The sequence below is a fragment of the Ruegeria sp. AJ12 genome, assembly GCF_056536245.1.
The window spans coordinates 2,046,552-2,102,290 of record NZ_JBQFJJ010000001.1; the positions used below are offsets into that span (position 1 = coordinate 2,046,552).

Below are 55,739 nucleotides of genomic sequence, written 5' to 3' on the forward strand. Positions count from 1 at the left end.
ATCGAACGTAATATTCCGAATTTCGAGATACTCAACGAAGAAGCGCTGGAGATAATTGAAACGAACGCGGAAACCGTGCTCGAGGAAATCGGCGTCAACTTCGTTGACAACCCTGCCGCTCTGGACCGCTGGCGCGACGCAGGCGCAGACATCGAAGGCGAACGCGTGCGCATTCCACGCGGATTGGCGCGCGAGTTGATCAAGACGGCTCCGAGTCAGTTCACGCAGCATGCCCGGAACCCTGAAAAGTCGGTTGAGATCGGCGGTCGCAATCTGGTTCTGGCACCGGTTTATGGTCCGCCGTTTGTTCGAGATACTCAGGGTGGCCGCCGCTATGCGACCATGGATGATTTCAACAAGTTCGTGAAACTGGCCTACATGTCGAAATGGTTGCACCACTCGGGTGGAACCGTGTGCGAACCGACCGATATTCCCGTGAACAAACGCCATCTGGATATGCTGAAGGCGCACATGACGCTTTCGGACAAACCGTTCATGGGGTCCGTGACAGATCCCAGCCGGGCGCAGGATTCTGTTGAAATGTGCGAGATCTTGTTCGGCCAGGACTTCGTGCAGAACAATACCGTGATGACGTCGCTGACCAATATCAACTCGCCGATGACCTTCGACGATGTGATGATGGGGTCGCTGGAGGTCTACGCGCGCAACAATCAGGCCTGCATCATTTCGCCCTTCATCGTCGGCGGGGCGATGGCGCCCGTGTCCGTCGCCGGGACTCTGACGCAGGTTCTGGCCGAAGTTCTGGCCGGTGTGGCCTATAGCCAGATCATCCGCCCGGGTGCTCCGGCCATCTTCGGGGCCTTTGTCACCTCGATTGACATGAACTCGGGCGCACCAACTTTCGGAACACCCGAGGCCGCGCAGATTACCTACGGTGCCGGTCAGCTGGCTCGGCGTCTGAACCTGCCATATCGCTCTGCCGGTTCATTCTGCGGATCGAAACTGCCGGATGCACAGGCCGCGTATGAAACCGCCAACTCCTTGAATATGGGTCTGATGGCCGGGGTGAACTTCATGCTGCATGCATGCGGATGGCTCGAAGGCGGGTTGGTGGCGGATTTCGAAAAGTTCGTGATGGATGCGGATCAGTTGGGCGTTCTGCACGGTCTGGCCAAAGGCGTGACCTATGACGAGAACGCACAGGCCATGGATGCAATCCGCGAGGTCGGTCCGGGCGGCCACTATCTGGGTTGCGCCCATACGCAGGCGAACTTCAAGGAGGCTTTCTGGAAATCCGATCTGCTGGATTACAAGCCCTTTGAAACCTGGCAGGAAGAGGGCGCGCGCGACACGCGGGCGCTGGCTGCGGCCCGGGTCGAACACCTGCTGGCCAACTATCAGCAGCCGCAGCTTGACCCGGACAGGGCGGCCGCGCTGGAGGCTTACATAGCGGAAAAGAAAGCCTCCATGCCGGATGCATTCACCTGATCACTCCGGATATGAGGCGCGGTTGGCCTGATACAGCTGCGCCTCGCCCAACAAGGCAATCAGAAGATCAAGATGTCGGACCAACGAATAGGCGGAATCGTCTTCTTTTCGCTGTTCATTGACCTCTCTTTCCATCTCGGACAACCGGATCAGCGCCGCCCCCGTGCCGGGCAGTGATCCGTATCCGAGAATGCGCTGTAGGTGCCGGTCCCGATTGTAATCCTGCGCCCCGTGTTTTGCGGCCCGCGCCAGCAGGCGGGGGCGGCGGAGGGTTGTGATCATGCTCATCAGGTCCTGCATTGGTTATGTCCTTTGTTCGGGTTTCGACGTCCCGTTTCTCACACAACTTAAGCGCGTGTTGCCTTGAAGTGGCTCACTCCGAACGATGGTTTCACGACTGTTTATCTTTTTGAATCAAATCTGGTTCCCGCCCGTTGGGGTTAACGAACGAGTAACGAAAGCAACTCTAGTTAGATTTGGTTAACTAAGATTCCGAGGGCGAAAAGTGTCAGTCTGTTTTGTCGATGAGGGCAAATAAATATGGAAAACAACATGGCATTCACCATTCCGGCGTGGGTTCCAGAAGGGGCGCAAAGATACCTTGCCCATACCGAAACCGGTCGATCGATCCGCGACATCGCAAGATCCGCAGGGTGCCATGCATCGACCATCCTCAGGCAAATTCGGCGTATCGAGATGCGGCGCGACGATCCTCTGGTGGATGCGGCGTTGCAGTCCCTGGCCGAAACGCATTTTTCGATACCGGACGATCCGCAGGGCTCGTCAACGCAGACAGATGGCGCTGATGAAGAAGAGGCCTTTGAACGCGAAGCACTGCGTGTTCTGCGCCGCCTCTGCGAAACCGGTTCGGTTCTGGCGGTTGCAGAGGACATGGACAAGGCGGTCGTCGTGCGCGACACCGGAGAAACCGGTGCAACCAGAACCGCTGTGGTGGACTGCAAGACGGCTCAGGCGCTTGCCCTGAAAGACTGGATCAGCTGCAACAATCCCGGGCGCATATCCCGATACCGCATCTCGGCATCCGGTCGGACCGCGTTGAGCCAACTTGTGGCAAATGCCGAGAACAAGGCGCGGGCCCGCACCGAATTCGGTATGGCCGAGGCGCAAACTGCGTTTCAACCGCGGGTTTCGGACACGTCATCCGGGCGTCCCCGGCGCATTCGCTACACCATCGCCGAAAGTCCGCTGGTAGCCTTGGCCCGCAGGCGGGACCGGGACGGAAAACCCTTTCTGGACGAGTCCCTTGTCACGGCCGGTGAACGCCTCCGTGAAGATTTTGAGCTCGCACAGATCGGTCCGCAGATGGCGCAGAATTGGGATCGGTTTCTGACGGTAGGAAAGCGGGGTAATGTCGACAGCGAGTCCCATGGCGGCCGCGGATCGTCGGACGCGCGTGACCGCGTGGCGCGTGCCCTGTCTGATTTGGGCCCAGGTCTGAGCGATGTGGCCCTGCGGTGCTGTTGTTACCTTGAGGGATTGGAACTGGCAGAGAAGCGCATGGGATGGTCGGCACGATCAGGCAAGATCGTGTTGCGGATCGCATTGCAACGCCTCAAGCGTCACTACAGCGATCAGGCCGAACGCGACCGGATGATTGGATGATCACAGATTTGGTTCTCTTGCAGTATCGGCGACAAATGATAATCAAAGGTTATGAATTTCTCGCTCAGACAACTGCGCTACTTTCAGGCCGTTGCCGAACAGCGTAATTTTGGCCGTGCGGCGCAGGTCTGCAATGTGTCGCAACCGGCCTTGTCGGTTCAGATCAAGGCGCTTGAGGAAACGTTGGGCGGCACTTTGTTCGAGCGACAGGCGCGGGATATCCTCCTGACACCCCTGGGACGCGATGTTTTGGATCACGCCGGGCAAGTGTTGGGCGCGGCAGACCGGCTGGATCAGTTCGCCCGAGACCATTCCGGGGGCCACCGTTCCTTGTCGATCGGAATCATCCCGACAATCGCTCCCTATCTGTTGCCCGGCGTCCTGGCTGGACTGCGGGCCGGAGACGTATCGCTCAGGGTACAGATCCGCGAAGCCACAACCGAACGGCTGTTGTCCCTGTTGCGCGGCGGTGAGATAGACGCCGCCGTATTGGCCTTGCCCGCAAATGGCCTTGAGTTTCATGAGGTGCCTCTGTTTGAGGATCAGTTTCTGCTTGCCGGCAGCGCGACGCGTCTGAAACGTCTGACCAACAACCCCGAGGCTTTGCGCCCGCTGGATCTGCAATCCGCGCAGCTCATGCTGTTGGAGGACGGGCATTGCCTGACCGAACAGGCGCTGGAGGTCTGCGGGCAGGATCGCAGCAGCGGACAGATCAATATGGGGGCGTCTTCGCTGGCAACCCTGTCAAGGCTTGTTGCCGAGGGGTTTGGTCTGACGCTCATGCCGGAACTGGCCGCCCGATCCGAAACCGAGGCCGTTCCGGGTCTGCGGCTGCTGCGTTTCGGCGCGCCTCAGCCGGCTCGAACCGTTGGACTGGTCCGGCGGGTGTCAACAACTGGCGAAGACTGGATGGATCGCCTGGCGCAGGTGATCCGCGAGGTTGGCGAGGGTATCGTGTCCGCCACGCGCGCATGAAAAAGGCCCGCCAGTGGCGGGCCGGGGTTCAGCGCGAAATACTCCCCTTAGACGAGCGCGGGCTCAGCCGTTTCTTCCAGATGGGTCATCAGGTTCTCAGGCGAGGACACGCCATAGGGATCGTCGGGGCAGTTATCCATGAGGCCGGGCTCTTCAAACCACGCCTCGACAACGCCATCATCGATGATCGCCGCATAGCGCCACGACCGCATGCCAAATCCCAAATTATGCTTGTCGACCAGCATGCCCATCTTGCGGGTGAACTCGCCCGAGCCGTCGGGAATGACCTTGATCTTTTCCAGACCCTGATCCTGCGCCCACTTGTTCATGACAAAACTGTCGTTGACGGACATGCAATAGATCGCGTCGATGCCCTTCTCGGCAAAATCCGCATAGCCCTTTTCGAAGCCCGGCAACTGGTAGGTGGAACAGGTGGGGGTAAATGCGCCGGGCAGAGAGAACAGGATCACCCGCTTGCCGGCAAAGTAATCGGTGGTTGTTTTGTCGTCCCAACGGAATGGATTCGGCCCGCCGACCGACTCGTCCCGAACGCGGGTGTGAAAGGTAACCTCAGGCAGTTTGGTGCCGGATTTCATGTTCCATCTCCTGTGATTCACACGTGTTTGACCCAAGGGTTAGGGCAGTTTCAACACGCCTTCAATCACAGAAATGCCGCAGATGCGAATGCGCGAATTTACCCTTGCAGGCTGGTAAACAACAACAAATCAAACAATGCCCGAGTGTATGCTGCGTCCGCAAAACCGATTTGCATAGCGGCTATGCGTCGCTGGTCTAATCACATCGGCTGGTTTATGTTATAGGTACACAAAGTTGACCCAAAGTCAGGAAAGCCGACCGTGCGAGATCTGAAGATCCCCGAACAACGCCATCCGGAAAAGGCGCATCGTCCGGACAATGCGCAGCCGAAAAAGCCGAACTGGATTCGGGTCAAGGCCCCCGGTGGCAAAGGCTATGCCGAAACCCGCAGGATCATGCGTGACAACAACCTGGTCACTGTCTGCGAAGAGGCGGGCTGCCCGAATGTCGGCGAGTGCTGGAGCCAGGGTCACGCAACGATGATGATCATGGGCGAGATTTGTACGCGCGGGTGCACGTTCTGCAATATCGCAACCGGACGCCCCGATGCATTGGATGTGTTTGAGCCCGGCCGTGTCGCCCATGCGGTCGAGAAGCTGGGTCTGAACCACGTCGTGATTACGTCGGTGGACCGCGACGATCTCACGGATGGCGGGGCCGATCACTTTGCGCAAACCATCCGGGCGATCCGTCATCGGTCGCCCAAGACCACAATCGAGATTCTGACACCGGATTTCCTGAAATGCGACCCGGCAGTGCTGGAGACCGTGGTCGAGGCAAAACCGGATGTCTTTAACCACAACCTGGAAACGATCCCGGGCCTGTACCCGGAGGTACGCCCCGGCGCGCGCTACTTCCATTCCCTGCGTCTGTTGCAGCGGGTCAAGGAACTGGACCCGTCCATCTTCACAAAGTCCGGCATCATGGTCGGCCTGGGCGAGGACGAACAACAGGTACGTCAGGTGATGGACGACATGCGCGCGGCGGATATCGATTTTCTGACCATCGGGCAATATCTGCAGCCCACGCCAAAGCACCACGGCGTCGACCGCTTTGTGACGCCCGAAGAGTTCGCATCTTACGAAAAGGCGGCTTATGGCAAAGGGTTCCTCATGGTTTCCGCCACGCCGCTGACCCGGTCGTCTTACCATGCCGGAGACGATTTCGCCCGACTGCGCGAAGCGCGACAGGCCAAGCTGGGACACGCGTGACACCTGATACGGTCGCGCGACTTACATCTCTGCGACGCGCGTTGCACCAATCTCCGGAGCTGTCCGGGCAGGAGGTGAAAACAGCCGCGCGTATAGCAGGCCTGTTGCGTGATCTGGGCGCAGACACCGTTCTGACCGGAATCGGAGGGCACGGGGTTGCCGCCGTTTTTGACAGCGAGCAAAAAGGCCCGACAATCGGTGTCCGGTGCGAGCTGGATGGTTTGCCGATACAGGAAATCTCAAACCTTCCTTATACTTCTCGCGTTCCGGGCATAGCGCATCTATGCGGTCATGACGGTCACATGGCGATGGTTCTGGGCGTGGCTGAGGCCTTGGCCCATACCCGACCCAAAAGTGGCCGCGTGGTTCTGATTTTCCAGCCCGCCGAGGAGACTGGGCAAGGGGCAGCGGCGTTTCGCGCCGACCCGCAATTTGTGCAGATCGCCCCTGACTATTTGTTTTCCTTGCACAATTTACCCGGTTTGGAATTGGGAGCGGTCGAGCTGTGTCAGGGTCCGGCGAATTGCGCGTCTCGCGGGATGCGGATTGTCTTGACGGGAAAGACATCGCACGCCGCCTCGCCACAGGACGGGGTTTCTCCGGCGGACGCCTTGTCCGAGCTGATGACCAAGATGACAGATTTGGGGCAGGGCGGTTCTCTGGATCAAGACTACGCGTTGACCACCGTGACGCATGCGACCCTCGGGGAAAGAACCTTTGGGGTTGCACCCGGTCAGGGCGAATTGTGGGTGACGCTGCGCGCCGTGTCCGATGTACGCATGGCCCGGCTCGTTGCGGACGCCGAGGCCTTGGTGGATGATGTGGCGTTGTCCCAAGGACTGGAATCCCAGATTACCTATGAGGATGTGTTCGAAGCCTGCACAAACCATCCGGATGCCGTGCAGATTGTCGCCGCAGCATGCGCGAAAGAGGGCATCCGCTGCACTCTGTCAGGCGATCCGCAAAGGTTTTCCGAGGATTTCGGGCAGTTCGCAAAAGGGGCCAAGACGGCGATGTTCTGGTTGGGATCGGGGCGAGATCATCCCCAGCTTCACAATCCGGATTATGACTTTCCGGACGACCTCATTCCCATCGGTACCGGGGTGTTCCTGGCAGCCATCCATGGGCTTTTGGGGTAGGAAACTCAACGCGGCGCGCGGGTCCATTCGCCAGTGGCCCAGTCTGGCCACCATCCCAAAAGCTCAATTCCTGCAATCACCAAGCACACGAGAATGACTCCAAACACCAGAACAACTCGCCGTTGCGACGGCGGGTTCCGGGCCCATTGGGACATGCGCAGGAAATGGCGCGGGTTCATCTAGTCCTCGGTGAATCTGACCTTACCAATGAAGGGCAGGTTTCGATTGCGCTGAGCATAGTCGATGCCGTAGCCCACGACAAATTCATCAGGGATCTCAAATCCGATCCAGTCGGACCGGAAATCCACTTCGCGTCGGCTGGGCTTGTCCAGCAAAGCAATGGATTTCAGGCGTTTCGGACTGCGGCTGGTCAGCAGGTTGGTGACGTGGTTCAGCGTGTGGCCCGTGTCGACGATATCTTCGACAACCAGCACGTCTCGCCCTTCAATTGCGCCGCGCAAGTCCTTGAGAATGCGAACTTCCCGGCTGCTCTCCATCGAGTCGCCGTAAGAGGATGCCTCGAGAAAATCCACCTCGATCGGCAGGTCCAGTTCGCGCACCAGATCGGCAATAAAGACAAAGCTACCGCGCAACAGGCCGACGACCACCAGTTTATCGGTATCGCCGAATTCTTCGGTGATTTTGCGACAGAGTTCCTCGATGCGGGCGGCAATGGCCTTGGCCGAGATCATCTCATCTATCACATATGCGCGGTCACTCATCAAAGCCCCCTTGATCTTTGGCGCGCAACATACGACATGACGCGCCATTGTCATCTGAAAATACCGGACGCCATGCCCATCCACTCGGAAACACGCCGCCTGCCGTACACCGCCCAGCAGATGTATGATCTTGTTGCAGATGTGGCCAAGTACCCCGAGTTTCTGCCCTGGTGCGCCGCAGCACGCATTCGCCGTACATATGAAGTGGGCGAGGCCCAGGTGATGGAGGCGGATCTCGTCATCTCGTTCAAGGTGTTCCGCGAACGGTTTGGCAGCCGCGTCACCCTGTTTGCAGACCAAAGGAAGATCGACACAGAATACCTGGACGGACCGTTCAAATACATGAAATCCGACTGGCAGTTCGAAGATGCGCCGGACGGGGGATGCAACATCTCCTTCCATGTCGATTTCGAGTTCAAGAATGCCATTCTGCAAGGGATTATTGGCGTTGTGTTCAATGAGGCGATGCAGCGGATCGTACGCGCGTTTGAGGCGCGGGCGGCCGATCTCTATAACTGAGCCTTTACCATCACTTGACGCGCGCTAGACTGCGCCCATGACTGATCTGACAACATCCCTGGCCGCTTTTGCCGCAGGCCCGATCACGACCTCCGCACAGACGCGGATTGTCACGTCCCTCTCTGCACTTGATTGGATCGCTGTGGGTCGAGCCGGAGCATCCGAACCAGTCTCGAACGCGGTGCGCGACATGGTTCTGGCCGAAGGCGGAGCCGGGCAGGCACATCTGTTTGGCGGCGGCGCCGCGCCGTTGCGCTCTGCCGCGCTGGTGAACGGGACCGTGTCCCATGCACTGGATTATGACGATACCCATTTTGGGCATATCGGGCATCCTTCGGTTGCCGTTCTTCCTGCGACGCTGGCCGTTACGGAATGGGATGACCGCATTCTGGTGGATTTTCTCGAGGCCGCGCTTGTTGGAATGGAGGTATCGATCCGCATGGGTCTGTGGCTGGGGCGCGCCCATTACCAGGCCGGGTTTCACCAGACCGCCACGGCAGGTGCGTTCGGAGCCGCGGTCGCTGTGGGCCGTGTGTTTGGCTTTGATGCCGAACAGATGCGCGGGGTTCTGGGGCTGGTGGCGACGCGCGCTGCAGGCCTGAAGGTGCAGTTTGGAACCATGGGCAAACCCTACAATGCAGGGCTTGCGTCTTCGACCGGAGTTGAGGCGGCCTTGTTGGTTCAGCGGGGGTTTGCGCCAAATCCCGATGCGCTGGAGGGCCAGTTTGGATTTGGGGCCACCCATCAGGGCGTTGCCGATGTGGCAGCCGCACTGGACGGGCTGGGAGAGCAGTGGTTGTTCGACGCGGTCAGCCACAAGTTCCACGCCTGCTGCCATGGCCTTCACGCGGCGCTCGAAGCGGCGCGGGAGCTGGACATCGCAGAGCCTGAAGTGGCCGAAATCAAAGTTAAAACCCACCCGCGCTGGATGAGCGTCTGCAACCAGATTGCCCCGTCATCTGGGTTGGGGGCCAAGTTTTCCTATCGGACCGTCATTGCCATGCAGGCCATGGGGTATGACACGGCTTTGCCGGAGAGCTTTTCCGAGAAAACCTGCGCAGACCCGCGCCTTGGTTCCCTGCGGGATCGGATCACTGTCGAGGCGGATGACACACTGTCAGAAACGCAGGCCCATCTTGCGCTGTTGCGTCGGGATGGAGTCAGACGTGAAGCCACGCATGATCTGCTGACGCCCCTGTCGCTGTCCGACCGCGAAGACAGAGTGCGCGGCAAGGCCGCCAAACTGATCGGGCGGGATGAGGCGGACGTGATCTGGTCGATGCTACGCACCGGTGGGCGCACCCGCGATCTGGCGCAAAGGCTGGCGGTTTAAACCACGCGCCAGTGCAAGGGGAAACCGGGGTCGAACACTGTCACCGGGCCATCGCCTGTATCGATCTTGTTCGGATAGGTGACCGGGTCGCCTTTGGTCAGCGTTAGCGTGTCTTCATTCACCGGCAAGCCATAGAATGCAGGGCCATGCCGCGAAACAAACCCTTCCAGCTTGTCCATCGCGCCCATGCGATCGAACATTTCTGCGACCAGTGACATCGTGTTCGTCGCGGTGAAACACCCGGCGCAACCGCAGGCCATTTCCTTGTTGTCATCCGTATGCGGCGCACTGTCAGTGCCCAGGAAATATCGTGCAACGCCCGAGGTCGCGGCGGCCAACAGTTCAAGACGGTGTTCTTCACGCTTGGCGACCGGCAGGCAGTAATAATGCGGTTTGATGCCGCCAACCAGAATATGGTTGCGGTTGATGATCAGATGATGCGCCGTGATCGTGGCGCCCAGGTCGGTGTTGTTGGCCTTGACATAGTCCACACCGTCCTTGGTGGTGATATGCTCCATCACCACCCGCAGGCCCGGCGTTGATTTGCGGATCGGGTCCAGAACCCGGTCGATAAACACGGCCTCACGGTCGAAGATGTCGATCTCGGCATCGGTGACCTCACCGTGAACGCAGAGCGGCAGGCCGATCTCGGCCATTTTCTCCAGGACCGGGCGCACCTTGTCGAAGTCGCGTACTCCCGAAGCCGAATTGGTGGTTGCGCCCGCCGGATACAGCTTGACGGCCTTCACCAGGCCGCTGGCATGTGCCGCGGCCACATCGTCAGGGTCCGTGTCCTCGGTCAGGTACAGCGTCATCAGCGGCTCAAACGTCATTCCCTCCGGCAGCGCGGCCATGATGCGGTCGCGATACGCGCCAGCCTGTGCCCCTGTCACCACCGGCGGCACCAGATTGGGCATGATGATCGCACGCGCAAAGTGGCGGGCAGTTTCAGGCAGGACGGCCTGCAGCATGGCGCCGTCGCGCAGGTGCAGATGCCAGTCGTCGGGACGGCGGATCGTGATGCTTTCGGTCATGCGCATCGGCTAGCACACAGGGCTGCGTTGGAAAAGCCCTTGCCGCGTCGCAGGATCGGCGTAAATCCCGAAAGATCACGGGCTTGACGCAGCCTGCGGCCCGTGACCTGTTAGGCGCGAGGAGGAGACAGATGCACCAACCCCAATCCATCGACGCCGTTCAGCAGGTTTTGGGCGCACAGGGCTATGTCTGCGGGCGGGCCCTGGCCACCGTGGTGTTTCTCGCGCTGAAACTCGGGCGTCCCCTTTTTCTCGAGGGGGAAGCCGGGGTCGGCAAGACCGAAATTGCCAAGGCCCTGGCGGCGGGTCTAGGGCGCCGCCTGATCCGCCTGCAATGTTATGAGGGGCTGGATGCTTCAACTGCGGTGTATGAATGGAACTTTCCGGCCCAGATGGTGGCGATCCGCACGGCCGAGGCCTCCGGTGGCGCAGATCGCAACGCGTTGCAGGCCGAGCTGTTCTCGGACGAATTTCTGATCGAACGCCCCTTGTTGCAGGCCATGCGACCGGATGAAAACGGCGCGCCGGTGCTGCTGATCGATGAACTGGACCGCACGGACGAACCGTTTGAAGCGTTCCTGCTTGAGGCTCTCAGCGATTTTCAGGTGACCATCCCCGAACTGGGCACAGTGCACGCAGCGGAACCACCCATCGTGATTGTCACCTCGAACCGCACGCGCGAAGTGCATGACGCGCTCAAGCGCCGCTGCCTGTATCACTGGGTCGACTATCCCGATTTTGACCGCGAGATCGAAATCCTGCACGCCCGCGCGCCCGAAGCGGCAGAGGCGCTCAGCCGCGAGGTCGTCGCCTTTGTACAGCGCCTGCGCACCGAGGACCTGTTCAAGAAGCCCGGCGTTGCGGAAACCATCGACTGGGCCAAGTGTTTGCTGGCGCTGGATGTCATCAACCTGAGCCCCGAAGTTATCGGCGACACGCTGGGCGCGATCCTCAAATATCAGGACGACATCCAGAAGCTGCAAGGGTCTGAGGCCAAACGAATTCTTGACGAGGCGAAATCGACATTGGAGCCTGCTTGATGCCTGACGAGCCTCTGACGCTTCACATCGTCGGCTGGCCGGGATCGGGAAAACGGACCATCGGCGCCGCACTGGTCGAGATGATTGGGGGTCGCCTGATCGACAACCACTTGATGCTGCACCCGGCCAGCGCCTTGTTTGACCGGGCAGATCCCAGACACGCAGATTTACGGCTTAGCCTGCGGCGCTCGATCTATGATGCGGCGTTGACACTGGCGCCAGATGTACCGGTCGTTTTCACCGATGCCCTTGGAGAAAGCCCGATGGATCGCGCGCTGATTGCGCCGACGCTGGAGTTTGCACGGCGGCGCGGCGGTCGGTTCCAACCCTTTATGCTAACGCTGAACGAACAAGAGAACCGGCGGCGTCTGTGTGATCCAGACAGGCGCGGGCGAGGAAAACTGATGGATCCGGATGCTCTGATGGAGTTTCGGCGCGATCTGACTTTGCTTCGCCTTGACGGTGTGATCGAAATTCCGGTGGACACGTTGCGCCCGAAGGAGGCTGCGCGCGCCATTGTCGACGCTCTGGAATCCGGATCACATCGTGGCTGAACAACTTCCGCTCGATATCCCGGCGGACCCCAAACTCGCGCAGAACATAACCCATTTCGCGCGCGCGTTGCGTAAGGCCGGGTTACCGATCGGCACCGGACGCGTGGTTGACGCAATCCGCGCGGTCGAGGCGGCCGGGTTTACCGAGAAACGGGATTTCTACTGGACGCTGCACGCCTGTTTTGTCAGCCGACCGGAACATCGCACGGTTTTCGCGCAAGTCTTTCGTCTCTACTGGCGCGATCCGCGGTACCTCGAGCACATGATGTCCATGATGCTGCCCGCCATTCGGGGCGTGCAGGAAGAGCGCAAGGCGGATGCGGGTGAGAAACGGGCGGCCGAGGCTCTGTTGGACGGGGTTGAGCGCGACCTGTCTGAACCGTCTGACGGGGAGGGCGAGACCGAACTGGACATTGACGCCTCGCAAACCGCGTCGTCCGAGGAACGTCTGCGCAGCCTGGATTTCGAACAGATGAGCACGGCTGAAATGGCTCGGGCCAAGCGCGTGCTGGCCAGTCTCACCTTGCCCGTCAAACCTATCGAAACCCGGCGGGGTCAGGCCAGTCATCTGGGTCATCGGATTGACCGCGCCCGCACCCTGCGCGCGGCGATGCGGCAAGGCGGGGACCTGCGCGATATTGCCCGGATGAAACCAAAGCCGCGCTGGCCCAATCTGGTGGTGCTGTGCGATATCTCCGGTTCAATGAGCCAGTACAGCCGCATCATCCTGCATTTCCTGCACACGGTATCGAATGCAAAAGGTGCGGGATGGGCCAGGGTGCACGCCTTCACCTTTGGTACTCGGCTGACCAATATCACCCGCCACCTGCAACAGCGCGACGTGGATGCGGCGCTGGCGGCCGCCGGAGCGGAAGCGCAAGACTGGGAAGGCGGCACCCGGATCGGAGAATGCCTGAATGCGTTCAACCGTGACTGGTCGCGCCGGGTCATGGGGCAGGGCGCGGTGGTTCTGCTGATTTCGGATGGTCTGGATCGGGGCGAACCTGATGCGCTGGCCAAGGAAATGGAGCGTCTGCACCTGTCCGCCCGCCGCCTGATCTGGCTCAATCCGCTGCTGCGTTGGGACGGGTTTGCCCCAAAGGCTCAGGGTGTCGCCGCGATGCTGCCGCATGTGGACAGCTTTCGCGCCGGTCATTCGATTGCGTCGCTGGAAGATCTGGCCGCCGTGATATCGCAACCCGACGATGTGGGTGAAAAAGCGCGGCTGATGACCGCGCTTTCTGCCTGAACGCTATCCCAGTTGTTTTTCGTTGCACGCGCGTGCCATCTCCATGGCCTTGTAGGTGCCGGTCAGATCGACGGTAAAGGCAAATTCCTTTTCCGGAAACACGACCATGACCTTCTGTTTGGCCAGATCGTCGGCAAACTGAGGGTCGTCGGACAGGACATACCCGCCTGAATATCCCTTGGTGATGTTGCCTTTCATTCCGGTCGCTTCGCCGACGTAGATGTTATCTCCCAACAGAATTGCCACGGCCTCTTTTTCGCCACGCTTGATGTTGGTCTTCGCCTTGGTGAAGACACCGACATAGCCGATGCTGCGATCTTCGGTCAGGCCCATCTGGACCACGTTTTCCGAGTCATCGACCGCCTCGATCAGGCAGGATTTCTTTTCATTGTCGATAAAGACCTTCCAGCCTTCGACCTCGCCATAGCGCTCAAACGTGTCGGCCCATGCGGCTGTTGGGGCGAAAAGGCCGAGCGCCGCGCCCAATGTAAGAATGCGTTTCAACTTTGTATCTCCGTTTTGAAATTGAAGAAGGTGTGCGCCTGATTGTAATCCGGGCGCAGAGGCAGGCTAGAACCCGTTCCGGAAACAATCAATCCATTGTGAATGTGAATATGAAATCACCGCCTCTGCCGTTTGCAGTCACGACCCGGAAACGGGTCTGCCAGCGGGCCCCGCTTTTCATTGCGCCAAACCTCCCTATGTTGATCCAGAGCCTTTTTGGGAGGGGCCGATGGATCGATTCGACAACAGTCCGGAAACAGCGTTGCAATGGTTTCGCAATGGGCGGGGCGCGGCCCTCGCCACTGTGGTCGAAACCTGGGGCAGCGCACCGCGCCGCGTCGGCGCACAGCTTGTCATCGGCGGCGACGGTCGGATCGAAGGGTCGGTTTCCGGTGGATGCGTCGAGGGGGCCGTGATCGTCGAGGCGCTGGAAGCCATCGACGAAGGCGAGGCCCGGCTTCTGGAATTTGGGGTCAGCGACGACGATGCCTTTGCGGTCGGGCTGGCCTGTGGCGGGACCATCCGTGTTCTGGTCGAGCCGGTTGGGTCCGTTCTGCCAGAGGATATGCTGGCCGATCTGGTCGCGGCCCGTTCATCGCGCGCGCCGCTGGCCTATGAGGTCAATATCGATACCGGCCATCGCGCCCTTCGTCGGGATGCCTATAAAGACAGATTGCGACTGGACCGGTCCGGCTTTGAAGAAGACGGCCAGACCTTTGTGGCCGTGCATAATCCTCCCTTGCGGCTGATTGTTGTCGGCGCGGTTCACATTGCGCAGGCGCTGGTGCCGATGGCGCGGATCGCGGGCTATGACCCCGCTATTGTTGACCCGCGCGAAGCCTTTGCCTCGAAAACACGGTTCCCCGGGGAAAAAATCCTGACAGATTGGCCGGACGAAGCTGTTGCCAAGCTGGGGCTGGATTCGCGGACGGCGGTGGTTCTGCTGACCCATGATCCGAAACTGGACGACCCGGCGCTGCACGCCGCGTTGACGGCCGGTGTGTTCTATATCGGCGCCCTTGGGTCGACACGCACCCATGCGAAACGTGTCCAGCGGTTGAAGGACGAAGGCTTTTCAGAGGCTCAGATCGCGCGAATCCACGGCCCGATCGGTCTGGATATCGGCGCTTCGGACCCGTCCGAGATCGCGGTTGCGATTCTGGCACAGATGACGGCTGTCCTGCGGGGCAAGGCATGAAGTTCGGCCCGGTCCCGGTCGCTGAAGCCGACGGAGCCATATTGGCGCACTCGGTGAAGGTTGGCGGGCAGAAACTGCGCAAGGGTGTCAAACTTTCGCCCGAACATGTCTTGCGACTGGTTGAAGCCGGACTTGCAGAAGTGATCGTGGCCCGGCTGGACCCTGACGATTGCCACGAGGATGAGGCCGCGCGTGCACTGGCCGATGCGCTGACACCCGACCCGGGCGCGGCCAACCTGCGCGTGACCGAGGCCTTTACCGGGCGGGTGAACCTGCTGGCGGACGGTCCCGGCGTTGCGGTTCTGGATGTGGCCGCGCTGGAGCGGTTCAACCGGGTGAACCCGATGATCACTGTTGCGACGGTTCCGCAGTATCAGCAAATGGGTCCGGGGGGCATGGTGGCGACCATCAAGGTCATCTCATACGCTGTTCCGGACGCCGACGTGCAGCGGGCCGCAGATCTGGCGACGGATACCATTCGGTTGGCCAGACCGGTGCATCGGACCGCAGGGTTGATCGTAACGGATATCCCCGGCGGGCCACCCAATGAAAAAGGTATCGCCGCCATTCGTGGGCGGGTCGAGGCTTTGGGGATGGATCTGTGTGACGTGCGGATCGTTCCGCACCGTACCGATACACTGGCTGCCGCGGTTGCCGAAATCGATGGCGACTTGACGATGATCCTGACGGGCTCGGCCACCTCGGATGTCGATGATGTTGCGCCAACAGCCGTCCGGGACGCAGGCGGGCAGGTCGACCGGTTTGGCATGCCTGTCGACCCGGGAAACCTTTTGTTTCTCGGGGAACTCGGGGAACGACCCGTGATCGGGTTGCCGGGCTGCGCCCGGTCACCAGCCCTGAACGGCGCGGATTGGGTTCTGTCTCGGGTGGCGTGCGGGATCGAAACGACCGGTGTCGATATCGCCGGTATGGGTGTGGGTGGGCTGCTCAAGGAAATACCGACCAGACCCCAGCCCCGGGCGCAGCGGAGAAAGTGACGTGGCGGCACTTTTGCCCCGCCAAGCAGTCGTTATACATGGTGTAAATTGGACACCGGCTCTGCTCTGCCGCGCATCAAAAATTTTTGTTCTCAAACGAAAATTCCCGTGTTTAACTCGGGGCAATCAAAAATACGAAATGGGAGGAACTTATGACACAGGTCTCAATGACCGTGAACGGTAAATCCGTGAGTGGTGATGTCGAAGGCCGGACGTTGCTGTCCAGTTTTCTGCGCGACCATCTGTCTCTGACCGGTACGCATGTTGGATGTGACACGGCACAATGCGGGGCCTGCGTGGTCCACGTGAACGGTGAGGCGGTCAAGTCCTGCAACATGTTTGCGCTGGAAGCGGACGGTGCAGAGGTTGGAACAATCGAAGGTGAGGCCAATGCCGACGGGTCGCTGAGCGTGATCCAGCAGGCGTTTCAGGATCACCACGGGCTGCAATGCGGATTCTGCACGCCGGGCATGGTTATGAGTGCCGCCGCACTGCTCAAGGACAACCCGCGTCCAACCGAGGCGGAAATCCGCAAGTACCTTGAGGGCAACCTGTGCCGCTGTACCGGCTACCACAACATCGTCAAGGCGATCATGGCCGCATCCGGTCAGGACGTCAGCAGAATTGCTGCCGAATGATGCCACTGCGGGCGTAAGAGAAGACGCCCGTGGGACAAGAGAGGATGCGTGATCGCATCCGTTTATGGGAGGAGAACAAGCAATGCCCAAAGACAGTGGCATCGGAGCCAGTTCCAAGCGCCGGGAAGACGTGCGCTTTCTGACCGGAGCAGGCAATTACACCGACGATATCAACGTGCATGGCCAGGCCCATGTGCATTTCCTGCGATCCGACATTGCGCATGGCCGGATCAAATCTGTCAACACATCAGCGGCCGAAGGCATGCCCGGTGTGGTCAAGGTTTTCACGGGTAAGGATTTTGAGGGCGTGGGTGGAATGCCCTGCGGCTGGGAAGTCACCGACAAGCATGGCGCACCCATGCAGGAACCACCGCACCCTATTCTGGCGCAAGGCAAGGTCCGGCATGTGGGCGATCCGATTGCCGCTGTTGTGGCCGACAGCCTGGAACAGGCGCGCGACGCCGCCGAGGCGATTGATGTGGATATCGAGGAACTGCCCGCTGTTCTGGACATGAAAGCGGCAGCCCAGGACGGCGCGACGCTGGTCCATGACGACCTCAAGAACAACATCTGCTATGACTGGCAGTTGGGCGAGGCGGACGACGCCAAGGTCAACGAGGTCTTTGCCAACGCGGCCCATGTGACAACTCTGGATCTAATCAACAACCGGCTGGTCGCCAATCCGATGGAGCCGCGCGTGGCGGTGGCCGAGTACAATCGGGCGACCGAGGATTACACGCTCTACACGACGTCTCAGAACCCGCATGTGATCCGGTTGCTGATGTGTGCCTTTGTTCTGGGCCTGCCCGAGCACAAGGTGCGCGTGGTGGCCCCCGATGTGGGCGGTGGCTTTGGCACCAAGATTTTCCATTATGCCGAGGAAGCGTTCTGTACCTTTGCCGCCAAGGCGTGTGGCCGTCCGGTCAAATGGACCTCCAGCCGGTCCGAGGCGTTCATGTCCGACGCGCAGGGTCGTGACCATGTGAGCACGATTGAGCTGGCGCTGGATGCGGACAACAATTTTGTGGGTCTGCGCACCAATACCTACGCCAATCTGGGCGCGTATCTGTCGACCTTTTCCAGTTCGGTTCCAACCTGGCTGCACGGCACGCTGATGGCGGGCAACTACAAGACGCCGGTCATTCAGGTGAATGTGAAGGCGATGTTCACCAACACGGTGCCGGTGGATGCCTATCGCGGCGCGGGCCGGCCCGAGGCGACGTTCCAGTTGGAGCGCGTTGTGGACAAGGCCGCGCGAGAATTGGGCGTCGATCCGATTGCCCTGCGTCGTCAGAACTTCATCACCGAGTTCCCTTATGACACGCCGGTGGCGCTGACTTACGACACCGGGGATTACAACGGGACGATGGACAAGCTGGAGGCCGCCGCCGATCTGGCCGGCTTTGCCGCGCGCCGGACGCAGAGCGAAGCCAATGGTAAGCTCCGCGGTTTGGGCATCAATTGCTATATCGAGGCCTGCGGGATTGCGCCCTCGAACATCGTTGGCATGCTGGGGGCCCGGGCGGGTCTGTATGATGCCGCCACCGTGCGGGTGAACGCCACCGGCTCGATCAGTGTCATGGTGGGCGCGCATAGCCACGGGCAGGGGCATGAGACCGCCTTCCCGCAGGTTGTGGCCGACATGATCGGCATCGATGAATCGATGGTCGAGATCGTGCATGGCGACACCTCGAAGATCCCGTTTGGCATGGGCACCTATGGTTCGCGCAGCCTCGCGGTCTGTGGCTCGGCCATGGTCAAGGCCACCGAGAAGGTGATCGACAAGGCCAAGAAGATCGCGGCCCACCTGCTGGAAGCGTCCGAGGCCGATATCGAGCTGAAGGATGGGCAGTTCAGCGTTGCGGGCACCGACAAGTCGGTGGCCTGGGGCGATGTGACCCTGACGGCCTATGTGCCGCACAACTACCCGCTGGAGGTGGAGCCGGGGTTGGAGGAAACCGCGTTCTATGATCCGGCCAATTTCACCTTCCCGGCGGGCGCCTATGCCTGCGAGGTCGAGGTGGACCCCGAGACCGGACAGGTCACCATCGAGGCCTTCACGGCGGCGGATGACTTTGGCAACATCATCAACCCGATGATCGTGGATGGACAGGTGCATGGCGGTATCGGTCAGGGCATCGGTCAGGCGCTGCTGGAAAACTGTGCCTATGACGAAAACGGTCAGTTGTTGAGCGGGTCGTTCATGGACTACGCGATGCCGCGCGCCGACGATGTACCGTTTTATGCGGTGGATCACTCCAGCCAGACACCCTGCACACATAACCCGCTGGGCGTGAAGGGCTGTGGCGAGGCTGGTGCGATCGGCTCGCCACCCGCGGTTGTCAATGCGGTTCTGGACGCGCTGAACTCGGGCGGCAAGGCGGTGGATCACATCGACATGCCGGTCAGCCCGTCGCGTGTTTGGGCGGCAATGAACGGGTGAGTTGGGGGCAGGCTGGGGGCTCTGCCCCCAGACCCCCGAGGTATTTACAGCCAGATGAAGGGCGGATCCGCGCCTTTCGGAAAGGAAGACGAAATGTACAGTTTCGAGTTTGAGAAGCCCGCGACCATCGCTGATGCGGTTGCGGCATTGGGGGCTGAGGACACGCAGGCGCTGGGGGGTGGTCAGACCCTGATCCCGACGTTGAAGCAGCGGCTGGCGGCCCCGTCCGCATTGGTGTCGCTGAGCGGGATTGCTGAGATGAAAGGCGTGTGTGTCGAGGATGACGGCTCGGTCAGCATTGGCGGCGCGACCACCCATGCGACAGTAGCGCGGGACGCTGCAGAAAGTTACCCGGCGCTGGCGGCGCTGGCGGGTCAGATCGGCGATCCGGCGGTGCGCAATCGCGGGACCATCGGCGGTTCAGTTGCCAACAATGACCCTGCGGCCTGTTATCCGGCAGGTGTTTTGGGGTCGGGTGCGGTAATCGTGACAAACGCGCGTCAGATCGCGGCGGATGATTTCTTTGAAGGGATGTTCAGCACAGCCCTGGAAGAAGGAGAAATCATCACTTCGGTACGGTTCCCGGTGCCGCAGGCAGCGAGCTATCAGAAGTTCCTGCAGCCGGCCTCGCGCTTTGCTTTGGTTGGTGTCTATCTGGCGCGGTTCGCGGATGGCGTGCGGGTCGCCGTGACCGGTGCCAGCGAAGACGGCGTCTTCCGCTGGTCAGAAGCCGAACAGGCGCTGAGCAAGGAGTTCCGCCCGGATGCGTTGATGGACCTGCAGATCAACCCGATGAACATGATCGGCGATCTGCACGGCAGCAAAGACTATCGTGCACATCTGGTCGGCGTCATGACAAAACGCGCGGTTCAAGCGACCATGTAAGATGTGCCATAGGCAAGACTTGCCCCCGGCTGATCTGGCCGGGGTGTGTCACTTGCGGCGTATTCTGGGTGGTTTTGACGGTTGCCAATAGGCCCCCGTGTCTTCGCGGGCCTTTTGATACGCTTCGACCCGTTTGCGTGCGTCCTCGCCACCCGCAGCAAAGAGATGTCCCAACAGGCATTCCAGAACTGCCATCGCACCCGAGAAGCTGGAAAAGTGGTGCAGGGACCGGGTGGTGACCTGAAAGCTGACATCTGCCCGTAGGCCCGGCGCGATCACATCGCTGTCGGAGATCAGGATGATCCGTGCACCTTTGTCCCGGGCAAACCTCATGGATCGGATCGTGTCTGCGGAATAGGGGCGCACCGTGATGGCCAAAAGGCAGTCACCCTGATCCGCGTCCAGCAGATCGTCGATTGCCGATCCCATATGGCGGGGGATCAGGTGCAGCCCGGGATGTGCCATTCGCCCCGCATAGTGAAAATAGTAAGCCAGGGCAAAGCTGGCGCGGGTGGCCGTGACAAAGCACCTGTTGGCCTCCCGGATCAACTGCGCCGCCTGCCGTGTTTTCTGCGGATCCATGAGGCGCAGGGATCGTGTCACGACATTCAGTTCATTCTGCGCAAGGTCCGCCTGCGCGGCGCCGAACTCATCCTGTGCGCGCAGGCGCTTTAACCAGTCTTGGTGCAGGCGGTCTTGGCCATCTGTGATCAGCGCCTGACGAAACGGCCGCCGAAAGGCATCGAATCCATCAAATCCTAACCGGTGCGCCAACCGGACCAGAACGTTCGAACTGACGCCGATCTTGCCCGCCGTGGTCCGGATTGGATCGATACCGAAATCGGCGGGGTGATCGATAATGTACTTCGCGGCAGCCTGCAGCTGGACGGGCATGTCGTCTATGGCGCGCCGCAAACGGTCGGTGAGTTGGCTCGGTGTCCGGGTCATGATCAAAGAAAAACATATGTTATGCATTTGGCAAGTTGAAAACACCGTGCCGGCGGTTAGACGGGCGAAAGCAGCAGGAGATCTGGCAATGGCTGAGACCCATCCACAGCGGACAGCGGCAAGGCGCAGGCCTTACATATTGGTCGCGCCAAATGGCGCCCGGCGCGGGCCGGAGGATCATCCGGCGCTTCCGGTTTCGATGGATCAGATCGTGAATACTGCCCGGGACTGCTTTGGCGCGGGGGCGCAGGGGGTGCATCTGCACGTTCGGGATAGGGAAGGCCGCCATTCTCTGGATGCCGGGCACTATCTTGAAACGATCGCCGCCGTTCAATCAGAAGTCCCGCTGATGGATATTCAGATCACCACCGAGGCTGCGGGTGTGTATGATGTCGACGCACAGTTTGACTGTTTGCAATCGGTTCGCCCGGATTGGGCCTCCATTTCCGTGCGGGAGATTTCCCGTACGCTGGAGAGGGCGGACAAGGTCTACGGGCTGTGTGCAGAGCAGGGCACCCGCGTGCAGCATATCCTCTATGATGCCGCAGATTGCCGGATACTGGATCACTGGCAGCGGTCCGGCATTGTGCGTCCCGAGCAGGTAGACCGCCTGCTGGTGCTGGGCCGGTACGCGGACAATCAGGCGTCGACACCACAGGATATCGACCAGTTTCCGCAGACCAACGCGCCCTGGATGGTCTGTGCCTTTGGCGCGCAGGAACACAGGTGCCTGCAGGCGGCCGCCCAGCGCGGCGGTGACCTTCGCGTCGGATTTGAAAACAGCCTGACCGATCCGGACGGGCAGACATGGACAGACAATGCGGCATCCGTTGCCGCGTTGGTTACGCTGTTGGAAAGGACAGTCTAATGAGTCACGTGTTTCCAAGACATACGAAATCGGACCTGCCCGTCGCGGTGGGCGGCGATGGCTGTTACCTCATCGATACGCAAGGGAAGCGGTATCTGGACTGCGGCGATGCTGCGGTGTCCTGTTTGGGCCATTCCAACCCTGCCGTGGTCCGGGCGGTTCAGGATCAGGTCGGACAGATCGCATTTGCACATACCGGGTTCATGACATCCGAACCCGCTGAGGCATTGGCGGATTTGCTCATCGAACAGGCACCGGGCGATCTGGATCGCGTGTATTTCGTGTCCGGCGGGTCTGAGGCAACCGAGGCTGCAATCAAGCTGGCACGCCAGTATTACCTGGAAATCGGTCAGCCCGAACGCCGCCATATCATCGCGCGGCGGCAAAGCTATCACGGCAACACACTGGGGGCTTTGTCAGCGGGTGGGAATGCGTGGAGACGGGCCCAGTTTGCCCCGATGCTGATCGACATGACGCATATTTCGGCCTGTTACGAATATGCGGAAAAGCCGGATGATGAGAGCAGCTATGACTACGGTCAGCGCATTGCCAATGAGTTGGAAACCGAAATCCTGCGCCTGGGGTCGGACACCGTGATGGCCTTTATGGCCGAACCGGTTGTGGGGGCCACATTGGGTGCGGTTCCGGCGGTGCAGGGGTATTTTCAACGCATTCGGGAGATTTGCGATCAGTACGGCGTGTTGCTGATTCTGGATGAGGTCATGTGCGGCATGGGGCGGACAGGGCATCTGTTTGCCTGCGACCACGATGGCGTCTCGCCGGATATCCTGTGCATCGCCAAGGGTCTGGGGGCCGGGTATCAACCTATCGGCGCGATGCTGTGCACGGGACGGATCTACGACGCGATCCGGGATGGGTCCGGTTTCTTTCAGCACGGTCACACCTATGTTGGTCACCCCGTTGCCACCGCAGCCGCTCTGGCCGTGCTCGGGGAACTGACTGGACGGGACCTGCCGGCGCGTGCCGGTGTCATGGGCGACAAGGTGCAATCGGCGCTGGAGGCGGCGCTTGGCCAGCATCCTCATGTCGGCGACATCCGGGGCCGGGGTCTGTTCCGGGGGATCGAACTGGTTGCTGACCGAGAAAGCAAGGCGCCGCTCGATCCTTCGTTGGGAACGGCCGGAAAGATCAAGAAAGCGGCCATGGCCGAAGGGCTCATCTGTTATCCGATGTCGGGAACGCGGGATGGCAGGATCGGGGACCACATCCTGTTGGCACCGCCGTTCATCATCGAGGACCGGCAGGTTGAGGAACTGGTCGACAAACTGGGCCGGGCACTGGCGGCGGTGGTTTAGAGGCACTTGGACAGCTGATGTTCCTCATGCAGCTGATATCAAATGAAAAAAGGCCCTCGCACTCCTGCGAGAGCCTTTGAATGCAACCCGTAATCCAGATTACTTCTGCGGCATCGGACCGATCATCATGATCATCTGGCGGCCTTCCATTTTCGGCATGTTTTCGATCTTGCCGACTTCTTTGATGTCCTCGGCCACACGTTCAAGCAATTCGCGGCCCAGGTTCTGGTGCGCCATTTCACGGCCCCGGAACCGCAGGGTCACTTTGACCTTGTCGCCGTTGTCGAGGAATTTGAACACGTTGCGCATTTTGACATCGTAGTCATGCGTATCGGTGTTGGGCCGGAACTTGACCTCTTTCACCTCGATGACTTTTTGCTTTTTGCGCGCTTCGCTTTCGCGTTTTTGCTGTTCGTACTTGTACTTACCAAAGTCCATGATCTTGCAAACCGGCGGGTTTGCGTTGGGCGAGATCTCGACCAGGTCGAGGCCGACATCGGCGGCAAGTTGCATGGCTTTGGCGGGATGAACCACCCCAACATTTTCGCCTTCGGCGCCAATCAGGCGAATTTCGGGGGCACGGATTTTATCATTGACGCGCGGTCCGGTATCTCTTTGCGGTGGCGCGTTGTGGGGTCTGCGAGCTATGGGTTCATTCCTTTGATGATTGCAGAAATTCGAGCCCGGAATTTAGACTGCCATGCGCGCCGTTTCAAGCGCCATAAACATGGAAATGCCTGAATCTCGCCGGTTTCACGGCCCGCGGACAAAACGGGTCAGGGCCAAAAGCCCCGACCATGCACCCGGTCAGCCGACAAAGGCTTTTTCAATGACGAATTCTTTGGGTTCCGAGTTGGCCCCTTCGCGCAGGCCGTACTCTTCCAGGATTTCCTTGATATCCAGGTTGAAGGCCAGCGAGCCGCAGACCATCGCCCGGTCGGTTTCGGGTTTGATGCCACCCTCGATGTCGAGATCGGCAAAAATGGTGCCATCTTTCAAAAGATGGGTGATGCGGCCCATCTTGGGGCTCTGTTCCCGGGTGGTGGTCGGGTAATAACGGATCTTGTCGGCAAACCCTTCGCCGATCAGCTCGGCCAGCAACTCGTCCTGTCGAACGTTTTCGATCAACTGACGGCCAAATTCCAGTTCGGCCACTTCCCGGCAGGTGTGGGTGATGATGACCTCATCGTAATCCTCGTAGGTTTGCGGTTCGCGCAGCAGCGAGGCAAAGGGCGCAAATCCAGTGCCCGTGGCAAAAAGCCAGAGCCGTTTGCCCGGCAACAGGGCGTCGTGGACCAGTGTGCCAACCGGTTTGGGCCGCAGGATGATCTGATCACCCGGCTTGATGTGTTGCAGTTTCGACGTCAGAGGGCCGTTCTGCACCTTGATCGAATAAAACTCCAGTTCCTCATCCCAGGACGGCGACGCAATGGAATAGGCGCGCAGCAGGGGTTTTCCGTTGTCTCCCAGCAGGCCGATCATCACGAATTCACCCGACCGAAACCGCAACGACGCGGGGCGCGTTACCTTGAATGAGAACAGGCTGTCAGTCCAATGCTTGACATCGGTGACGGTCTGGGCGTCCGGCAGGACAGGGGCCTTTACGGCGGTGGCTTCGGTCACGGGTCTCATCTCTGTCATCATTTCACCACCGGTCTGGTAAACCGGCATCTCCGTTTAAGCTTTGATTCAGGTCATGAAAAGGGGCGGTTTGCCCGAATTCCGTTGAGTGCGGTCAGACGGTTCAACCGCGCAGGCGGGCCTGATAGTTGTTGTCCTGCCAATTGGCCCGGGCCAGCCACTGATCCTCGGGTTGGCGGGTGGCCAGGGGGTCGTCGATCTCGACCTCGTCAAATCCGCTGCGGCGCGCCATGGCGTACTGGTCAGCCAGGACGTGACCTTTGGCGCGCAGGCGACCGGTATAGCCTTTCAGACGCAGAACCCGGGCGATGGTAAAGCCGCGTCCATCTGCCGATGACGGAAAACCCACGCGCACCATCCTAGCGCTGCCAAGTCTGTCGATCAGCTCATCGGGGTCGGTATCCGATGCCACATCCAGCGCCACCACATCATTGGCCGCGTCTTCCAGCGTGACAAAACCGTCGGTCCAGTCATCGGGGGCAAAGCCCGCATCCGTCACAATTACGTTCATGTTTTCTCTCCGGCGCGCACCATCTTACCATCGACAAAATGGATGCCGCATTCTTCCTTGCTCTGATCGCGCCAGCGTCCGGCGCGGGGGTCTTCGCCGTCCTTGACCGGCGAGGTGCAGGGCGCACAGCCGATTGACGGGTATCCTTTGGCCACCAGCGGGTGTCGGGGCAGGTTGTTTTCATCCATATAGGTACGCACGTCCTCGGGCGCCCAATGAGCCAGCGGGTTGACCTTGATCCGGCCCGTGCCGTCCTCGACCTCGAAAAACTCAAGCGTGGCACGGCTGCCGGCCTGAAACCGTTTGCGCCCGGTGATCCAGCCGTCATACCCGGCCAGCGCCTTTTGCAGCGGAAAGGTCTTGCGCAGATTGCAACAGGCATCCATGTCGCGCAGCCTTAATGCGCCATAGGGATCTTCCCGCTGCACATCTTCATCGTCTGCGTGAATGATGCGGACATTGGTCAGACCCAGCCGTTCGGAAACCTCCTGCTGGTATTCCAGCGTTTCGGTGAACAGCATCTGCGTGTCGATAAACAGGACGGGCGTCGCCTTGTCGACGACAGCCGCCATGTGCAACAGGACAACCGACTCCGCGCCAAAGCTCGAAACAAGGGCAAGCTCATCGATCTCCTCAATCGCACCATGCATGACGTCATGGGCGCTGTGGTGGCGGAACCGGGCGTTCAGCGCGTCGACCTTTTCGGTCAGTTCGCGTCTGTCCCGGCCCAGCTCCGTCTGGATCAGGTCAAGCGGCATTGGCCTGCGCCTCGGGGTAAAGAGCCGCTTTGAACGGGGCCATACCAACCCGGCGATAGGTCTGCAGGAACTCTTCCTCTGCGCTTTCGCGTTGGTCCAGATAGGTGTCGACGATGCGTTCCACGGCTGGCACGATTTCATCATAGGCAAAGCCGGGACCGGTGCGATCCCCGATGGCCGCCGTTTCTGTGCCGTCACCGCCCAGCGTGATCTGGTAGTTCTCGACACCCGCACGATCCAGACCCAGGATGCCGATATGGCCCACGTGGTGATGGCCACAGGCGTTGATGCAACCCGAGATCTTGATCTTCAGGTGACCGATATCATGCTCTAGCTTCAGGTCTTCGAACCGGGTCGCGATCTGCTGTGCGACCGGGATCGAGCGGGCCGTGGCCAGCGCGCAATAATCCATGCCGGGGCAGGCGATGATGTCGCTGATCAGGCCGATATTGGCGGTGGCCAGTTCGTATTGCTTCAGCTTCGCATGGATCGCAGGCAGGTCCGATTTGTGCACATGCGGCAGGATCACGTTCTGCTCATGGCTGATGCGCAGCTCGTCATAGGCGAACTCTTCGGCCAGATCTGCCATCACGCGCATCTGCTCGGCGGTTGCATCACCCGGCGTCGCGCCGTGCTTTTTGATGGAGATCGTGACAATCGCGTGGCCCGCGTTCTTGTGCGGCGCAATGTTGGTGTCAACCCACGAGCGAAAGACCGGATCGTTGGTGTAGGCGCCCTCGAACGAGGCAACCGAACCCTCACGGAAGGTTGGAGGCGCAAAGTGGGCCTTGATCTCTTCCAGCAGGTTCATGTCTGCGCCCTTGAACTGAGGGCGCACTTTCAGAAAGCGCTCGTTCACCTTGGCGCGGATCGCATCGATACCGTGCTCATGTACGGTGATCTTGATGCGCGCCTTGTACTTGTTGTCGCGGCGGCCGATCTGGTTCCAGACCGAAACGGTGGCCTCAAGGTACGCCAGCAGGTCGTCGAAGGCGACGAATTCGGACAGTTCCTTGCCGATCATCGGTGTGCGACCCAGACCGCCACCCACGATGACGCGGGCGCCCAAGACGCCGTCACGTTCGACCAGTTGAAGGCCAATGTCATGTGCCTTGATCACGGCACGGTCGTTTTCCGACCCGGTGATCGCGATCTTGAACTTGCGCGGCATGAACTGGAATTCCGGGTGGTCGGTCGACCACTGGCGCAGCAACTCGGCATAGGGGCGCGGGTCAGCGACCTCATCCGCCGCGGCACCGGCGAAATGGTCGGCGGTCACATTGCGGATGGTGTTGCCCGAGGTCTGGATGGCGTGCATGCCAACCTCGGCCAGCGCGTCCAGCATATCCGGCACGTCGTTCAGTTTCGGCCAGTTGTACTGGATGTTCTGACGGGTGGTGAAGTGGCCATAGCCCTTGTCCCACTTCTCGGCCAGCAGGGCCAGCTGACGCATCTGTGCGCTGCTGAGCGTGCCATACGGAATAGCGACCCGCAGCATATAGGCGTGCAGTTGCAGGTACAGGCCGTTCATCAGGCGCAGGGGCTTGAATTCATCTTCCGTCAGCGAGCCGTCAATACGACGCTCAACCTGCGCGCGGAATTGCGCGTTGCGCTCTGCCAGAAACTCGTGGTCAAACTCGGAGTAGCGATACATGTGTTGCTGTCCTTAGGTGCAGCCCCGGACCTGGGGCCTTGAGAAGGGGAGAGAGACGGGCCTGTTGTCAGACCCGGGGCTGCGGGGAAGATTCCTGCTTGCCATGGGCATAGTTGGACGGACCAGTCCGCCGGAAATCTTCCCGAAAATGGGTGGGTTCGGGGCCGTTCTCACCGGCTGCGGCATCGGCCAGATATGCACCCACGATCTTGTTGGCCTGACGCGCGGCATCCAGCAGGCGCACCTGCGCGTGCGCCTCGTCCGTGATCAGTTCAGCGTCCGACAGGTCACGCGACCAGCGGTCATCTTCGGTCTGATAAATCACGTCGCCTTCCAGCAGATCGTTTGCGGTGACGACTTTGGGGGTAAAAGCGCGGGCCATCAGGCAAGCTCCTTCTTGAATTCAGACAGGGCCTGAGCCGCATCACGCGGGGCAAGGCCATAAAATGTCAGGGCCGGGCCGTTCATTTCAGCAGCGGCCAGATCGGTCGGCAATTGGTCGAGGGTGGTAGCCAGAACGCGCTGATCTGGGCGCGAAGCGTTTTCAACCAGTGTGACTGGTGTGGACCGATCCGCGCCGTGCATGATCAGACGGCCCTGAATAAAGCGCGCGGATTTCTTGCCCATGTAAATCGCCGCCACGGACCCTGAACGCGCCAGTGCGTTCCAGTCGTGATCGGCAAAGCCCTTCATGTCATGACCGGTCAGAATTCGGACCGATGAGTTCCGGCCGCGACGTGTCAGGCTTTGGCCGATTCCTGCAGCGGCCGCCGAAGCCGCCGTAATGCCCGGCACGATCCGCCAGGGGATTCCGGCTGCTTCCACAGCCTCAATTTCTTCATCCAACCGACCGAACACGGTGGGATCGCCGGATTTCAGGCGCACGACACGATGACCCTGCACAGCATAGTCGACCAAGAGGGCGTCAATATCGCTCTGCTTCCAGGACGGCCCGAAACCGGATTTACCAACATCAACCAATGTTGCGTGCCGACCGGCCAGCGACAGGACCTCATCACTGATCAGGCGGTCATGCAGCACCACGTCCGCCCGCTCGAACGCTGACAGCGCCTTGAGCGTCAGCAAATCCGGATCACCCGGACCTGCGCCGACAAAGTCGACATGCCCGGTGCCATGTGTTTCCTGCGTAAGCTGCATCTGAACGTCTCAGCTGTGGTTTGACTTATTCCCCAATATAGGAAATATTCCCGCCAAAGCGCCATATGGCCGCTTAAATAAGAACGTTTGTTCCGATAAATCGAAGCAAGAGAACGCAAGTTTCGAAACACGAGGAAAATTGGAATGTCGGTGCGGATAGATGACACGGATCGGAAAATTCTGGCCGAACTGCAGCGCGATGCCAGTCAGTCGCTGGACGAAATTGCCGCTCGCGTCGGCAGTTCCAAGACGCCGGTCTGGAATCGCATACGCAAGCTCAAGGGGGCCGGGATCATTGGCCAGCAGACCGTTCTGCTGGATGCCGAAGCCCTGGGATTTGAGGCGACTTTCTTTGTTCTCATCCGTACTTCGGAGCATGAGGCCGAGTGGCAAAGGAAATTCCTGAAAGCGCTGCAGGACCATCCGGAAGTGCAAGAGGCGCATCGGCTCGCCGGTGACATCGACTACATCCTCAAGGTTCGTGTCAAAAACGCCCGCGCATATGACCAGTTCTATCAGTCCCTGATCTCGGAGGTTCGGGTGCACAACGTCACGGCTCTGCTGTCGATGGAAGAGATCAAGTCCACCACAATGCTGCCGCTGATCGCATTGGGTCATGCGTAACGGGCGCGGGTTTGCGCCCTAAACCTCCACCTGCAATCGCGACAGGCCGTGAAAATGATAACTGTCGGAATACACGGGCGGTTCGGTCAGACGCAGCCCGGGGCACCTGTCGAACAGAACCGGCAAGGCGATCCGCATTTCCAGCCGGGCCAGCGGGGCGCCGACGCAGAAATGCAGGCCACCACCGAAACTGGCGTTCGTGACGATCTGGCGGGATGGGTCAAAGCGATCAGGATCGCTCCAGACCGACGGATCACGGTTGGCGGCCCCCAGCAAAAGCGCGACCTCGTCGCCACGCTTGAAGCTGTGGCCGAAAACATCAACATCCTCGTACGCATAGCGCGTGAACATATGCAGCGGCGGATCATAACGCAGAATTTCCTCCACCAGCCTGTCCAGTTCGTAACTTCGGGGATCAAGCCGGTGTTGCAGAAGCGTTTTCACGCCGTTTCCCAGCGAGTGGACCGTGGCCTCATGCCCCGCATTCAGCAGCAGGATGCAAGTTGCAATAAGCTCATCATGCGAGAGTTTCTCGCCATCCTCCTCGGCGGCGATCAGGCGGGTGATCAGATCATCGCGCGGATCCGTGCGGCGCTGCGCGACATACGCGCTGAGAAATGCAATAAAATCCCGAGTGGCGGCTTCTGCTGCGTCTTCGGTCGTGCGCGTACGACCGGCCTGATACATTGCAACCATTGCATGCGACCAGCGTAGCAAGTCGGGCGACATGTGCTCGGGCACGCCCAGAAGGCGGCAGATCGTGATGACCGGTATCTGCGTGCAGTATGCGTCCAGCAGATCAAAAGGCGCGTCGGGAAAGCGATCGATCAGAGACTTGCTGAGGTCGTGAATGGACGGTTCCAGTGCAGTGATCGCCCGAGACGTAAAGGCCCGCATGACAAGGGCGCGAATTCGCGTATGACGGGGCGGTTCGACTTCCAACAGCGAGTTCTCTTCGGTGACCAGCCACGCAGCCAGATGCGCAGGGCCGGGAGATTTCAGCTCTTCAGGAGGTTCGCGGCCAAAACGACGGTCTTTCAGCAGGGATTGAACCGCCCTGTGTGAGACGGCGGCAACTTTGTCATATTCGTCCCAAAATACAAAATCGCCCTCGGCTCTGGCCCTGTCATAAAACGGATAGGGGTTTTGCACGAATCCCGGGTCGAGTGGGGACTGAAACACCGTCTTCATGCGGCACAGACTTGCCATGGGGCGCGCCGAATGCAAGACCCTATGTCATGCACAGGTTTTTGGTGATCCTTGCTTTTCTGTTTGCTGTCGGACTGTTGTCGGCGGCGGTCTGGTCGTATGGCTACCGGCAGGCGGTGTCTCAACTGAGCGACAAAGCGGAGGCGGATCTTGAACTGGCCGCCGACCGACTGAGCACGCAGATGCAGGTTTATCAGGAGCTTGCAGTACTGATGGCAGACCATCCCGACCTGCGTTTGCTTGCAACGCCAGAACAGCGGCGCGCGGCAGAGCAGATGTTGCTGGATGTGGCTGACAAAACGGCCGCCCTCAACATGATGTATCTGGGCATTGATGGTCAGGTTCTGGCGTCGGCACAGCCGATGGCACCGCGCAACATGGGCGAACACCCGGCCTTTGTGCGTGCCATGCAGGGCGCGATGGGCAGCGCGCGGGGAGTCGATCCGTTCTCCGGGAATCGCATCTACTCCTATGCCGCTCCGGCTTTCGGCCCCTTGGGCCAGGTAGAAGGCGCCCTGATGGTTTTCGCTGATGTGCAGGATGTGGAACAGACCTGGCGGGGCAGTACCGAAGCGGTTTTCTTTGTCGATGCGGACGGGGTGGTTTTTATCTCGAACCGGTCTGACCTGCTGTTCTGGCAGCGTGCGGAAGGCGAACCCGGCCTGACGCCACCCGACGGTACAGCAGTGGATTTCGAGTCGTCCTGGGTCGGTGAACATGAGCTGTGGACGTTGAACTGGGGGCGCTACCTGCCGCGTCACGCGCTGCACCTGACGCTCGATCTGCCGGTGATCGATATGACGGCCGAGGTGCTGGTGGATGTCGCCCCGGCACGCCGTCTGGCCGGGTTGCAGGCCGCGACCGTTGCCGCAATTTGCCTGGCTTTTGGTGCATTGCTGTTTCTGGCGACCGAACGGCGGCGCACATTGGCCGAGGCCAATGCCGTGTTGGAAAGCCGGGTGGCCCGGCGGACCCGTGATCTGACAAACGCAAACACTGCTTTGCGGCGAGAGGTGAGCGAGCGACAAGAGGCCGAAGCCGCGCTGAAACGGGCGCAAGCGGACCTGGTTCAGGCCGGTAAGCTCAGCGCATTGGGTCAAATGTCGGCCGGGATCAGTCACGAGCTGAACCAGCCGCTGATGGCCATCCAGCAATTCGCGCATAACGGCGCCGCCTTTCTGGACCGTGGGAACGAGGGTAAGGCGGGCGAAAACCTGGGCCGCATTTCTGATATGGCCGCACGCATGGCGCGCATCATCAAAAACCTGCGGGCCTTTGCGCGAAATGAAAGCGAACCGATGGGCAAGGTGGATTTGGTTGGGGTGATCAACACGGCGGTCGAACTGACCGAAGCGCGGTTGCGTACCGACGATGTGACGCTCGACTGGGAACCGCCGGAGACGCCGGTATTTGCATGGGGCGGTGAGGTGCGTCTGGTGCAGGTCTTCGTCAATCTGATCAACAATGCAGCCGACGCGATGAGCGATCAGGAACAGCGATATATTCGCATCATCATTAACAATGGCAAACGGCTCGCCGTTTCAGTGCGCGACGTTGGGCCGGGTATTGAAGATCCGGAGAAACTGTTCGAACCGTTCTATACGACCAAGGCCGTGGGGTCCTCGGAAGGGATGGGGCTGGGCCTGTCGATCTCTTACGGCTTGGTTCAGAGCTTTGGCGGCAATATCCGCGGCGACAACTCGCCAAAAGGCGCAACGTTCACGGTTGAGCTTGATTATTACAAGGATGACAAGGCCGCATGATCCACAAGGTTCTCCTGGTCGATGACGATGCCGCGGTTCGCGAAGCTTTGGCCCAAACATTGGAACTGGCGGAGTATGAACCGGTGTCGGCAGGATCTTTTGTTGCGGCCAAGGATCATATCCGCGCCGATTTTCCGGGTGTGATCCTGTCCGATATTCGTATGCCGGGGCGCGACGGCTTTCACCTGCTGTCCTACGCGCATGACGTTGATCCGGACCTGCCGGTCATTTTGCTGACCGCCGAAGGCGACATACCGATGGCGGTGCAGGCCATGGGACGGGGCGCGTTCGATTTTCTAGAAAAACCCTGCGCGGCGGCAGATTTGCTGGCAGTGCTGGAACGCGCCTTTGCAATCCGGTCACAGGTCTTGGAACAGCGGGCGCTCAAATCAGAATTGGAGCGTGGAGATCCCGCGGCCCGGTTGCTATTTGGCCTGTCCCCACGGGCCGAAGCCCTGCGAGAGAGGGTGCGCAGTGTCGCGCCGACCGCGGCCGAGGTTCTGGTGACCGGCCCCCCGGGCAGCGGGATTTCCAAGGTGGCCGAAGTTGTCCATCTGATGTCACCCGTGGCGCAGGGACCCTTTGTCAAACGACCGGCCTCGGGGATGAGCGCAGAAGAGCTGATGCGCGTCTGCGAGGACGCGGCTGGCGGGTCCCTGTTTCTGGACGAAGTGTCGGCGATGCCCCAGGCCACGCAATACGCCGCACTGGAACTGATCGAGCGCGGGACCGGTGCGCGGATTATTGCGGGCACAACTGCAGACCTGTCCGCGATTTCCGGGGAGGGGCGCTTTAACGCCGATCTGTACTACAGGCTGGACGTCATGCGTATTCGCATTCCGTCATTGGCCGAACGGCCCGAGGACATTCCGGTGATCTTTCGGCAATATGTGGCTCAGGCTGCCGAACAGGCCGGCATTGCCGAACCGGAGATCACCTCGGAACATCTGGCCTTTCTGATGGCCAGCGACTGGCCCGGCAATGCGCGGTCGCTGATGTCCGCCGCGATGCGGTTTGTGCTGGGCATGCCTGATGAGGTCGCACAGAGCGCCGACCTTGGGTTGACCGAGCAGATGGCACGGGTCGAACGCTCATTGTTGATTGCGGCCCTTGGGCGGCACAACGGCAAGGCGTCCGACGCTGCCAAGGCACTGAAGCTGCCACGCAAAACCTTCTACGACAAATTGGCGCGTTATCAGATCCGTCCGGAAGACTATCGCAGGTAGCAAAGGCGATGTGCCGGGGGCTGCGGTCGATTCGGTGGCATTGATTCGCCAGATGTGCGGGAATCCGCACAAATGACACATGTCGCGTGCGAAAATCCGCACACATTGGACGGATTTTAAAACAAACATCTTCAAAATGACATTTAAGACATTGAAAATAAATGGGAAAGGCGATCCAACGCCTCCCTCGGCCAAAATGTTGTTTGGTGACAATTGATTCGCTTCACTGCCCGGCATCTGGCGCTGTTTCGGTGCCAATCAGAAGATCATAGGAAGTCTGGGAGGAAGACAGATGAAAATCCTGACAACGGCCGCGACTGCATTGGCCCTGAGCGTCACCGCAACAGCCGGGTGGGCTGCGTGTGAAGAAGGCGAAATTGTCGTCAAGTTCGCGCATGTGACGAACACCGACAAACACCCCAAGGGGATCGCCGCGTCTCTGTTGGAACAGCGCGTCAACGATGAAATGCAGGGCGTGATGTGCGTGGAGGTTTATCCGAACTCCACGCTTTACAATGACGACAAAGTACTCGAAGCGATGCTGCAGGGCGATGTGCAACTGGCCGCTCCGTCTTTGTCAAAGTTCGAGAAATTCACCAAGCAGTTCCGCCTGTTCGACCTGCCGTTCATGTTCAAGAACATCGACGCCGTGGACGCGTTCCAGGCTTCGGCAGATGGTCAGGCGATGAAGGATAGCATGCAGCGCCGTGGTCTGCAGGGTCTGGCGTTCTGGCACAACGGCATGAAGCAGATGTCGGCCAACAAACCTCTGGAACTTCCCTCGGATGCGGATGGTTTGAAGTTCCGTGTTCAATCGTCGGATGTTCTGGTTGCGCAGATGGAAGCCATTGGAGGCAGCCCGCAGAAGATGGCGTTCTCGGAAGTCTATGGCGCGCTGCAGCAGGGCGTCGTGGACGGGCAGGAGAACACCTGGTCGAACATCTATGGCAAGAAGTTCTTTGAGGTGCAGGACGGCATCACCGAAACCAACCATGGCATCATCGACTATCTGGTGGTGACCTCGGTTGACTGGCTCGACAGCCTCGATCCGGAGGTGCGCGATCAGTTTCTCACCATCCTGACCGAAGTGACCGAGACCCGGAACAAGGAAGCCTTTGCGGTGAACGAAGAGGCCAAAGCCTCGATCACCAACGCCGGTGGCATCATTCGCGAATTGAACCCCGAGCAGCGTCAGGCCTGGGTCGACGCGATGAAGCCGGTTTGGGACCAATTTGCTGGTGACGTTGGTCAGGACAAGATCGACGCCGCACAGGCAATCAACGCCGGGTTCTGATCCGGATAGGCCGCGCGTCCGGGGACTGGGGAGTTATCGACGCGCAGGCCGGGCGGGCCGCAACAAGGCCCGCCACTTTTCACTCTCATCACAAAAAAATGCGGGGACAGAGAGATGTCTGGTGCGAAATCCGGCCCGGTCGGGCTGGTCGACCAAATCGAAGAAACCCTGATCGCGTTGCTTCTGGGCCTGATGACGGTTGTGACCTTTGCCAATGTGATCGCGCGGTTTGTTTTTAACTCCAATATCTTATGGGCACTCGAACTGACGGTTTTCACCTTTGGGTGGTTGGTTCTGCTGGGCGCGTCTTATGCTGTCAAGAAACATGCACATCTGGGTGTGGACGCGATCCTGAACATGCTGGCTCCGGCACCGCGCCGGGTCCTGGCCTTGATCGCGGTTGGATGTTGCCTTGTGTTTTCGCTGCTGATGCTGAAGGGCGCCTATGATTATTGGGCCGTCTTTGCCGATCTGCCGCCGACATCCGGCCGTTGGTTCCCTACCGGGTTTAATTTGGATGCGCGCAGTCAGAGTTTCTACGAAGTCGATGATATCCCCATGGTCGCCCCGCTGCGATTTCTGGAAGAGTTGATCAACTACGGCGAAGGATACGAGAAACTGCCCAAGGTGGTGCCGTACCTGGTTCTGCCCGTGTCGATGCTGCTGCTGGTGATCCGCTTTGCGCAGGTTGCCCTTCAGATCTGGCGTGGTCAGACCGACCGGCTGGTTGCGAGCCATGAAGTCGAGGACGAGATCGAGGAAGTTCGCGCGCAGCAGGGGGAGCATGACTGATGGACGTTGTACTTCTTTTCTCGATGGTCATCGGCCTGCTGCTGATCGGGGTTCCGATTGCGGTATCCCTCGGCCTCAGTTCGACCCTGTTTCTGCTGATCTATTCCAACAGTTCGCTGGCTTCGGTTGCTGGCACGTTGTTTGAGGCGTTCGAAGGCCACTTCACGCTGTTGGCGATCCCGTTCTTCATTCTGGCGTCCTCTTTCATGACGACGGGCGGCGTGGCGCGACGGATCATCCGCTTTTCGATTGCCTGCGTCGGGCATTTGCCCGGTGGTCTGGCGATTGCGGGTGTGTTTGCCTGTATGCTGTTCGCGGCCTTGTCGGGGTCGTCCCCGGCGACCGTGGTGGCCATCGGATCGATTGTCATCGCAGGAATGCGGCAAGTGGGCTATTCCAAGGAGTTTGCCGCCGGTGTGATCTGTAACGCTGGCACGCTCGGCATTCTGATCCCGCCATCCATCGTGATGGTGGTTTATGCGGCGGCCGTCGAAGTGTCGGTCGGGCGCATGTTCCTGGCGGGCGTCATTCCCGGCCTGATGGCGGGTCTGATGCTGATGATCACGATTTACGTCATCGCCAAGGTCAAGAACCTGCCAAAAGGAGACTGGAAAGGCTGGGGCGAGGTGTTCGTCTCGGCGCGTGAAGCCGGATGGGGCCTGTTCCTGATCGTCATCATTCTGGGCGGCATATACGGTGGGATTTTCACGCCAACCGAAGCCGCCGCTGTCGCCGCCGTGTATGCCTTTTTCATCGCGAGCTTTGTCTACAAGGACATGGGGCCGCTGCATGTCAAAGGGGACGACCGCAACACATCCTTGATGCGGAAACCTCTGGCCTTGGTCACGGCGTTTTTTCATCCCGACACCAAACACACCCTGTTTGAGGCGGGCAAACTGACGGTGACACTTCTGTTCGTCATTGCAAACGCCCTGATCCTCAAACACGTGCTGACAGACGAGCAGGTACCGCAGCACATTGCCGAGGCCATGCTGTCCGCAGGTTTGGGGCCGGTGACCTTCCTGATCGTGGTCAACGTGATCCTGCTGATCGGTGGTCAGTTCATGGAGCCGTCCGGCCTGCTGGTCATCGTCGCTCCGCTGGTGTTTCCGATTGCGATTGAGCTGGGTATCGATCCGATCCATCTGGGCATCATCATGGTGGTGAACATGGAAATCGGGATGATCACGCCGCCGGTCGGGTTGAACCTGTTCGTGACTTCGGGCGTCGCCGGAATGCCGATGATGAGCGTTGTGAAAGCAGCGCTGCCGTTCCTGGCCGTACTGTTCGTCTTCCTGATCATGGTGACATATATCCCATGGATCTCGACCTTCCTGCCCAACACCTTCATGGGGCCGGAAATCGTGACGAACTAGCGAGTCCAGCTAAACAGGATCGGGCCTGTAACGGGGTCCGATCCTGATCTTTAACGGCTGTATTTCTGCAAATACTCCGCCACCCATTCGATCCCGCCATAGGCGCGTCGACGGCGAGACCCCCAATAGCCGATGTCGTCATTGACCAACTCAACCGGGTTGGGTCGGCCATTGAAGATGACAATCTTTGGCCGTTCCGGGCGGTTCCTGTATTTTCTGAAGATCAATCCAAACGGCCAGTAATAGACGAGGTGCACAATCCCGATGCACCAGTTCTTGGGGTAGCATTTGCGGTTCGTGGCCAGAGCCGAGATATAGTTCTGGTCATTTTCGTATTTGGGCAGATGCGTGGGGCCGTCAAACCCGTCATACAGGTGATATTGCTCGGAGGGTACAAACCCCACGACCGAGGAGTTGCCTCTGGTCACCTTGTTCATGAACCAGGGCACTTTGTCCCAGAACGTTGCCGGCAGGATGCGCCAGATCAGGCCACGGAATTTCGGCATCAGGTACAATCCGCCCTTGTCCAGCACGATGTTGAGCAGAGGATCGAGCTGACCGGTTACGACCAGATCCAGATCGAGGAACAGCGCGGCATCGTAGTCACCAACGATCCGGCGGTCGAACATCAGCAGTTTGGGCCATTTGCCATGCGTCCAGTCCGGGCGATCCAGTTGGGCGAAGGACAGGGGATACGCTTTGATGCCCGGATCCAGGCCATCTTGGTTGTCCGTTATGCAGATGAAATCATGGTCCAGCGCCAAGTGATCCTGAACGGCGCGGTACAGCATGTTGACGTAGTCGCCGCCAAACAGGTCCCCCCATTTCATGCAGATGATACAAACCTTGCGATTTGCGCTCCCCGTGCGTCCCATTCCAAGGTCCCCGTTCTTCCTTCGGCTCTTTTCGGGTTCATGCCCGATTTTGGCCCTTGTGCGTGGTGTAGCGGAAAATCGCCCAAAGCTCCAATGCCAAAACCATGGAGTGCGCTCCCTTGAATGAAACCACGGCGATCATAGATAGGGTCTCGAGGACGACCTCCCCATGTCGGGTGATCATTCGGGACGACCCGAAGGTTAGCGAGGTGTCCTTATGTCCTGGATTTTTCTGTTATTGGCCGGGTTGCTCGAAATCATATGGGCGGTTGCCATGAAGCAATCGGCCGGGTTCACGCGCCTGTGGCCTACGGCCGTGATGGGCGTTTCGATGATCGGCTCTTTTGGTCTGCTGGCCCTGGCAATGCGCACACTGCCGCTGGGAACAGCCTATGTCATCTGGACAGGCATCGGAGCAGTCGGCGCGTTCATGGTCGGGATCATGTTTCTGGGCGAGGCTGTAACGCCCCTTCGGATTCTGGCCGCTGTCCTGATCGTCTCCGGCCTCGTGGCCATGAAACTGGCCTGACCGGATCGGCCTGCCGTTGACGCGCTTGGTCCCATTCGGCAGGTTGACCCACAGGGGCACAACAAAGAGCGATCAGTCATGTTCACCGAAACCGACGCGCGCCTTTTGCGCATCGCCTATGAGGAGGCCAAAGCAGGATTCGACGAAGGCGGATGCCCGATCGGGTCTGTTCTGGCCCGGGGCGGGGACGTTGTCGCGCAGGGTCGCAACCAGCGCGTCCAGAAGGGTGATCCGATTGCGCATGGCGAAATGGACGCTCTGCGCAAGGCCGGGCGGCAAAAGACCTATCGGGATACGGTTTTGTATACCTCACTGTCCCCCTGCATGATGTGCGCGGGAACAATTGTTCAGTTCGGTATTCCGCGGGTGGTGATCGGTGACACTCAGAATTTCGGCGGCAATGAAGATTTCCTGCGGGAGCGCGGCGTCGAGGTTATCCTGGCCGAAGATCCCGATTGTATCGCCTTGATGAAACGGTTCATCATTGAGAAGCCCGAGCTTTGGGCCGAGGATATTGCGGAATGATCCAACGGCAAATGGTGCCGTTCAGACGCTTTCCAACGCCTGAATGATGCCTGAGAAATCCGCGGCCTTCAGGCTGGCCCCTCCGACGAGCGCCCCATCCACGTTGGAAACCCCAAAGATTTCAGCCGCATTGCCGGGCTTAACGGACCCGCCGTACAGCAACCGAACGGACCGGCCGACGCCTTCGCCAAAGCGGCGCTCAAGGCGCGTGCGGATGAAATCGTGAACCTCACCAATTTCGTCAAGCGTCGGCACTTTGCCGGTGCCTATGGCCCAGATCGGTTCATAGGCGATGATCAGGTTTTCCCCGGTCGACTGGTCCGGAACAGACCCTGACATCTGCCCGCCGATTATGTCGAGTGTGTTGGCAGATTCGCGTTGTTTCAGGCTTTCTCCAACACAAATGATGGCTTTCAAACCGGCGTCCATTGCGGCCCGGGCTTTGGCGCGCACATCTTCGTTCTGTTCGTCGTGATCGACCCGCCGCTCGGAATGGCCCAGGATAACCGCCGTTGCTCCGGCATCGACCAGCATGTCCGCGCTGACATCGCCAGTATGGGCGCCCGATGCATTGGCATGACAATCCTGCCCCCCAACCGAAACACCGGTTCCGTCCGCAGCCGCAGCCGCGCGTTGCAGCAGCGTGGCGGGCGGGCAGATCAGAATGTCCACGGACGGGGCAGGGTGGCTTTGAGTCAGCGCATCCAATTCACTCAGAGTCGCGCCGGTTCCGTTCATCTTCCAGTTTCCAGCCGCCAACTTGCGCCGCATATCCATTTCTCCCAGATCCGTCGGTGAACTGGTACAGCGGATAGCATCGTCCGACCGACCTGACAATTCCAGTAACAGGAGAGTTTGTTTCTACGCCGACCCGATCAACGGGGGCGGACTCCCATGTTGGGCAGTGGCGATCCTGAAAAGCTTATTGCTGGGCTGCCAGTGTCTCGTCGAATTTGATGGATTCGCCGCAACCGCAGGCATCAACGACGTTGGGGTTCCTGAACTTGAAACCCGATTCCAACAACGACACCTCGTAATCGATTTCCGTTCCGAACAGGAACATCTGGGCCATCGGCGCGATCATGATGCGCGCGCCGTCCTGTTCGACAACTTCGTCGTTGGGATCGGCCTGATCAACATAGTCCATGGTGTATTCCATGCCGGCGCAGCCGCCCTTTTTGACACCGATGCGCAGACCGGCGTGACCGCCCGCAGCCATCAGGCGGGTGATCTGCTCAGCAGCTTTGGGCGTCAGTGTCACGGCCTGTTTACCGGGAATACCGAACATATTGTTCTCCGTTGTCACGCGTTATGGCTAATTTAGGACCGCAGTCGCTAAGGCTCAAGTGAGTGTGGCGATGCGAAGCAATTTTTCGTGTCGCTAGGGCGTTTATGTTGTTTTACGACCCACGCCTTGCCTTTGCACCACCGATAGAAATAGCCTGACGGTGCAGCATATGTTTCGGCTGATTATCGCATGACAGCTTATCGAGAAAGGTATAATGAAATGAAGTCAGTACACCCCATTGCTCAGGCAGTATCCAGACTACTGACCGTGACCAGCCTGACTGTTGTTGGTTTCGCAGGTACCGTGGCCGCGGCCGATGACACCAAACGGCATCCGGTGAACTGTGCGACCGCCGAAGGGGATTTGCGCGCGATCGCTGCGGAAAAGAAACATGCACAGGATCAAGAGGTAGAGAGCGTCACGGCATTGACGCCTGCAGGGGCCTTGCTGGGCTTGGTTACAGGTACTGAAAACAAGAAACTTCAAATGCTTTCAGGGGATTACGTCAAGAAGCTGGACGAAAGATCGGTGGAAATCAAGACAAAGTGCGGTATCGAGTAGCGGATCTTTGGCGACGCGAAATTTTAAGGACCGCTCTCGGGCAAGAGCGGTCCGTATTTGGGGCCAGGATGTTTTGGGGGCGGCAATCAGTCAGTAGGCCCATACATGCGACTCGCACTGGTGTTGCGCGACAGCCGATGCGCCGTATGTGTCCCGTATTTTCGTGACAGTTGTGGCTCAGGCCGGTAACAGAGTGATTACCGTTTTATGACAAGGCTTTGCGTTCTGTGGATAACCGGGCCGGTCACATGAAGCCGAGTTCCAGACGCGCCTCATCGGACATCATTTCCATACCCCAGGGCGGCTCCCACGTCAGTTCGACGTCCACCTCTTTGACGCCCGCCACGGGCTCAATGGCCTCGACAATCCAACCGGGCATTTCACCTGCGACCGGGCACCCCGGTGCGGTCAGGGTCATGATGATTTTAACGGCGTTTTCGCCGGTGATGTCGATCGTGTAAATCAGACCAAGATCGTAAATATTGACGGGGATTTCAGGGTCATAGACCGACCGACAGGCTTCAACAACAGGTTCGTACAGAGGATGTTCGATTGTGGATGGCGCAATCAGGGGTGCACCTTCGAACTGTTCGCTGGATTGGGTCATCTGTACCTCGGGTCGGTTGCCTGAGTGATTATATAGGAAATACCCGGGTGGGCGTCCAGAGGCGCATGGCGCCCGCAAGAGGCGCCAAACCAGGTTAATCGTTGATATCGTGCTCGAATGTTTTCACCTGACCATGCGGCAGCGCGAACATGCGACGCAGGATCAGCCACGCGACCAAGGATAGAACCGCAAAGATCAAAAGCAGGATCGGCAGGGAAGGCGTGACCCCCGGGATGGCCAGCAGGAGCCCGGTGATCGCCCCCCCGATTGCAAAGCCCAGAAAGATAAACCCGGGCAGGACAACCTCTAGGATCCCCAGCGCCAGCGCACCGGCCAGCCAGATCCACCATGTCAGCCAAAAGGGGTCTGCCATCACTTACCTCCCTTGAGCATTTTGAACGCATCGCCAAATGCTTCAAGTGCGTTTGCAGGCACCACGATGGTCTGATTGCCGGCGCCACCGCCCAAAGAGTTCAGGGATTCGACCTGTTTCAGGGCAACCTGGTATTGCGCGGCCTCGATCCCGTTGTCCTGAATCGCCTTGGCGACAACACCGGTTGCGTAGGCTTCGGCCTCGGCCTCGATGCGGCGGGCTTTGGCGGACTGCTCGGCTGCATACAACTCCGCATCGGCCTGCAATTCGACGGCGCGTTTCTGTCCCTCTGCCTCGGTCACCTGGGCACGGCGTGCGCGCTCGGCGTTCAACTGCTGCAACATGGCGTCACGCGTGGCCTGGTCGAGATTCACATCCAGAATTTCGGCGCGCGTCACCTCGATCCCCCAATCGTCAACGGCGGTTTCCACGCTTTCCTGAATACGGGAAATCAGCTGCGAGCGGTTCGACTGCACCTCGTCGAGGTCCATTTTACCGATCTCGGCGCGAACAATACCTGCAACCGTCGTTGCAATGGCGCCATCCACATCCCGGATGCGGTAAACCGTCTTTTCCGGTTCGAGAATGCGGTAAAAGACAGAGGTATCGATCTGGACCAGAACGTTGTCCTTGGTGATCGCGTCCTGGGTGGCATTGGGCAACTGACGCTCGAGAATCGAGATCTTGTGGCGTGCAACATCCAGAAATGGAACGATAAAGTTGATACCGGGGCCAAGCACCGAGTGCAGGCGCCCAAACCGTTCGACCACGTATTTTTCGGATTGCGGGACGATCTTGATACCCTTCAGAATAACGATGACCACCAGAACAGCGGCCAGCAAGTAAATGATATTCGACGAAATTAATCCAATAATCTGGTCTTCGGTCATATCTGTCCTCTTTTGTTGTGTACGACTGTATACATTTGGGGGTTGAGTCCCCGATTTTCAACTCTGGTATGGATGGAAACAGGCGGATTGCAAATGCAACGTCGCCCCGAAACAACCCTGAATTTCCGCATTGTGGCCCCATTGCATCCTGTCGCGTGACGTGGAGAGGTGACCGAGGCAGGGTTGCGCATCTAAGGTGCCTCGGTGCAGTGCTGACGGGTTGCAATAGGCCCCCAGATCAGGCAAAGCCTGCCCGGTTCCGTGATCCAAGGCGATGACATGACCCAGCGATTTTCCTTTGAGCTTCAGGCCACAGACGGCAAGGCCCGCACCGGCGTCATCCAGACGCCGCGCGGTGATGTAAGCACGCCGGCCTTCATGCCGGTCGGAACGGCCGCAACCGTCAAGGCGATGATGCCGGAAAGCGTCCGGGCTACAGGCGCGGATATCCTGCTGGGCAACACCTATCACCTTATGCTGCGCCCCACCGCCGAGCGGATCGACCGTCTGGGCGGGTTGCACAAGTTCATGAACTGGGACCGCCCGATCCTGACCGATTCCGGCGGGTTTCAGGTCATGTCGCTGGCGGGTCTGCGGAAGCTGACCGAAAAGGGCGTCACGTTCAAATCCCACATTGACGGGTCGCAACACGAATTGACGCCCGAACGGTCGATGGAAATTCAGCGTTTGCTGGGATCGGACATCGTTATGTGCTTTGACGAGTGTCCCGCGTTGCCGGCCGACCGGGACCGCATCGCCGAGTCCATGCGCCTGTCGATGCGGTGGGCCAACCGGTCCCGCGAGGCTTTCGGTGATCGCCCGGGCCATGCGCTGTTTGGGATCATGCAGGGCGGCCTGGAACCCGACCTGCGCGAAGAAAGCGCGAAGGCTCTGACGAAAACGGGGTTTGACGGTTATGCCATTGGTGGTCTGGCTGTTGGCGAGGGGCAAGAGGCGATGTTTTCATGCCTGGACTACGCGCCGGACTTCCTGCCGTCGGACAAACCGCGCTATCTGATGGGTGTGGGCAAGCCTGATGATATCGTTGGCGCCGTTGCACGCGGGATCGACATGATGGATTGCGTGCTGCCATCGCGGTCTGGCCGAACCGGTCAGGTGTTTACACGTTTTGGTGTGGTGAACATCAAGAACGCCCGCCATGCCGACGATCCGCGCCCGCTGGACGCGGCCTGTACATGCCCGGCCTGCACCAATTATTCTCGTGCCTACCTGCATCATGTGTTCCGCGCCAACGAGATGATTTCGGGAATGTTGCTGACCTGGCATAATCTGCATTACTTTCAAGAGATTATGCAGGGTATGCGCGAGGCCATTGCAGCGGGATCCTTTGAAGAGTGGCAAGCGAAGTTCCATGCACAGCGCGCGCAGGGAGATATCGAGCCGATCTAGCTGGCATCTTCACAGAAGAATTGTGAAATTCGGTGGATAAGTCCTTTGGACGCCTTGCAGTCCGCATAGCCTCGCGTCATTCTGAAATTCGTTACATGACGGTAAGGTTGAAATAGGGTCGGTATCGCCCCACCTTTATCGTCCAAGACAGGAGACGGTCGGATGTTGCCTCGATGAGGGACGAGAGCCGTCTTGCCAATGACAAGGATAGAGCATGCAAGAGCCTCTGAATTCCTCATACCCCGTCCTGCCGCTGCGCGATATTGTGGTGTTCCCGCATATGATCGTGCCGCTGTTTGTGGGCCGAGACAAATCGGTCCGTGCACTGGAAGAGGTTATGCAGGATGACAAGCAAATTCTGTTGTCCAGCCAGATTGATCCGGGTGTAGACGACCCGGAAACCGACGGGATTTACCGGTCGGGTGTTCTGGCCAACGTGTTGCAACTGCTGAAACTGCCCGATGGCACCGTGAAGGTGCTGGTGGAAGGGCAGGCGCGCGTTCAGATCACCGAGTTTCTGGAAAACGACAACTTCTTTGAAGCGCGCGCAGAGTATCTGACCGAAATGCCGGGTGATGTGACGACCACGCAGGCGCTGTTGCGCACAGTGGCGGACGAGTTCGAACGGTATGCCAAAGTCCGCAAGAACATTCCCGAAGAAGCCTTGACTGCGGTGGGTGAATCCACGGAGCCGGCCAAGCTGGCTGATCTTGTGTCAGGTCATCTGGGTATTGAGGTCGAGCAAAAGCAGGAACTGCTGGAAACCCTCAGCGTAAGCGAGCGGCTTGAGAAGGTCTACGGCCTGATGCAGGGCGAAATGTCGGTTCTGCAGGTCGAGAAAAAGATCAAGACGCGCGTCAAATCCCAGATGGAGAAGACGCAGCGCGAGTACTATTTGAATGAGCAGATGAAGGCCATTCAGAAGGAACTCGGCGATGGCGAGGACGGCTCGAACGAAGTGGCAGAGCTGGAAGCCAAGATCGCCGAGACCAAGCTGTCGAAAGAGGCGCGTGAAAAGGCCGAGGGTGAGCTGAAGAAGCTGCGTAACATGAGCCCGATGTCGGCCGAAGCAACCGTTGTGCGCAACTACCTGGATTGGATCCTGTCCCTGCCGTGGGGCACCAAATCCCGTGTCAAAAAGGATCTGGGCCGCGCGCAGGAAATCCTCGATGACGATCACTATGGCCTTGAGAAGGTCAAGGAACGCATCGTTGAATATCTGGCGGTTCAGCAACGCTCGAAAAAGCTGAAAGGCCCGATCCTGTGCCTTGTTGGTCCTCCGGGCGTGGGTAAAACCAGCTTGGGTAAATCGGTGGCCAAGGCCACGGGGCGCGAGTTCATTCGGATTTCGCTGGGTGGTGTGCGCGACGAATCCGAGATTCGCGGCCATCGCCGGACCTATATCGGCTCGATGCCCGGCAAGATCATCCAGGCACTGAAAAAGGCGAAAACCACGAACCCGCTCATCCTGCTCGATGAAATCGACAAGATGGGTCAGGACTTCCGGGGCGATCCGGCGTCCGCCATGCTCGAGGTGTTGGACCCCGAACAGAACAACACGTTCATGGACCACTACTTGGAAGTGGAATATGATCTGTCGAACGTGATGTTCCTGACCACGTCCAACAGCTACAACATGCCCGGACCGTTGCTTGACCGGATGGAGATCATTCCGCTGGCTGGCTACACCGAGGATGAAAAGCGCGAGATTGCCAAGCAGCACCTGATCGACAAACAGATCAAAAACCACGGCTTGAAAGCCAAGGAGTTTGAACTGACCGATGAGGCACTGCAATCGATCATCCGCACCTATACCCGCGAGGCGGGGGTGCGGAACCTCGAACGTGAGATCGCCAAGGTGGCGCGGAAATCGCTGACCAAGATCATCAAGAAAGAGGCGGAAACCGTGACGGTGACGCCGGACAATCTGGATGAGTTTCTCGGCGTGCCGAAATTCCGCTATGGTCTGGCCGAACAGGATGATCAGGTCGGCGTTGTGACGGGTCTGGCCTGGACGTCCGTGGGCGGGGATCTGTTGCACATTGAGGCGCTGAAACTGCCGGGCAAGGGTCGGATGAAGACCACCGGTAAGCTGGGCGATGTGATGAAGGAATCCATCGACGCGGCCTCATCCTACGTGCGGTCCATCTCGCCCCAGATCGGTGTGAAGCCGCCAAAGTTCGACAAGCTGGACATTCACGTGCATGTGCCGGACGGCGCAACACCCAAGGATGGCCCAAGCGCCGGTCTGGCGATGGTCACGTCGATTGTCTCGGTCCTGACAGGTATCCCGGTGCGCAAGGACATCGCCATGACCGGCGAGGTTTCCCTGCGCGGCAACGCGATGCCGATCGGCGGTCTGAAAGAGAAGCTGTTGGCGGCCCTGCGTGGCGGTATCAAGATCGTTCTGATCCCGGAAGAGAACGAAAAGGATCTGGCCGAGATTCCGGACAACGTGAAGGACGGGTTGGAAATCATCCCGGTCGCACATGTCTCGGAAGTTCTGAAACACGCGTTGATCCGCGCGCCTGAACCTGTGGATTGGGATGAAACCGCTGAAGAGGCCGCAGCCGCCGCGGCAACAGCGGCGGAAAACTCAGGACCGGCCGCAACGGCGCATTGAGACTGAAAAAGTGTTTGAGAGAGGCGGGGGTAGACCCCGCCTTTTTCTTTAGAACCCGATGACAGGTTTGGCCGGGTCCAGAACTTCCTCTTCCGCGATGTACTTCTGGAATTTCTCAAATCTCAGCGAGGATCGCACAGCCAGACCAAATATCACGGCCGCAAACAGCACGCACAGAGCGATGTCCCACCCAAACGGGATCTGTTTCTGAGCGCCTTCCCCGAATTGTCCGAGAAACGAGATCAGCCCGATGCCAGAGAAGTAGGGCACCAGCCACAGGGCCTCGGTGACATCCATCTCGTCCAGTCGGTTGCGAAAACGTATGAGCAGCAGGGCCATCCCGACGATCAGTGCAATCCCCAGCCGCCAGACGGTGTCCCAACCGCTCCAGTAGACGATCAGCGTCGCGATGGCGAAGGCGGACACGGCCACCAGTTGGACCGCCGGAATACGGATTGAACGGGGATGATCGGGCATCAACCGACGCAGGCACACAACGGCAACCGGCCCGACCGCAAACGACAACACGATCGCCGCGCCATTCAGCGCAATGACCGTTGTGAACGGAATGGTCATCAGAAACAGAATCCCGATCAGAAAATTCAGCGCCAGCGCCCACAATGGCACGCCAAACGACGACAGAACCATCAGCCGTTCTGGCAAAAACCCGTTCTTGGACAAGGCCAGAGCGATCCGGGCATTCGACCCGGTGGCGACCAGCCCGTTTCCAAACGGTCCAATCACCGACCCGACGTTCAACAGGCTGAGAAACCAGACGATGCCGACCGACATGATGACGCCATCCAGCGGACCCTCACCGCCAAAGCTGAGATTGGCCCAGCCGGATGTCAGCATCGAAGAATCCAATGCGCCGATGAACGCGATTTGCAGGCCTAAATAAATGGCGGCGCAGAGCACGATAGACAGGACCAGCGCGGCAGGAATGGCGAATTTCGGATTGCGAACCTCACCGGCCATATCGACGACATGTCTAAACCCGATAAAGGAGAAGATAACGCCGCCGGTCGACACGGCCGCCATGATGCCTTGCAGACCATAGGGCGCAAACCCTCCGGGTTGGGTGAAATTCTGCACTTCAAAGCGGTTCGCGATGAGCAAAACAGACAGAAGGATCGGGATGGCGATCTTGGCCCAGGTCAGCGTCGCGTTGACCTGCGTGAAGAATTTGACCCCCATTGCGTTCACCACGACGAACAGAAGCATGAAAAACAGGGCGACGGTTATACCCGCGCCCGTTAAATCGCCCGTATTCGCCGCATGCAGCCACGGTGCATAAGGGGCGAGGTATTTGAGCATGGCCTCGACCTCAATCGGGGCCGTCGTGTTATACCCGATCCAGGCGGTCCACCCCATGGCCATAGACACGATGTTGCCATGGGAAAACTGCGGGACGCGGGCGATCCCACCGGGGATCGGCAACATGGCCGAAATCTCGGCGAAGGTAATCGCCAGCACGAACATGGCCGCGGCACCGATGATCCATGACAGGATCGCGGCAGGTCCGGCATGCTGGACCGCCAGCAAGGGTCCGAACAACCAGCCGGAGCCAATGATTCCCCCGACCGAGATGAATGTCAGGCCGACCAGGCCGATATCCCGTTTCAGCTTGGCCATTCGCAACCTCGTCCAACCGCGCCGCTTGTCTGTGCGGCGATTGGCCCAACACTACGCAGCCCGCAGGACGGCTGACAAGCGTTCTCATGCTGCTGCGGTTGGGATCAAAAGGTGGGGTGGTGGGTGATAAGAGATTTGAACTCCTGACATCTTCGATGTGAACGAAGCGCTCTACCACTGAGCTAATCACCCGTAGAGTTGGCTCATACAGCCTGTCCATTTCGGGCGCAAGCGCATTGCGGTTCAACTTCACGTCTTTGTTTTCAATCGCGCGCGGTCCCAGGGTCCCTGCGGTTGCAAAGACCGGGCGCTTTGAAAATCGCAGGTTCGGGCAAAAAATTCCAAAACGTCGCTTGACGATGACTGGGCGTACCCATAATACAGCCCAACGTTCTGCAACGAACGGGCAGCGGGCGGTTGTAGCTCAGTTGGTTAGAGTACCGGCCTGTCACGCCGGGGGTCGCGGGTTCGAGCCCCGTCAACCGCGCCATCGCTGCCAGCCTTTGATCCGGGCAAACGGATCGAACAGAGACCCTAAATGCGCGGTTGTAGCTCAGTTGGTTAGAGTACCGGCCTGTCACGCCGGGGGTCGCGGGTTCGAGCCCCGTCAACCGCGCCATTTCCACTGAACGCCAAAAAATTCACCGCTCCCTTTTCGATGACCGGATGGCTGGGGCGTTATGTCAGGAGCTGTCGGCAATAAACCGATTGTTCGCACTTTGTTCTAACTTTTCTGTTGGAGACTCAGTGCCGCTCGCTTATCTCTTAGACACTTGTGTGTTGGGGGCCGAAATGGCTGAACTGAAGAATATCGAGGTGCGCGGCGCGCGCGAGCATAACCTCAAGGGCATAGACGTGGATATCCCGCGCGATCAGCTGGTGGTGATCACCGGACTGTCCGGGTCGGGCAAGTCTTCGCTGGCCTTCGATACGATCTATGCGGAAGGGCAGCGCCGCTATGTCGAAAGCCTGTCGGCCTATGCACGGCAGTTTCTGGACATGATGGAAAAGCCCGATGTTGAACACATCAGCGGCCTGTCCCCGGCGATTTCGATTGAGCAGAAGACAACGTCCAAAAACCCACGTTCGACCGTGGGAACTGTGACCGAAATCTACGACTATCTGCGCCTTCTCTTTGCCCGCGCCGGTACGCCCTTTAGTCCTGCCACCGGCCTGCCGATCGAGGCACAGCAGGTGCAGGACATGGTCGACCGCATCATGATGATGGAGGAGGGGACTCGCGGCTACCTGCTGGCCCCCATCGTGCGGGACCGTAAAGGGGAGTACAAAAAGGAATTCCTGGAGCTCCGCAAGCAGGGTTTTCAGCGTGTGAAAGTGGATGGAGAGTTCTATGAACTCGATCAGCCCCCCACGCTGGACAAGAAATTCCGCCATGACATCGATGTTGTTGTTGATCGCTTGGTGGTTCGTGAGGGTATGGAAACGCGGCTGGCTGACAGCCTGCGCACGGCACTGGATCTGGCGGACGGGATTGCCATCCTTGAGACCGCACCAAAAGAGGGTGAGCCGGAACGGATCACCTTTAGTGAGAATTTTGCCTGCCCCGTCAGCGGTTTCACCATCCCCGAGATCGAACCGCGCCTGTTTTCATTCAACGCGCCCTTCGGGGCCTGTCCGGATTGTGACGGCCTGGGTGTCGAGCTGTTCTTTGATGAGCGCCTCGTGGTGCCGGACCAGACGCTGAAGCTGTACGATGGCGCTCTGGCCCCGTGGCGCAAGGGCAAATCGCCGTATTTCCTGCAAACGATAGAGGCAATCGCGCGTCACTACGAGTTTGACAAGAACACCCCGTGGAAAGACCTGCCCGAGAAAGTGCAGCAGGTATTCTTACGCGGTTCGGGCGACGAGGAAATCCAGTTCCGCTATGACGAAGGCGGGCGTGTCTATCAGGTGACCCGCAGTTTTGAGGGCGTCATTCCGAATATGGAGCGCCGGTATCGCGAAACCGACAGCGCCTGGATTCGGGAAGAGTTCGAACGGTACCAGAACAATCGCCCCTGCGGATCCTGCGACGGGTTTCGCCTGCGACCCGAAGCCTTGGCGGTCAAAATCGCCGGCCTGCATGTGGGACAGGTGGTTCAAATGTCGATCCGAGAGGCGCTGGCCTGGATCGACGATGCGCCGAACCACCTGAGCAACCAGAAAAACGAAATCGCCCGCGCCATTCTTAAGGAAATTCGTGAGCGCTTGGGGTTTCTGAATAATGTGGGTTTGGAATACCTTACATTGTCACGTTCAAGTGGAACGCTATCCGGTGGCGAAAGCCAGCGTATTCGTTTGGCCAGCCAGATCGGCTCGGGCCTGACCGGTGTTCTGTACGTACTGGACGAGCCATCAATTGGCCTGCACCAACGGGACAATGACCGCCTGTTGGGTACACTGAAAAACCTTCGGGATCAGGGCAATACGGTCATTGTCGTGGAACATGATGAAGAGGCGATCCGCGAAGCCGATTATGTATTCGACATCGGCCCCGGTGCCGGGGTGCATGGCGGTCAGGTGGTCAGTCAGGGCAAACCCGCTGACATCGCGGCGGACGCGGCCTCGATCACAGGCCAGTATCTGTCGGGCACCCGGGAAATCGCGGTGCCGTCAGAACGGCGGAAAGGGAACAAGAAGAAAGTTACTGTCGTCAAAGCGACTGGCAACAACCTGAAAAACGTAACGGTCGACTTCCCGCTGGCCAAGTTCGTGTGCGTGACCGGCGTTTCGGGCGGCGGAAAATCGACCCTGACGATTGAAACGCTGTTCAAGACGGCGTCGATGCGCCTCAACGGCGCGCGCCAGACCCCGGCACCCTGCGAGACGATCAAGGGGCTGGAACATCTGGACAAGGTCATCGATATTGACCAGCGGCCCATCGGACGGACTCCGCGTTCAAATCCAGCAACTTACACCGGAGCCTTCACGCCGATCCGGGATTGGTTTGCCGGTCTGCCGGAAGCCAAGGCGCGGGGGTACAAGCCCGGCCGGTTCAGCTTTAACGTCAAGGGTGGCCGTTGCGAGGCATGTCAGGGCGACGGTGTCATCAAGATCGAGATGCACTTTCTTCCGGACGTCTACGTGACCTGCGAAACCTGCAAGGGCGCGCGGTATAATCGCGAGACGCTCGAGATCAAGTTCAAGGGCAAATCCATCGCTGATGTCCTCGATATGACAGTGGAAGACGCGCAGGAGTTCTTTAAGGCTGTCCCCTCGATCCGAGACAAGATGGATGCTTTGGCCCGTGTTGGTCTGGGATATATAAAGGTCGGCCAACAGGCGACCACCCTGTCCGGGGGCGAGGCGCAACGGGTAAAACTGTCGAAAGAGCTCAGCAAGCGGTCAACCGGGCGGACGCTCTATATTCTCGACGAGCCAACCACGGGTCTGCATTTCGAAGATGTGCGCAAGCTGTTGGAAGTGCTGCATGAGCTGGTCGAGCAAGGCAATACGGTGGTCGTAATCGAGCACAATCTGGATGTGATCAAAACTGCGGACTGGATCATCGACATTGGCCCCGAGGGCGGGGATGGCGGTGGTCAGATTGTGGCTGAGGGGACACCGGAACAAGTGGCCGAGAACGAACGCAGCCACACCGGGCACTATCTCAAGCCCATGCTTCAAGGCCAACGGGTTGCTGCAGAGTAGCGAAACTGTCGCGTGCTAGTTCAGAATATCGGCAACGGCGCCAATCAGGTTCAGGACTTTGCGCGTGTCGGGGTCTATCCGGTACACGTAGTCTCCGGCGCGCACGTAATAATCGCCACGTTTTAACCCGTAACGGTAGGGATCGCTGATCCAAGAGTAACCGCGATCGATCCTGTCGCCGACGCGGTAGAGGTTCTTGACCTGGCCGGGTGGCACGCACGGAACCGCCTTTTTGGCCAGCCCGGGCGGGCAATGACCAGCTTTGTTGCCCGCGGCCAAGGTGTATTGAGGCGCAACGCGTTCCCCCGTGAAAAACCCAGTCTTATGGTCTTTTCCATTGCCGGCCGTAACCGCAACGGGAGTGACCACGAACAGTGCAATCGCGGTTACCCGGGCAAATTGTCTCATCGTCTGCGCCCCCAAATTCTTGGAATGACATTTGGCATGTTCGCCCTCACATAAGAAAGGGTTCACTGTTTTCAACCGTGTCACATGGGCGAGTTTTCGCTGTTTCGGGTCTAGCTTCGACCACGCTTTTCGAAACGGGGAAGCATCGCGGAGAAGTCCTTTCCCAAGCCATCCTCAGCCTCGACAAACTGTTCGTACAGGCGTGTCGCAGTTTGCCCCATCGGGGTGTCAGCGTCAGAACTTTCCGCGGCCTGTTGGCTGAGACGCAGGTCCTTCAGCATCAGTTCGGCCGCAAATCCGGGTTGATAGTCATTGTCTGCCGGGCTGGAGGGGCCGACGCCGGGGGCAGGGCAATAAGCGTTCATCGTCCAGCTATAGCCAGAGGACGTGCTAACCACATCAAACATCTTCTGACGGTCCAGACCGAGCTTGTCGGCCAGTGCAAAGGCTTCGCATGTGGCGATCATCGTCACGCCCAGGATCATGTTGTTGCAGATCTTGGCGGCCTGTCCGGCACCGGCCGTGCCGCAATGCACCGCCTTTTGACCCATGATGTCGAACAATGGGGCCGCTTTGGCAAACGCCTCTTGCGATCCTCCGGCCATGAAGGTCAGCGTCCCTGCAGACGCGCCACCAATGCCACCGGACACCGGCGCGTCGACCGACAGCAACCCGGCAGAAATCGCCTGATCTGCGACCGCTCTGGCGCTGTCGACATCTACAGTCGAGCAGTCGATCAACACGGCGCCCGGCTGCATGTGCGGGATGACCTGATCCGCCACTGCGCGCAAAATGACCCCGTTTGGCAGCATGGTAAGGACGGCATCCGCACCCGCAACTGCGTCGGTCACGTTCTGAGCCTGGGCGACCCCGTCGACAGTGACGCCTGCAGTGTCAAAACCCACAACGTCGTGACCGGCTTTTGCCAGGTTGGCAGCCATCGGGGCGCCCATGTTTCCCAGACCAATGAACCCGATTTTCATTGCTTATTCCTCCTTGAATGTCAGAGCGTCCGCACCCAGCGGCTGCAGCATTTTCGACACGGCCACCGCCGGTACATTCATGTCCGGGAACTGCCAGTTCGGATTGCGGTCCTTGTCGATGATCTGGGCGCGAATGCCTTCCAGAAAATCGCCATGTTCCATCGACCGGTAGGTGAAGCGATATTCCATGTCCAGCGCCCGACGCATCGTCAGCGACGCGCCGCGCAAGCGATGCAACATTTCAACCGCACACGCCATGGACAACGGTGCATTCCGCTGCAGCGTGTTCAAGGTTTTCAACGAAAACTCCGTCCCGGCGGCACGCAGGCCGTTCACTATATCGCCCAGCGTTTCGCCATCAAAACACTGATCAATGTCGTCCTGCATCGACGCCAAAGCGCCCTCAGGTGGGGTGGTGGCGTGATCCTGCAGCAGCTCTGCATTGCCCGACGCTTCCAGCATCTCGATTAGGTCAGGCCACTGGGACTGTGGGATGTAAAGATCGGCAAAGCCTGCCAGAATGGCATCGGCGGGGCCCATGCGATGCCCCGTTGTGCCGAGGAATTCACCCAGGCGCCCCGGCGCAAGGGCGAGCATCAGCGTTCCGCCCACATCCGGCACGAGACCAATGGAGCATTCGGGCATGGAGATTTTCGAGCTTTCGCCAACCACCCGATGGCTTCCGTGGCATCCCACACCCACGCCACCGCCCATTGTGAATCCCTGCAGGAAACTGACAACCGGCTTGGGGTACTCAAAGATCAGAGCGTTCAGGCGGTATTCATCCCGCCAGAAGGTGCGCCCATAGTCGAAATTGCCTTTGGTTCCGGTTGCATAGAGCTCGGCGATATCTCCACCGGCGCAGAAGGCCTTCTCTCCTTCGGCGTCGAGAATGATCAGGTCAATACCATCGTCTTCGCGCCAGTTTCGAAACGCGGTCTCTATCGCGCCGCACATGTCATAAGTCAGCGCGTTTAGAGCCTTGGGACGTGTCAGTGTGATGCGCCCGGCGCGGCCGGCGGTACGAATGTCGATGTCGGACATCGGGCCCTCAGTTCTGTGTAACCAGTTGGCGCGCCACGATCACGCGCATGATCTCGTTGGTGCCTTCAAGTATCTGATGCACGCGCAGGTCGCGCACAAGCTTTTCGATCCCGTAATCCGCAAGATAGCCATAGCCGCCATGCAGTTGCAGGCATTGGTCGACCACTTTCGAGCCGGTTTCGGTCACAAACTTCTTGGCCATGGCACAGAATTTGGTGGCGTCCGGCGCGCCCTGATCCAGCTTCCACGCCGCCTGGCGCAGAAACGTGCGGGCGGCCTGCAGTTCGATTTCCATATCGGCAAGTCGGAATTGCAGCGCCTGGAACTGATCGATCGATTTGCCAAAGGCTTTGCGTTCGGACATGTACTGCACGGTCATGTCCAGACCATTTTGTGCCGCGCCAAGCGAGCAGGAGGCGATGTTCAAACGTCCACCGTCCAGACCCATCATGGCATATTTGAACCCGTCCCCTTCGACGCCGACCAGATTGCTCGAGGGAATTTTGCAGTCGTCAAACTGAACCTGCGCGGTGGGTTGGCTTTTCCAGCCCATCTTGTCTTCGAGCGCGCCAAAGCTCAGACCGGGCGTGCCGTCCTCGACATAAACAGTGGAGATGCCTTTTGGCCCGTCCTGTCCGGTGCGAACCATACAAACATACGCATCGGAATACCCGCCACCCGAGATAAAGGCCTTGGTGCCGTTCAGCGTATAGCCTTCATTGGTTCGCTCCGCCCGGGTTTTCAGGGCCGCGGCGTCAGAGCCGGATCCCGGCTCGGTCAGGCAGTAGCTGAGCACCGTGTTCAGGGTCAGGATGTCGGGCATGATGCGGGCTTTCAGGTCGTCATCGGCAAAACTGTCCAGCATCTTGGCGCACATGTTATGGATCGATAGAAACGCGGCGACTGACGGGCAGGCCATCGACAAAGCCTCGAACACAAGCGTCGCGTCAAGCCGGCTGAGACCCGACCCGCCACCATCCTCGGACACGTATAGCGCGCCAAAGCCCAGCTCTCCGATTTTCGGCCAAAGGTCTTTGGGAATGGTGCCGTCTGCTTCCCACTGCCGGGCGAACGGAGCGATGTTTTCC

55 protein-coding genes and 3 tRNA genes (2 of these 58 cut by a window edge) are annotated in these 55,739 nt (G+C 59.2%); 31 read left to right on the forward strand and 27 right to left on the reverse strand.

The window, feature by feature from the left end; genetic code table 11:
- On the forward strand, positions 1–1,449 hold the 3' portion of the coding sequence (locus tag ACR3E0_RS10340) for a trimethylamine methyltransferase family protein (RefSeq protein WP_480478688.1). Its footprint begins 96 nt before the window's first position; the window shows 1,449 of its 1,545 coding nt (coding positions 97–1,545); its start codon lies off the left edge, out of view; the stop codon is at positions 1,447–1,449.
- Here the strand turns inward: ACR3E0_RS10340 and ACR3E0_RS10345 are convergent, their stop codons facing one another.
- Positions 1,450–1,749: a DUF6477 family protein gene (locus ACR3E0_RS10345; protein WP_480478689.1), complete on the reverse strand. Its 300-nt coding sequence runs from the start codon at positions 1,747–1,749 to the stop codon at positions 1,450–1,452. It lies immediately after the preceding gene.
- 240 nt (positions 1,750–1,989) lie between these two features.
- Here ACR3E0_RS10345 and ACR3E0_RS10350 point away from each other — a divergent pair, with 240 nt between their 5' ends.
- Both ACR3E0_RS10350 and ACR3E0_RS10355 read left to right on the forward strand, forming a co-directional pair.
- Positions 1,990–3,072, forward strand: coding sequence for a DUF6456 domain-containing protein (locus tag ACR3E0_RS10350; protein WP_480478690.1), 1,083 nt, complete (start codon positions 1,990–1,992; stop codon positions 3,070–3,072).
- A 51-nt stretch (positions 3,073–3,123) separates the two neighbouring features.
- Entirely contained in the window at positions 3,124–4,047 is a 924-nt protein-coding gene (locus ACR3E0_RS10355; RefSeq protein WP_480478691.1) for a hydrogen peroxide-inducible genes activator, read from the forward strand.
- Positions 4,048–4,094: 47 nt separating this feature from the next.
- Here ACR3E0_RS10355 and ACR3E0_RS10360 read toward each other — a convergent pair whose 3' ends face one another.
- Positions 4,095–4,643 (reverse strand): redoxin family protein, encoded by a 549-nt coding sequence (locus tag ACR3E0_RS10360; protein WP_480478692.1) that lies wholly within the window; start codon positions 4,641–4,643, stop codon positions 4,095–4,097.
- A 261-nt stretch (positions 4,644–4,904) separates the two neighbouring features.
- Between ACR3E0_RS10360 and lipA the strand changes: the two genes are divergently transcribed.
- Positions 4,905–5,855 (forward strand): lipoyl synthase, encoded by a 951-nt coding sequence (lipA, locus tag ACR3E0_RS10365; protein ID WP_480478693.1) that lies wholly within the window; start codon positions 4,905–4,907, stop codon positions 5,853–5,855.
- Complete coding sequence (locus ACR3E0_RS10370) at positions 5,852–6,994, forward strand: amidohydrolase (RefSeq protein WP_480478694.1); 1,143 nt, start codon at positions 5,852–5,854, stop codon at positions 6,992–6,994. The genes lipA and ACR3E0_RS10370 overlap by 4 nt, the downstream gene beginning before the upstream one ends.
- A gap of 5 nt (positions 6,995–6,999) precedes the next feature.
- On the opposite strand, the gene ACR3E0_RS10375 is transcribed toward ACR3E0_RS10370, so the two are convergent.
- Together ACR3E0_RS10375 and hpt are read right to left on the reverse strand one after the other, a co-directional pair.
- Positions 7,000–7,173 carry a hypothetical protein gene (locus ACR3E0_RS10375; protein ID WP_480478695.1) on the reverse strand — a complete coding sequence of 58 codons (174 nt, stop codon included), beginning with the start codon at positions 7,171–7,173 and terminating at the stop codon, positions 7,000–7,002.
- Complete coding sequence (gene hpt, locus ACR3E0_RS10380) at positions 7,174–7,716, reverse strand: hypoxanthine phosphoribosyltransferase (protein ID WP_480478696.1); 543 nt, start codon at positions 7,714–7,716, stop codon at positions 7,174–7,176.
- A 72-nt stretch (positions 7,717–7,788) separates the two neighbouring features.
- On the opposite strand from hpt, the gene ACR3E0_RS10385 reads away from it, so the two are divergent.
- Positions 7,789–8,235: a type II toxin-antitoxin system RatA family toxin gene (locus tag ACR3E0_RS10385; RefSeq protein WP_480481015.1), complete on the forward strand. Its 447-nt coding sequence runs from the start codon at positions 7,789–7,791 to the stop codon at positions 8,233–8,235.
- A gap of 37 nt (positions 8,236–8,272) precedes the next feature.
- Positions 8,273–9,568 (forward strand): MmgE/PrpD family protein, encoded by a 1,296-nt coding sequence (locus ACR3E0_RS10390; RefSeq protein WP_480478697.1) that lies wholly within the window; start codon positions 8,273–8,275, stop codon positions 9,566–9,568.
- Here the strand turns inward: ACR3E0_RS10390 and pyrC are convergent.
- Positions 9,565–10,602: a dihydroorotase gene (gene pyrC, locus ACR3E0_RS10395; protein WP_480478698.1), complete on the reverse strand. Its 1,038-nt coding sequence runs from the start codon at positions 10,600–10,602 to the stop codon at positions 9,565–9,567. The two genes, ACR3E0_RS10390 and pyrC, sit on opposite strands and share 4 nt — an antisense overlap.
- A gap of 131 nt (positions 10,603–10,733) precedes the next feature.
- On the opposite strand from pyrC, the gene ACR3E0_RS10400 reads away from it, so the two are divergent.
- From ACR3E0_RS10400 to ACR3E0_RS10410, 3 genes are read left to right on the forward strand one after another with little or no spacing between them, the layout of a single operon-like run.
- Positions 10,734–11,642, forward strand: a complete 909-nt coding sequence (locus ACR3E0_RS10400) for an AAA family ATPase (protein ID WP_480478699.1) — start codon at positions 10,734–10,736, stop codon at positions 11,640–11,642.
- Entirely contained in the window at positions 11,642–12,196 is a 555-nt protein-coding gene (locus ACR3E0_RS10405) for a hypothetical protein (RefSeq protein WP_480478700.1), read from the forward strand. Before ACR3E0_RS10400 ends, ACR3E0_RS10405 begins: the two co-directional genes overlap by 1 nt.
- Complete coding sequence (locus ACR3E0_RS10410; protein ID WP_480478701.1) at positions 12,189–13,445, forward strand: vWA domain-containing protein; 1,257 nt, start codon at positions 12,189–12,191, stop codon at positions 13,443–13,445. Before ACR3E0_RS10405 ends, ACR3E0_RS10410 begins: the two co-directional genes overlap by 8 nt.
- Before the next feature lie 3 nt (positions 13,446–13,448).
- Here the strand turns inward: ACR3E0_RS10410 and ACR3E0_RS10415 are convergent, their stop codons facing one another.
- Positions 13,449–13,949, reverse strand: coding sequence for a hypothetical protein (locus ACR3E0_RS10415; protein WP_480478702.1), 501 nt, complete (start codon positions 13,947–13,949; stop codon positions 13,449–13,451).
- Positions 13,950–14,178: 229 nt separating this feature from the next.
- Between ACR3E0_RS10415 and ACR3E0_RS10420 the strand changes: the two genes are divergently transcribed.
- The 5 genes from ACR3E0_RS10420 (at position 14,179) to ACR3E0_RS10440 (ending at position 20,111) form a co-directional block, all read left to right on the forward strand.
- Positions 14,179–15,147 carry an XdhC family protein gene (locus tag ACR3E0_RS10420; RefSeq protein ID WP_480478703.1) on the forward strand — a complete coding sequence of 323 codons (969 nt, stop codon included), beginning with the start codon at positions 14,179–14,181 and terminating at the stop codon, positions 15,145–15,147.
- Positions 15,144–16,145: a molybdopterin-binding protein gene (locus ACR3E0_RS10425; RefSeq protein ID WP_480478704.1), complete on the forward strand. Its 1,002-nt coding sequence runs from the start codon at positions 15,144–15,146 to the stop codon at positions 16,143–16,145. The genes ACR3E0_RS10420 and ACR3E0_RS10425 overlap by 4 nt, the downstream gene beginning before the upstream one ends.
- A gap of 152 nt (positions 16,146–16,297) precedes the next feature.
- Positions 16,298–16,783, forward strand: a complete 486-nt coding sequence (locus ACR3E0_RS10430; protein ID WP_480478705.1) for a (2Fe-2S)-binding protein — start codon at positions 16,298–16,300, stop codon at positions 16,781–16,783.
- Positions 16,784–16,865: 82 nt separating this feature from the next.
- A complete protein-coding gene (locus ACR3E0_RS10435) occupies positions 16,866–19,226 on the forward strand; it encodes a xanthine dehydrogenase family protein molybdopterin-binding subunit (RefSeq protein WP_480478706.1) in 2,361 nt (786 codons plus the stop codon).
- 93 nt (positions 19,227–19,319) lie between these two features.
- Positions 19,320–20,111 (forward strand): FAD binding domain-containing protein, encoded by a 792-nt coding sequence (locus tag ACR3E0_RS10440; protein WP_480478707.1) that lies wholly within the window; start codon positions 19,320–19,322, stop codon positions 20,109–20,111.
- 48 nt (positions 20,112–20,159) lie between these two features.
- Here the strand turns inward: ACR3E0_RS10440 and ACR3E0_RS10445 are convergent, their stop codons facing one another.
- Positions 20,160–21,059 (reverse strand): MurR/RpiR family transcriptional regulator, encoded by a 900-nt coding sequence (locus ACR3E0_RS10445; protein WP_480478708.1) that lies wholly within the window; start codon positions 21,057–21,059, stop codon positions 20,160–20,162.
- Positions 21,060–21,147: 88 nt separating this feature from the next.
- Here ACR3E0_RS10445 and ACR3E0_RS10450 point away from each other — a divergent pair, with 88 nt between their 5' ends.
- Both ACR3E0_RS10450 and ACR3E0_RS10455 read left to right on the forward strand, forming a co-directional pair.
- On the forward strand, positions 21,148–21,927 hold the full coding sequence (locus ACR3E0_RS10450) for a beta-keto acid cleavage family enzyme (protein WP_480478709.1): 780 nt from the start codon (positions 21,148–21,150) through the stop codon (positions 21,925–21,927).
- A complete protein-coding gene (locus tag ACR3E0_RS10455; RefSeq protein WP_480478710.1) occupies positions 21,927–23,243 on the forward strand; it encodes an aspartate aminotransferase family protein in 1,317 nt (438 codons plus the stop codon). Before ACR3E0_RS10450 ends, ACR3E0_RS10455 begins: the two co-directional genes overlap by 1 nt.
- A 99-nt stretch (positions 23,244–23,342) precedes the next feature.
- Here the strand turns inward: ACR3E0_RS10455 and infC are convergent, their stop codons facing one another.
- The 7 genes from infC to cobA form a co-directional block, all read right to left on the reverse strand.
- Positions 23,343–23,933: a translation initiation factor IF-3 gene (infC, locus tag ACR3E0_RS10460; protein WP_480481017.1), complete on the reverse strand. Its 591-nt coding sequence runs from the start codon at positions 23,931–23,933 to the stop codon at positions 23,343–23,345.
- 117 nt (positions 23,934–24,050) lie between these two features.
- The gene (locus ACR3E0_RS10465) at positions 24,051–24,884 is read right to left on the reverse strand and encodes a ferredoxin--NADP reductase (protein WP_480478711.1); all 834 of its coding nucleotides are present in this window, start codon (positions 24,882–24,884) and stop codon (positions 24,051–24,053) included.
- Positions 24,885–24,987: 103 nt separating this feature from the next.
- Entirely contained in the window at positions 24,988–25,395 is a 408-nt protein-coding gene (locus ACR3E0_RS10470; RefSeq protein WP_480478712.1) for a DUF934 domain-containing protein, read from the reverse strand.
- Complete coding sequence (locus ACR3E0_RS10475) at positions 25,392–26,153, reverse strand: phosphoadenylyl-sulfate reductase (protein WP_480478713.1); 762 nt, start codon at positions 26,151–26,153, stop codon at positions 25,392–25,394. Before ACR3E0_RS10475 ends, ACR3E0_RS10470 begins: the two co-directional genes overlap by 4 nt.
- Positions 26,143–27,807 (reverse strand): nitrite/sulfite reductase, encoded by a 1,665-nt coding sequence (locus ACR3E0_RS10480; protein ID WP_480478714.1) that lies wholly within the window; start codon positions 27,805–27,807, stop codon positions 26,143–26,145. Before ACR3E0_RS10480 ends, ACR3E0_RS10475 begins: the two co-directional genes overlap by 11 nt.
- Before the next feature lie 67 nt (positions 27,808–27,874).
- A complete protein-coding gene (locus ACR3E0_RS10485; RefSeq protein ID WP_480478715.1) occupies positions 27,875–28,189 on the reverse strand; it encodes a DUF2849 domain-containing protein in 315 nt (104 codons plus the stop codon).
- Complete coding sequence (gene cobA, locus ACR3E0_RS10490; RefSeq protein ID WP_480478716.1) at positions 28,189–28,965, reverse strand: uroporphyrinogen-III C-methyltransferase; 777 nt, start codon at positions 28,963–28,965, stop codon at positions 28,189–28,191. The genes ACR3E0_RS10485 and cobA overlap by 1 nt, the downstream gene beginning before the upstream one ends.
- 144 nt (positions 28,966–29,109) lie before the next feature.
- On the opposite strand from cobA, the gene ACR3E0_RS10495 reads away from it, so the two are divergent.
- Positions 29,110–29,589 carry an Lrp/AsnC family transcriptional regulator gene (locus tag ACR3E0_RS10495; protein ID WP_480478717.1) on the forward strand — a complete coding sequence of 160 codons (480 nt, stop codon included), beginning with the start codon at positions 29,110–29,112 and terminating at the stop codon, positions 29,587–29,589.
- Between the two features lie 18 nt (positions 29,590–29,607).
- On the opposite strand, the gene ACR3E0_RS10500 is transcribed toward ACR3E0_RS10495, so the two are convergent.
- The gene (locus ACR3E0_RS10500) at positions 29,608–30,780 is read right to left on the reverse strand and encodes a cytochrome P450 (RefSeq protein WP_480478718.1); all 1,173 of its coding nucleotides are present in this window, start codon (positions 30,778–30,780) and stop codon (positions 29,608–29,610) included.
- A gap of 47 nt (positions 30,781–30,827) precedes the next feature.
- On the opposite strand from ACR3E0_RS10500, the gene ACR3E0_RS10505 reads away from it, so the two are divergent.
- The 5 genes from ACR3E0_RS10505 to ACR3E0_RS10525 all read left to right on the forward strand — a co-directional run bounded on the left by ACR3E0_RS10505 (position 30,828) and on the right by ACR3E0_RS10525 (position 37,249).
- Positions 30,828–32,561, forward strand: a complete 1,734-nt coding sequence (locus tag ACR3E0_RS10505) for a sensor histidine kinase (protein WP_480478719.1) — start codon at positions 30,828–30,830, stop codon at positions 32,559–32,561.
- Positions 32,558–33,787 (forward strand): sigma-54-dependent transcriptional regulator, encoded by a 1,230-nt coding sequence (locus ACR3E0_RS10510; protein ID WP_480478720.1) that lies wholly within the window; start codon positions 32,558–32,560, stop codon positions 33,785–33,787. The genes ACR3E0_RS10505 and ACR3E0_RS10510 overlap by 4 nt, the downstream gene beginning before the upstream one ends.
- A gap of 292 nt (positions 33,788–34,079) precedes the next feature.
- The gene (locus tag ACR3E0_RS10515) at positions 34,080–35,081 is read left to right on the forward strand and encodes a DctP family TRAP transporter solute-binding subunit (protein ID WP_480478721.1); all 1,002 of its coding nucleotides are present in this window, start codon (positions 34,080–34,082) and stop codon (positions 35,079–35,081) included.
- A 114-nt stretch (positions 35,082–35,195) separates the two neighbouring features.
- Positions 35,196–35,873, forward strand: coding sequence for a TRAP transporter small permease (locus tag ACR3E0_RS10520; RefSeq protein ID WP_480478722.1), 678 nt, complete (start codon positions 35,196–35,198; stop codon positions 35,871–35,873).
- Complete coding sequence (locus ACR3E0_RS10525; protein ID WP_480478723.1) at positions 35,873–37,249, forward strand: TRAP transporter large permease; 1,377 nt, start codon at positions 35,873–35,875, stop codon at positions 37,247–37,249. Before ACR3E0_RS10520 ends, ACR3E0_RS10525 begins: the two co-directional genes overlap by 1 nt.
- Before the next feature lie 50 nt (positions 37,250–37,299).
- On the opposite strand, the gene ACR3E0_RS10530 is transcribed toward ACR3E0_RS10525, so the two are convergent.
- On the reverse strand, positions 37,300–38,124 hold the full coding sequence (locus tag ACR3E0_RS10530; protein ID WP_480478724.1) for a hypothetical protein: 825 nt from the start codon (positions 38,122–38,124) through the stop codon (positions 37,300–37,302).
- Between the two features lie 217 nt (positions 38,125–38,341).
- Here ACR3E0_RS10530 and ACR3E0_RS10535 point away from each other — a divergent pair, with 217 nt between their 5' ends.
- Together ACR3E0_RS10535 and ACR3E0_RS10540 are read left to right on the forward strand one after the other, a co-directional pair.
- On the forward strand, positions 38,342–38,653 hold the full coding sequence (locus tag ACR3E0_RS10535; protein ID WP_480478725.1) for a DMT family transporter: 312 nt from the start codon (positions 38,342–38,344) through the stop codon (positions 38,651–38,653).
- Positions 38,654–38,731: 78 nt separating this feature from the next.
- Positions 38,732–39,178, forward strand: coding sequence for a nucleoside deaminase (locus ACR3E0_RS10540; RefSeq protein ID WP_480478726.1), 447 nt, complete (start codon positions 38,732–38,734; stop codon positions 39,176–39,178).
- Positions 39,179–39,199: 21 nt separating this feature from the next.
- On the opposite strand, the gene tpiA is transcribed toward ACR3E0_RS10540, so the two are convergent.
- Positions 39,200–39,949: a triose-phosphate isomerase gene (gene tpiA / locus ACR3E0_RS10545; protein WP_480478727.1), complete on the reverse strand. Its 750-nt coding sequence runs from the start codon at positions 39,947–39,949 to the stop codon at positions 39,200–39,202.
- Positions 39,950–40,100: 151 nt separating this feature from the next.
- Positions 40,101–40,466, reverse strand: coding sequence for a HesB/IscA family protein (locus tag ACR3E0_RS10550; protein WP_480478728.1), 366 nt, complete (start codon positions 40,464–40,466; stop codon positions 40,101–40,103).
- A gap of 189 nt (positions 40,467–40,655) precedes the next feature.
- On the opposite strand from ACR3E0_RS10550, the gene ACR3E0_RS10555 reads away from it, so the two are divergent.
- A complete protein-coding gene (locus ACR3E0_RS10555) occupies positions 40,656–41,027 on the forward strand; it encodes a hypothetical protein (protein ID WP_480478729.1) in 372 nt (123 codons plus the stop codon).
- Between the two features lie 244 nt (positions 41,028–41,271).
- Here ACR3E0_RS10555 and ACR3E0_RS10560 read toward each other — a convergent pair whose 3' ends face one another.
- The 3 genes from ACR3E0_RS10560 to ACR3E0_RS10570 form a co-directional block, all read right to left on the reverse strand.
- On the reverse strand, positions 41,272–41,634 hold the full coding sequence (locus ACR3E0_RS10560) for an SUF system Fe-S cluster assembly protein (RefSeq protein ID WP_480478730.1): 363 nt from the start codon (positions 41,632–41,634) through the stop codon (positions 41,272–41,274).
- A gap of 94 nt (positions 41,635–41,728) precedes the next feature.
- Positions 41,729–42,007 (reverse strand): NfeD family protein, encoded by a 279-nt coding sequence (locus ACR3E0_RS10565; RefSeq protein WP_480478731.1) that lies wholly within the window; start codon positions 42,005–42,007, stop codon positions 41,729–41,731.
- The gene (locus tag ACR3E0_RS10570) at positions 42,007–42,897 is read right to left on the reverse strand and encodes an SPFH domain-containing protein (RefSeq protein WP_480478732.1); all 891 of its coding nucleotides are present in this window, start codon (positions 42,895–42,897) and stop codon (positions 42,007–42,009) included. The genes ACR3E0_RS10565 and ACR3E0_RS10570 overlap by 1 nt, the downstream gene beginning before the upstream one ends.
- A 279-nt stretch (positions 42,898–43,176) precedes the next feature.
- Between ACR3E0_RS10570 and tgt the strand changes: the two genes are divergently transcribed.
- Complete coding sequence (gene tgt / locus ACR3E0_RS10575) at positions 43,177–44,307, forward strand: tRNA guanosine(34) transglycosylase Tgt (RefSeq protein ID WP_480478733.1); 1,131 nt, start codon at positions 43,177–43,179, stop codon at positions 44,305–44,307.
- Between the two features lie 214 nt (positions 44,308–44,521).
- Positions 44,522–46,930 carry an endopeptidase La gene (gene lon, locus ACR3E0_RS10580; protein ID WP_480478734.1) on the forward strand — a complete coding sequence of 803 codons (2,409 nt, stop codon included), beginning with the start codon at positions 44,522–44,524 and terminating at the stop codon, positions 46,928–46,930.
- A gap of 48 nt (positions 46,931–46,978) precedes the next feature.
- Here the strand turns inward: lon and ACR3E0_RS10585 are convergent, their stop codons facing one another.
- Positions 46,979–48,565, reverse strand: a complete 1,587-nt coding sequence (locus ACR3E0_RS10585) for an APC family permease (protein WP_480478735.1) — start codon at positions 48,563–48,565, stop codon at positions 46,979–46,981.
- A gap of 117 nt (positions 48,566–48,682) precedes the next feature.
- Positions 48,683–48,757 (reverse strand) — tRNA-Val (locus tag ACR3E0_RS10590).
- A 221-nt stretch (positions 48,758–48,978) separates the two neighbouring features.
- On the opposite strand from ACR3E0_RS10590, the gene ACR3E0_RS10595 reads away from it, so the two are divergent.
- The 3 genes from ACR3E0_RS10595 to uvrA all read left to right on the forward strand — a co-directional run bounded on the left by ACR3E0_RS10595 (position 48,979) and on the right by uvrA (position 52,216).
- Positions 48,979–49,055 (forward strand) — tRNA-Asp (locus ACR3E0_RS10595).
- 52 nt (positions 49,056–49,107) lie between these two features.
- Positions 49,108–49,184: transfer RNA gene (locus ACR3E0_RS10600), tRNA-Asp, on the forward strand.
- A gap of 173 nt (positions 49,185–49,357) precedes the next feature.
- Entirely contained in the window at positions 49,358–52,216 is a 2,859-nt protein-coding gene (gene uvrA, locus ACR3E0_RS10605) for an excinuclease ABC subunit UvrA (protein WP_480478736.1), read from the forward strand.
- Positions 52,217–52,231: 15 nt separating this feature from the next.
- On the opposite strand, the gene ACR3E0_RS10610 is transcribed toward uvrA, so the two are convergent.
- The 4 genes from ACR3E0_RS10610 to ACR3E0_RS10625 all read right to left on the reverse strand — a co-directional run.
- Complete coding sequence (locus ACR3E0_RS10610) at positions 52,232–52,624, reverse strand: hypothetical protein (protein ID WP_480478737.1); 393 nt, start codon at positions 52,622–52,624, stop codon at positions 52,232–52,234.
- 110 nt (positions 52,625–52,734) lie between these two features.
- The gene (gene mmsB, locus ACR3E0_RS10615) at positions 52,735–53,607 is read right to left on the reverse strand and encodes a 3-hydroxyisobutyrate dehydrogenase (RefSeq protein WP_480478738.1); all 873 of its coding nucleotides are present in this window, start codon (positions 53,605–53,607) and stop codon (positions 52,735–52,737) included.
- A 3-nt stretch (positions 53,608–53,610) separates the two neighbouring features.
- Entirely contained in the window at positions 53,611–54,651 is a 1,041-nt protein-coding gene (locus ACR3E0_RS10620) for an enoyl-CoA hydratase/isomerase family protein (protein WP_480478739.1), read from the reverse strand.
- A 7-nt stretch (positions 54,652–54,658) separates the two neighbouring features.
- A protein-coding gene (locus ACR3E0_RS10625; RefSeq protein WP_480478740.1) for an acyl-CoA dehydrogenase family protein crosses the window boundary here: on the reverse strand, positions 54,659–55,739 show its 3' portion. Its footprint extends 62 nt past the window's final position; 1,081 of the gene's 1,143 nt are visible here — the last part of the coding sequence; its start codon lies beyond the right edge, outside the window; the stop codon is at positions 54,659–54,661.

What these genes read in the sequence shown, in the direction of transcription:
- ACR3E0_RS10345 (WP_480478689.1), bottom strand. Translation starts at nt 1,749, where the DNA reads ATGCAGGACCTGATGAGCATGATCACAACCCTCCGCCGCCCCCGCCTG.
- ACR3E0_RS10350 (WP_480478690.1), top strand. Translation starts at nt 1,990, where the DNA reads ATGGAAAACAACATGGCATTCACCATTCCGGCGTGGGTTCCAGAAGGG.
- ACR3E0_RS10355 (WP_480478691.1), top strand. Translation starts at nt 3,124, where the DNA reads ATGAATTTCTCGCTCAGACAACTGCGCTACTTTCAGGCCGTTGCCGAA.
- ACR3E0_RS10360 (WP_480478692.1), bottom strand. Translation starts at nt 4,643, where the DNA reads ATGAAATCCGGCACCAAACTGCCTGAGGTTACCTTTCACACCCGCGTT.
- ACR3E0_RS10375 (WP_480478695.1), bottom strand. Translation starts at nt 7,173, where the DNA reads ATGAACCCGCGCCATTTCCTGCGCATGTCCCAATGGGCCCGGAACCCG.
- hpt (WP_480478696.1), bottom strand. Translation starts at nt 7,716, where the DNA reads ATGAGTGACCGCGCATATGTGATAGATGAGATGATCTCGGCCAAGGCC.
- ACR3E0_RS10385 (WP_480481015.1), top strand. Translation starts at nt 7,789, where the DNA reads ATGCCCATCCACTCGGAAACACGCCGCCTGCCGTACACCGCCCAGCAG.
- ACR3E0_RS10390 (WP_480478697.1), top strand. Translation starts at nt 8,273, where the DNA reads ATGACTGATCTGACAACATCCCTGGCCGCTTTTGCCGCAGGCCCGATC.
- pyrC (WP_480478698.1), bottom strand. Translation starts at nt 10,602, where the DNA reads ATGACCGAAAGCATCACGATCCGCCGTCCCGACGACTGGCATCTGCAC.
- ACR3E0_RS10400 (WP_480478699.1), top strand. Translation starts at nt 10,734, where the DNA reads ATGCACCAACCCCAATCCATCGACGCCGTTCAGCAGGTTTTGGGCGCA.
- ACR3E0_RS10405 (WP_480478700.1), top strand. Translation starts at nt 11,642, where the DNA reads ATGCCTGACGAGCCTCTGACGCTTCACATCGTCGGCTGGCCGGGATCG.
- ACR3E0_RS10420 (WP_480478703.1), top strand. Translation starts at nt 14,179, where the DNA reads ATGGATCGATTCGACAACAGTCCGGAAACAGCGTTGCAATGGTTTCGC.
- ACR3E0_RS10425 (WP_480478704.1), top strand. Translation starts at nt 15,144, where the DNA reads ATGAAGTTCGGCCCGGTCCCGGTCGCTGAAGCCGACGGAGCCATATTG.
- ACR3E0_RS10430 (WP_480478705.1), top strand. Translation starts at nt 16,298, where the DNA reads ATGACACAGGTCTCAATGACCGTGAACGGTAAATCCGTGAGTGGTGAT.
- ACR3E0_RS10435 (WP_480478706.1), top strand. Translation starts at nt 16,866, where the DNA reads ATGCCCAAAGACAGTGGCATCGGAGCCAGTTCCAAGCGCCGGGAAGAC.
- ACR3E0_RS10440 (WP_480478707.1), top strand. Translation starts at nt 19,320, where the DNA reads ATGTACAGTTTCGAGTTTGAGAAGCCCGCGACCATCGCTGATGCGGTT.
- ACR3E0_RS10445 (WP_480478708.1), bottom strand. Translation starts at nt 21,059, where the DNA reads ATGACCCGGACACCGAGCCAACTCACCGACCGTTTGCGGCGCGCCATA.
- ACR3E0_RS10450 (WP_480478709.1), top strand. Translation starts at nt 21,148, where the DNA reads ATGGCTGAGACCCATCCACAGCGGACAGCGGCAAGGCGCAGGCCTTAC.
- ACR3E0_RS10455 (WP_480478710.1), top strand. Translation starts at nt 21,927, where the DNA reads ATGAGTCACGTGTTTCCAAGACATACGAAATCGGACCTGCCCGTCGCG.
- ACR3E0_RS10465 (WP_480478711.1), bottom strand. Translation starts at nt 24,884, where the DNA reads ATGACAGAGATGAGACCCGTGACCGAAGCCACCGCCGTAAAGGCCCCT.
- ACR3E0_RS10470 (WP_480478712.1), bottom strand. Translation starts at nt 25,395, where the DNA reads ATGAACGTAATTGTGACGGATGCGGGCTTTGCCCCCGATGACTGGACC.
- ACR3E0_RS10475 (WP_480478713.1), bottom strand. Translation starts at nt 26,153, where the DNA reads ATGCCGCTTGACCTGATCCAGACGGAGCTGGGCCGGGACAGACGCGAA.
- ACR3E0_RS10480 (WP_480478714.1), bottom strand. Translation starts at nt 27,807, where the DNA reads ATGTATCGCTACTCCGAGTTTGACCACGAGTTTCTGGCAGAGCGCAAC.
- ACR3E0_RS10485 (WP_480478715.1), bottom strand. Translation starts at nt 28,189, where the DNA reads ATGGCCCGCGCTTTTACCCCCAAAGTCGTCACCGCAAACGATCTGCTG.
- cobA (WP_480478716.1), bottom strand. Translation starts at nt 28,965, where the DNA reads ATGCAGCTTACGCAGGAAACACATGGCACCGGGCATGTCGACTTTGTC.
- ACR3E0_RS10495 (WP_480478717.1), top strand. Translation starts at nt 29,110, where the DNA reads ATGTCGGTGCGGATAGATGACACGGATCGGAAAATTCTGGCCGAACTG.
- ACR3E0_RS10500 (WP_480478718.1), bottom strand. Translation starts at nt 30,780, where the DNA reads ATGAAGACGGTGTTTCAGTCCCCACTCGACCCGGGATTCGTGCAAAAC.
- ACR3E0_RS10505 (WP_480478719.1), top strand. Translation starts at nt 30,828, where the DNA reads ATGCACAGGTTTTTGGTGATCCTTGCTTTTCTGTTTGCTGTCGGACTG.
- ACR3E0_RS10510 (WP_480478720.1), top strand. Translation starts at nt 32,558, where the DNA reads ATGATCCACAAGGTTCTCCTGGTCGATGACGATGCCGCGGTTCGCGAA.
- ACR3E0_RS10515 (WP_480478721.1), top strand. Translation starts at nt 34,080, where the DNA reads ATGAAAATCCTGACAACGGCCGCGACTGCATTGGCCCTGAGCGTCACC.
- ACR3E0_RS10520 (WP_480478722.1), top strand. Translation starts at nt 35,196, where the DNA reads ATGTCTGGTGCGAAATCCGGCCCGGTCGGGCTGGTCGACCAAATCGAA.
- ACR3E0_RS10525 (WP_480478723.1), top strand. Translation starts at nt 35,873, where the DNA reads ATGGACGTTGTACTTCTTTTCTCGATGGTCATCGGCCTGCTGCTGATC.
- ACR3E0_RS10530 (WP_480478724.1), bottom strand. Translation starts at nt 38,124, where the DNA reads ATGGGACGCACGGGGAGCGCAAATCGCAAGGTTTGTATCATCTGCATG.
- ACR3E0_RS10535 (WP_480478725.1), top strand. Translation starts at nt 38,342, where the DNA reads ATGTCCTGGATTTTTCTGTTATTGGCCGGGTTGCTCGAAATCATATGG.
- ACR3E0_RS10540 (WP_480478726.1), top strand. Translation starts at nt 38,732, where the DNA reads ATGTTCACCGAAACCGACGCGCGCCTTTTGCGCATCGCCTATGAGGAG.
- tpiA (WP_480478727.1), bottom strand. Translation starts at nt 39,949, where the DNA reads ATGCGGCGCAAGTTGGCGGCTGGAAACTGGAAGATGAACGGAACCGGC.
- ACR3E0_RS10550 (WP_480478728.1), bottom strand. Translation starts at nt 40,466, where the DNA reads ATGTTCGGTATTCCCGGTAAACAGGCCGTGACACTGACGCCCAAAGCT.
- ACR3E0_RS10555 (WP_480478729.1), top strand. Translation starts at nt 40,656, where the DNA reads ATGACAGCTTATCGAGAAAGGTATAATGAAATGAAGTCAGTACACCCC.
- ACR3E0_RS10560 (WP_480478730.1), bottom strand. Translation starts at nt 41,634, where the DNA reads ATGACCCAATCCAGCGAACAGTTCGAAGGTGCACCCCTGATTGCGCCA.
- ACR3E0_RS10565 (WP_480478731.1), bottom strand. Translation starts at nt 42,007, where the DNA reads ATGGCAGACCCCTTTTGGCTGACATGGTGGATCTGGCTGGCCGGTGCG.
- ACR3E0_RS10570 (WP_480478732.1), bottom strand. Translation starts at nt 42,897, where the DNA reads ATGACCGAAGACCAGATTATTGGATTAATTTCGTCGAATATCATTTAC.
- tgt (WP_480478733.1), top strand. Translation starts at nt 43,177, where the DNA reads ATGACCCAGCGATTTTCCTTTGAGCTTCAGGCCACAGACGGCAAGGCC.
- lon (WP_480478734.1), top strand. Translation starts at nt 44,522, where the DNA reads ATGCAAGAGCCTCTGAATTCCTCATACCCCGTCCTGCCGCTGCGCGAT.
- ACR3E0_RS10585 (WP_480478735.1), bottom strand. Translation starts at nt 48,565, where the DNA reads ATGGCCAAGCTGAAACGGGATATCGGCCTGGTCGGCCTGACATTCATC.
- uvrA (WP_480478736.1), top strand. Translation starts at nt 49,358, where the DNA reads ATGGCTGAACTGAAGAATATCGAGGTGCGCGGCGCGCGCGAGCATAAC.
- ACR3E0_RS10610 (WP_480478737.1), bottom strand. Translation starts at nt 52,624, where the DNA reads ATGAGACAATTTGCCCGGGTAACCGCGATTGCACTGTTCGTGGTCACT.
- mmsB (WP_480478738.1), bottom strand. Translation starts at nt 53,607, where the DNA reads ATGAAAATCGGGTTCATTGGTCTGGGAAACATGGGCGCCCCGATGGCT.
- ACR3E0_RS10620 (WP_480478739.1), bottom strand. Translation starts at nt 54,651, where the DNA reads ATGTCCGACATCGACATTCGTACCGCCGGCCGCGCCGGGCGCATCACA.